Raw genomic sequence first — 53,713 nt, 5'->3', positions numbered from 1 at the left:
TTTGTGGCGGCGAGCAAGGGCATCCGGCTCACCCTCACCATGCCGGAAACCATGAGCCTCGAGCGGCGCAAGCTGCTCACCGCCTTTGGCGCCCACCTGGAGCTCACCGAAGGCCGCCTCGGCATGACCGGCGCCGTGAACCGCGCCAAGGAGATCGCCGCCAGCGATCCGGATCGCTACGTGCTGCTGCAGCAGTTTGTGAACCCTGCCAACCCCCAGATCCACCACGACACCACCGGCCCGGAGATCTGGAGCGACACCGATGGCCAGGTGGATGTGCTCGTGTCCGGCGTGGGCACCGGCGGCACGATCACGGGCGTCAGCCGCTACATCAAATCCACCCTCGGCAAGCCCCTGGTGAGCGTGGCGGTGGAGCCCTGCAACAGCCCAGTCATCAGCCAGACCAAAGCAGGTGAAGCACTGCAGCCCGGACCTCACAAAATCCAGGGGATCGGCGCGGGTTTCGTGCCCGGAAACCTCGATCTTGATCTGGTGGATCGGGTGGAGCAGGTGAGCGATGAGGAGGCCGTGGCCATGGCCCGCCGCTTGGCCCGTGAGGAGGGCATCCTGGCTGGCATCAGCTGCGGCGCTGCGACCGTGGCAGCGCTTCGCCTGGCTCAGGAACCAGCGATGGCCGGCAAAACGATCGTGGTGGTGCTGCCCGATTCCGGCGAGCGCTACCTCAGCTCGGTGTTGTTTGAGGGGATCTTCAATGAGCGGGGCCTGCCGGTGTGAGGCCGGCCCTCGCTGCCGCCTGGATCAGTCGGCCAGGGGGGTAACGCCCTTGAGGCGTTCATTGAGCTGCATCGCCATCGACTGACGGCCCACGGCCAGCACCTTCAGGGTGTCTTCGTGCATGCGCAGCTGGGCGTCGGCCACCTGCATGCCGCGCACCAGCTCCTTGAGGTCGTCAGGCAGGGCGTTGAGGTCGTAGCGCTTGCCTTCGAAGGTGAGCACAGGGGGCTGCTGGGCGGCGGAGTCGGTCACGGGGTTGTCGATCTTGCGCGCTCAGCTTATGGGTCTTCGAGGGGGCACGCCTGTCTGCTTTACGCCCCGCGAATCAGCTGGCGCTCGCAGAGGTCGCGGTAGCGGCCGGGGCGGCTGATCAAGAGGTCGTGGTTGCCTTGATCCACGATCTGGCCGTGCTCGAGCACCACGATGGAATCGGCTTCCTGCACCGTGGAGAGGCGGTGGGCGATCACCAGCACCGTGCGCCCAGCCATGGCCTGATCGAGGCCGCGTTGCACGGCCTCTTCGGATTCGGCGTCGAGGGCGCTGGTGGCTTCATCGAGCAGCAGCACGGCCGGATCCCCGAGCACGGCCCGGGCGATGGCCAGGCGCTGCAGCTGCCCGCCTGAGAAGTTGCTGCCCCGCTCTTCCACGCGGGCGTCGTAGCCGCCGGGCATCGCTTCGATGAAGCCGTCGGCATTGGCGAGTTGTGCCGCGGCTCGGATCTGCTCACGGCTGGCCGGCCGGCCGAAGGCGATCGCCTCGGCCACCGTGCCCGAGAACACGGCGCTCTGCTGCGGCACGAGCGCCACGGCCTTGCGCAATTCGCTGGCCTTGAGATCCGCCAGATCGCGGCCATCCAGCAATACCCGGCCGCTTTGGGCCGTGTTGAAGCGCAGCAATAGGGAAAACAGTGTGCTCTTGCCGGCCCCGGAGGGGCCCACCAGCGCCACCACCTGGCCGGGCTTCACCCGCAGGCTGAGGTTGCGCAGCACCGGCTGATCGGTTTCGTAGCTGAAGCTCACCTGCTCCAGGGTGAGTTCGCCGGCCACCTGGCCCAGGGGCAGGGCCTGGGGCTTATCCGGCGGCTCGATCGCCTGGTGCTCGATCTCCCGCAGGCGCCGCAGCGAGGCCTGGCCCTGCTGAAACTCGTTGAAGTTGGTGGTGAGGTGGCTGATCGGATCGATCAGCATCAGCAGCGCCGCCACATAGCTACTGAATCCCTGGCCGTTGAGGTCACCGCTCTGGATGCGGGCGGCTCCCATCAGCAGCACCGCCAGGATGCCGGCGGCCTCAAGGAAGCCCACCACCGGATATTGCAGCGCCAGCAGCCGCTGGGTGCGGTAGCGGGCGCGGCGGTGCAGATCGATCTCCGTTTCGAAGCGTTGCTGGAGCCAGGGTTCGGCGGCGAAGGCGCGCACCAGTGGCAGCCCGCCGATCGCTTCGCCGAGTAGGGAGGCCAGCTCGCTCACCTGCTTCTGGCTCTTCTCGGCTGCGCCCATCACCTTGGCGCCGAACACGCTCACCAGCACCGCCACCAGTGGCGCCAAGAGCAACGTGCCCAGCGACAGCTTCCAGTCGAGCCACACCATGTAGCCGAACACCACCACCAGCTGCAGGGCTGAAGGCGTGGTGTCTTGGATCGTTTTGTAGATCACCTCACCCACGCGGTCGGCGTCTTCAGTGAGGCGATAGGTGAGGTCGCCTGCGGAGAGCTTCTCGAGCACGCCGAAATCGAGGCGTTGCAGCCGCGCAAACAGGCGACGCCGCAGCTCCTGGCTCACCTGCAGCGCCGGGCCCGCCAGGAGGGTGTCCTGGCCGAACTGGGCCAGCTTCTGCAACATGAACACCGTGAGGGCCAGGCCGATCACCTGCAGCACCCGGCCGAAATCGCCGGCGCCGATGGCGGGGATCAGCTGGCCGGCCAGCCAGGCGAGCAGCGGCCAGCAGACCACGAACACGAGCATGCACACCCCGCCGGCCAGGAGTGCGGAGCGGTAGGGCATCAGCAACGGCAGGAGCCGCCGGAAGCCGGCCGAAGGGGGTGCGAGCATCGGGGCAAGCTATCAGCGCTTTTTTGGCCACCTCCCCCGCGGCTGAACCGATCCGCCTCGATCAGTTCCTCAAATGGCAGGGCCTGGCCTTCACCGGCGGTGAGGCCAAGCAGCGCATCCAGGGCGGTGAGGTGCGGGTGAACGGCTTCCAGGAAACCCAGCGGGGCCGCAAGCTCAAGCCGGGCGATCGCGTGGAGCTCGATGGCCAGACCCATGTGGTGCCATAGGTTGGTGGGTCGATTCGTTCAGGACGCTGTGGGTAAGGCTGTCATCGCAGGCAACTGGAAGATGCACATGACCTGCGCTGAAGCGCAGGCCTTCGCTGACGCCTTCAAGCCCCTGGTGGCCAACCTCCCCGCCGACCGCGAGGTGGTGCTGGCGCCGCCCTTCACGGCGATCCCTACCTTGAGTGCGGCCCTGGCCGGCAGCGGCATCCACATCGCCGCCCAGAACATCCACTGGCAGGAGAAGGGTGCCTTCACCGGCATGATCTCGGCGCCGATGCTGATGGAGCACGGCGTGAGCCACGCGATCGTGGGCCACAGCGAGCCGCGCAAGTACTACAGCGAGACCGACGAGCAGATCAACCTGCGCGCCCGCAGCGCCCAGAAGCACGGCATCATCCCGATCCTCTGCGTGGGTGAGAGTGATTCCCAGCGGGAAGCCGGCGAGGCCGAGCGCGTGATCCGCCGTCAGGTGGAGCAGGGCGTGGATGGTCTGGATCCCGCCCGCCTGATCGTGGCCTACGAGCCGATCTGGGCGATCGGCACCGGCAAAACCTGCGAAGCGGCGGAAGCCAACCGCATCTGCGGCCTGATTCGCGAGTGGGTGGGCTACCCCGAGGTGGTGGTGCAGTACGGCGGTTCGGTGAACCCCGCCACAATCGACCAGCTGATGGCCCAGAGCGACATCGATGGCGTGCTGGTGGGTGGCGCGTCCCTGGATCCCGAGGGCTTCGGCCGCATCGCCAACTACCAGGTGCCTGTGGCCGCCTGATGAGTCTGGCCTGGGGGCAGCGCACCCACGTGATGGGGGTGATCAACGTCACCCCCGATTCCTTCAGCGATGGCGGCCTGTTCGATCGGCCGGAGCAGGCCCTGGCTCAGGCCAAGCGCCTCGTGGCGCAAGGGGTTGAGATTCTCGACCTTGGCGCCCAGAGCACCCGTCCCGGCGCGGAAGACGTGGGCGCCGCCGCAGAGCTCGAACGCCTGCTTCCGGCGCTGCGCTTGATTCGTGCCGCGATCGATTGCAGCGAGCTGCGTTGCCCAGCGCGCTCGGATGAACAGCTCGGCACCGTGCCGTTGATCTCCGTGGATACCTATCGCGCGGCCGTGGCCGAAGCCGCCCTAGAGGCCGGTGCCGATTGGATCAACGACGTGAGTGGCGGGCGGCGCGATCCCGAGATCCTGCCGCTGGTGGCTCAGGCCGGCTGCCCCTATGTGCTGATGCACTCGCGCGGCGATAGCCAGAGCATGGATGGCCTCACCGATTACGGCGCTGCTGGTTTGGTGCCCACTGTTCTGGCGGAGCTGCGCCACGCGAGCGATCGAGCCCTTGCGGCCGGGGTGCGCCGCGAGCAGCTGATCTGGGATCCGGGCCTGGGCTTCGCCAAAACCACCGAGCAAAATCTTGCGCTCCTGCGCGGGCTGCCTGTACTGCGGGCTGAGGGGATTCCGCTGCTGGTGGGCCCCTCCCGCAAACGCTTCATCGGTGCGGTGCTGGATGAACCCAGGCCGAAGGCGCGGTTGTGGGGAACGGCGGCGGTGGTGGCGCAGTGCGTGTCGGCCGGCGTGGATGTGGTGCGCGTGCACGACGGCGGCCCGATCGTGCAGGTGGCGCGCATGGCGGATGCGCTCTGGCGCTGAGGCTGCGCTTCTGCGCTGATCAGGCCTCAGGCTTGGCGAGCGGCGCTGCGATGGCAATGGGGCCGTCGCCGCCTCGTTGCTTTGCCGCGTACATCGCGGTGTCGGCCGCTTCAATCAGGTTGTCGGCGTCGCTGGCATGGTCGGGCCACCGGGCGACTCCCACGCTGGCGCTCACCACGATGCTGCCGGGCAACTCGGGGTGATCCTGAAAAGGTTGCTGCAGCACCAGGGTCAGCTTGCGAGCCAGGGCCACCAACTGTTCGAGCGCTGGGGCATCGGGGATCAGCAACACGAATTCATCACCGCCCTGGCGGCAGAGGGTGTCGCTTTGGCGCACAACGTTGAGCAGCCGTTGTCCCACGGCTTTGAGCAGCGCATCGCCGGTGCTGTGGCCGTAGCGATCATTGACCGGTTTGAAATTGTTCAGATCCAGAAAGAGCAAACCAACCCCATGGTCATGGCGCTTGGCGAGGGCCAGGCTGCGATTGAGCTCCTCAATCAAGAGCGTGCGGTTGGCGAGGCCCGTGAGTTGATCGTGAGTGGCCATAAACCGCATCTTTTCTTCCTGCTCGTAGCGCTCCGTCACGTCGCGCAAGAGGCCAACAAAATTCCCCACTTGTTGCTTGGAATCCAAGACGGCTGTGATCGAGAGTTCATGCCGAATGATCTGGCCATTGCGATGGCGATTCCAGATTTCTCCATTCCAGTAGCCACGATTTAAAATGGCGTTCCACATCTGCTCGTAAAAAGTCTGGTCGTGGCGGCCAGAGCGCAGCAGATTGGTTTTATTCCCCCGAGCCTCAAGATCGGAATAGCCCGTGAGTTGGCTGAATGCCGGGTTCACCTGAATGATGATCCCCTCAGGATCGGTGACCACGATGGCCAGGGGGCTGCTATCAAACACAGCACCAGCCAGAGCCCTTTCCTTGGAGGCTTGCTGCTCACTGATCAGCGCCTGCCTCACCGCCTGGTGATTGCGAATCAGCTGCTTGGTAATCACAGAGGCCAAGCCGCTCAGGCTGATCCCCAGCAAGGCTTGCAGTAACAGGGCGTGGCTCCAACCACCGGGGCTCAGATTGCGGTGATCGAGTTGGATGCCGATCACCCATGTGCGGTTGGCGATCGTCACGTCCAACCAGGTTGGGTGGGTGAGCTGCTTGGTTCCCACCAGCATCAGGTTGTCAAACAGCAAGTTCTCGGGCTTGGAGCGGTTGCTGTCGTACACCAACACACCCGTACCCTTCAGTGCTGGATTGTTGATCGTGGAAAGGGCTCCATTGATCAGATCCTCCATGCGCAGGGGTGAATAGGCCCAGCCCCGCAATCGGTTGAGCCGGTCTTTGCTGGAGCTGAAGGCTTGCTCGGGTTGGCTGTAGATAGCCTGATAAATCAGCGCCCCCACCTGCGGGCGGATGGAGTTTTCCTGGAGCAGCCGCACCGGACCGCTCAAGGACGGCTCACCTGTGTTCGCCGCCAGTTCCATCGCTTGGCGCCGGGTGATCTGGGAATACATGTCGAAGCCGATGGCGCGTTGATTGCGCCAGTCGTTGGGCTCCAGGTAAAGGATGGCTGTGGTGAGGGCACGCTGCCCGGGTGGTTTCACGCTGAACTCGGGCTGGCCTGAGGCCCGCACCTGCTGCTCAAAAGCCTTGACGTTCCCGTTGGGCACCACCGCCGCATAGCCCACCCCCTGAATGCCTTTGAGCGTGTCGCCCCGGCGACTCAGGGCCATGTAGAACTCGTGGAACTCTGGCCGGGTCACCTCCGAGGACGCATCGAATAGGCCAATCACCGAGTCGAGCACCGCGATGTTGGTTTGCAGCCGTGTGGTGACCGCTTGGCTGATCTCCTGAGCCAGATCGCGCTCGATCCGTTCATGCTCCAGCTGCGTGTAGCTGCGCTGCTGATGGCACCAAGTGCCGGTGAGCCCGACTCCCATTAGCAGCACCAGCCAAGGCAACATCCCCAGCCGCAGGCGCGACGCCATCCTGTTCAGTGCAGCCGTCCGTTTATCCATGCTCACCCAAGCACCGTTTGCAGGAGCTGTTTAAAGGTACGGCCCAGATGCACTCTTTGGGGTTGTTCCGCCGAGTGGAATTCGCCGCTGAAGGCATAGCCAATCAGTTGTTTCTGTCGGTTGAGATCTAGGGACGCGAAATGCATCACCAGATCGCCTGCATCGTTGGGCCAGGCTCTCTCCACAGGTAGCCTGACTCCATCGGCTAACTCCAGAGCTACGGCCTGTGGCTGGTTGTTGCTGCCGTTGCAGCTTGGCTCTGCCTTGAAGCGTGCACCGCTCATGGAGAGATCTTCCAACACCCCCTCAATCGTTTGATCGCTGGCCGTGATCAGGCGTGCCGGACGGTGAACATGGATGCGATGCTCCTGCCTGGGTTGTGGACGCTCCAATGACATCAGAATGCACATCACGAGCAGCGCAATGTTGATGGCACACCAGATCGTTCCGTAGAGAGCCAGTTCTGTGCCTACTGACGTGGATGCTTCGCTGAGATCGAGGATGATTCTGAGCAGCACCACCACATTCATCACCAGAAGAACACTGCTTGGTAGCAGTGTCTGTCGAAACAGGCTGACCCCGATATCCGTGGATGCTGCATTTCCCTTGGGTGTAACACTAAAACCCTTGCTGTAGGGTCTCACCAGCGATTGGAGCAGTTCTGGAAGCAATGCAAAGGCGCTGAACAAGCTCATCGCCTCTGTAAAGAGGGGTAGGTAGAAGGGGCGCATCAACAGAAACATGCTTGTTGTGACGGCCAGGATGAAGGGAAGTTGATAGTCGAGAATCTCCTGACCTTCGCTGGCTGGCAAGGGGCCAACGCCCCAGAGGAAGAACACCAGGGGAATCAGCTGAAAGAAGATGCGTGATCCATGCTGGATCATCCAGTAAAAGGGGAAGAAGAGAATTTTGTTCCACAGGCTTAGGCCTTGTTCCTGAGCGATCAGATAGCCCACCTGGATGTTGCCGCGGCCCCAGCGCTTGCGTTGCACAAAGAACGACTGCATCGTCTCCGCGGCTAGCCCCATGGTGGTGGCTTCTCGCAGGTAGACGGTCTTCCAGCCTCGCTTCACAAAGGAAACGGTCAGCAGGATGTCTTCAGTGATCGATGTGGTGGGAAATCCGCCCACTGCCCTGAGAGCACCATTGCGATGCATGCAGCAACTACCGCAGCAGAAGGCTGCTCCCACGGCATCGCGGCCCGGCATGATGATCTCGAAGAAAAAGGCTTGCTCACATCCCCAGCTTCCACTGATGTTGAGGTTGTGCTGGATGGCATCGGGGTTGTAGAAATTCTGAGGTGTCTGAACAGTGGCAATCTTTGGGTCGTCAAAAAAACCTGCCAGCCGCCATAGGCAGTTTTTGTAGGGTATGAAATCCGCATCGATCAGCAGATTCAGATCACCTTGGATGATGGTTAGAGCGTGGTTGATGTTGCCGGCCTTGGCCCCGCTGCGATCAGTTCGGGTGATGTGGATGGCACCCACCTCCTCGCAGAACTGCTTGAGCCATGGTCGCTGTCCATCATCGAGCACATACACCTGGAATCGTGGGTAATCCAGCTGCAAAGCCGCGAGGATCGTTTTCCCTACAACCTCGGGCCCTTCGTTGTACGTGGGAATGAGAACATCCACGCTGGGGATGGCTTGCTCACCTTCCCGTGCATAGCGATCACGCAATCGTGCTTCTGCGCGATCAGCTTCACCGCGCCGGTCGGTGAGCCAACTGATCGTGACCAGAAATTGCAGGTATTCCAGGATGGCCAGCAGTTCCACCACCAGCACAGCTGCCATCCACCAACCTGCCCCTGAGGTGAAGAAGGTATCGAACGGAAACTCTTCAATTCGCCAGCCAACATAGCGGCCTGTGAAGATCAGAATCACAGCCACCAGCAGCAGTCGGCGTCCATTGCCTGCTGGTAATAACAAGCCCAGGGCTGCCGGCAACGCCAGCGCCAACAGGGCGATCTCGAGACCCATCGACCTTAGAGATCCACCCGGACGCGCTCGCCGAGGCGGCAGTTCTGTTCGCGTAGGTCGTTGGGTTGGAGTGAAATCATCGCGCGGGTCCGATCCGTGTGAGCAGGGCGGAATTTGGCGACACCGCTGGTCTCGAGACCGTTCACCCCTTGCTCACCGCGAAGGCTCACGACCCTTCCTTGGCTGCTGCGTTGGCTATTGGGCCAATCGATGTTCACCATCTGGCCAAGATGCACATCCTTGAGCTTGCTCGCTTCAAACAGTGCTTCCACTCTGAGCTTGTCGCAATTCACAGCTGTGAGCAGTGTTGTGCCGTCGTTCACCTCATCTCCCACGCTGACGCGTTCTGTGAGCAGCAAGCCTGGGAACCGTGGCTGATACACGAAGCGTGAACGCTTCTGGGCTTGATCAACCTCCTTCTTGAGTTGGGCTTCTTGCACCTCGAGCTCCTTACGGCGACTGATCAATCGGAGTAGCTCGACTTCCATGATTTCCATCCGCCGTGCGGAGCCGCCGAATACGGCCGTGCGATCCGGCGCCGTGGCTTGCGCCGACTTGAGCTCCAGCTTGAGGTTGCTCAGTTGCTGGCGTTGATTGCCCACCCTCTGCACCAGGCTGCTGGCCATCGCTTCAGCACCCACCAGCGTGTCGGCATCCATGGCACCGTTCTTCACCAGTGCCCGGTAGCGATCGGCCTGGCTTGCATAACGGCTTTGTTGTGCTTGCAGATCTTTCAGGCTTCGCTCAGCACTGGCCACTTCCGCCTTCAACCGCGACTGATTGATCTGGTGGTACCGCTTGAGCTCCGCACTGGTGGCCTGCAGTTCAATCTGGGTTTGCTTCAGCTTCTGCGTGCTGATTTCCAGGTTTGCTGCATCGTCCCGATTGGCTTGGATCACCAGCACGGTTTCACCGGCCTTGAATTGTTGGCCTGCCGTGACCGCTTGGCCTGTGACCACACCTTCCACTGGACTGGTGATCGTCACCACATCAGCAGTGACGTAGGCCTCAATCGATCGCTTTCTGAACACCACTGAACCGGCGGTCACCACGATCAGGCCCAGCAAGCCAGCACCGGCCCAACGCCTCCAGCGCTGTTGGGGGAGCTTCAGCTGCAGCCCGTTCCAGCGGGTCCGTAGTGCATGAACCCCTTCGCGCAGAACGGTCTGAGGTTCAGGCGTCGCCATCGTCGGACCAGAGTCGCGATCTTTATAAGACTCTTTGACCTTTCAGTCGATCGATGAGTTGGCAGCGTTCATGGTTTGAACGGCTGAGCCCCGAGGCTGATCAGCACCCGTTTCCAATATGGCGTGACATACCACTCATCCAGTTCTTCATCACTGAGGGTGAGCGTCATCAGCGCCTCCATCCGCAACAGATCAGCCATGCACACGTTGAGTTGCAGCTTGGCTGCAATCCCAATCACCTGATCGGGGCTGTCGCATTGAGAAAGCTGCTGCCGAAGGAGTGGATCATCCTTCAGCAACAGCTTGAGGCGCATGGCATTGGCGGATGTCATGCGCGGCGGCCTTAGTTGGCTACGCCTTCGATGCGGTCTTCGATCTCCTGGTAGATCTCCTGCAGCTGTTGGATGTTCTCATCGGAGGTTTCCCAGTAACCGCGGCCGTTCACCTCGAGCAGCGTGCCCACAATGCGGCGGAAGCTGTGGGGGTTCAGCTCCATCAGCCGCTTGCGCATCTCCGGGTCGTTGATGAAGGTTTCGTTGGCTTCTTCGTACACGAAGTTATCAACGGCGCCGCTGGTGGCGCTCCAGCCCAGGGTGAAGTTGAGGCGCTTGGCCACCTCGCGCACACCCTCATAGCCCGAGTTGAGCATGCCCTCGTACCACTTGGGATTGAGCAGCTTGGTGCGGGAGTCGAGGCGAATGGTTTCGCTTAGCGAGCGCACCTGGGCGTTGGCGGTGGTGGTGTCGGCGATGTAGCTCGCCGGCGCCTTGCCGTCATCGCGCAGGCCCTGGATCAGCTTGGTGGGATCGCTATCGAAGTAGTGGCTCACATCGGTGAGGGAGATCTCCGCGGAATCCAGATTCTGGAAGGTCACATCGGCGGTCTTCATCACCGACTCGAACACCTCGCGCTTCTGGTTCATCTCACCGGGGTTGTCGGCGTTGAAGGCGAAGGTTTTGCGGGAGAGATACATCTCCTGCAGTTCGTTCTCCTCTTCCCAGGTGCTGTTCTCCACTGCCAGGTTCACGTTGGAGCTGTAGCTGCCGCTGGCGTTGGAGAACACGCGGGTGGCGGCATCACGCAGGGAAATGCCTTCCGCAGCGGCCTGCTCCTGGGAGTGCTTGCGCACGAAGTTCATCTCCAGGGGCTCATCAGCCTCGGCGGCCATCTTCACGCCTTGATCGATCAGGGCCATTTGGTTGATGAACAGGTCGCGGAACACGCCGCTGCAGTTCACCACCACGTCGATCCGGGGTCGCCCCAGCTCTTCGAGGGAGATCAGCTCGAGCTTGTTCACCCGGCCGAGGGAGTCGGGCACTGGCTTCACGCCGATAAACCAGAGGATCTGCGCGAGGGATTCGCCGTAGGTCTTGATGTTGTCGGTGCCCCAGAGCACGCAGGCGATGGTTTCAGGCCAGGTGCCTTGTTCCTGCTTCTGGCGCTCGATCAGCTTGTCCACCACACCCTTGGCGGCGGCGATGGCGGCCTTGGTGGGGATGGCCTGGGGATCAAGGGCGTGCAGGTTTTTGCCGCTGGGCAGCACGCCGGGGTTACGGATCGGGTCGCCGCCAGGGCCAGGCAGCACGTATTCGCCATCGAGGGCCCGCAGCAGGCTCTGCATCTCCAGATCAGCGCACACCTGCTCGAGGCAGAACTGCAGATAACCGAAGAGCTTGTCGAGCTCGGCCTGATCCACATCCGGGAAGCCGGCATTGCGACAGGCGCTCAGCCAGGGGCTGGGCAGTTTGAAGCCGAACTGTTCCAGCAGGTTGAAGAACCAGGCGAAGTTGCGGCGCAGGGTCACACGCCCGTCGCTGCCGGTCACGGCCTGCACCATCGCGCCCACGGCGGCGCGGGATGTCTCCGTGATCACGCGGTTGAGCTCCACATCGGCGAGCACACCGTCGTCATTACCGGCATACACGTCGGTGATGGTGCGGCCTTTGCTCTCAGCCAGCAGGGCGGGTAAGGAGCGGATGCCGTCTTCCTCGCGCTCCAGAGCGGCGATGTTCACCAAGGTGGCGATTGCCTCTTCGGCGGTGGGGGGCTTGCCGATGGTGTGCAGGCCGCAGGGCAGCAGCCGGCTTTCGATCTCCATCAGCTGGCGATACACCGCGCCGATCACCGAATCCCTGGTGTCGAGATTGAGCTCGGAGGCATCCACCTCAGGCAACTCAACGTCTTTATCGAGGTTGCACTGGCGGGCTGTTTCCACCACCGCATTCACGATCTGCACGCCGCGGGAGCCTTCGCGCAGTTGCTGGTAGGAGCCCACCAGTTCGCCCAGCTCCTTGAGGCCCTTGTAGAGGCCGGCGTTCTCGGCCGGCGGGGTGAGGTAAGAGATCGTTTCGGCGTAGCCCCGGCGCTTGGCGATGGTGGCTTCCGAAGGGTTATTAGCGGCGTAGTAGTAGAGGTTCGGCAGCGCCCCGATCAGCGAATCGGGGTAGCAGGTTTCGCTCATGCCCATCTGCTTGCCGGGCATGAACTCCAGCGAGCCGTGGGTTCCGAAGTGCAGCACCGCATCGGCGCCCCACACCTTCTCCAGATAGGTGTAGTAGGCGGCAAAACCGTGGTGCGGGCTGGCGCTACGGGAGTAGAGCAGCCGCATCGGATCGCCTTCGTAGCCGAAGGTGGGCTGCACGCCAACGAACACGTTGCCGAAGTGGCGGCCGAAGATCAGCAGGTTGGTGCCATCGGTGTTGAGGGTGCCGGGGGGCTTGCCCCAGTTCTCTTCGAGACGCTCGGAATACGGGGTGAGGCGCTCGTATTCCTCCACGCTCATGCGGTGGGCGATCGCCAATTCGGGGGCACCTTCCAGGGCTTCAGGGTCCTGGAGCACTGCCTCCATCAGTGCCTTGGGTGTAGCGGGCAGATCCTTCACCTGGTAGCCCTTGGCCCGCATCTCCTCGAGCACGCGGTAGATCGAGCCGAACACGTCGAGGTAGGCGGCGGTGCCGACGTTCCCTTTGTCAGGCGGGAAGCTGAACACCGTGATCGCCAGTTTCTTCTCGGCGCGGGGCTTGATCCGCAGCGAGGCCCAGCGGATGGCCCGCTCGGCGATGGCGTCCACCCGGTCTTGCAGGGTGTGGGCCTTGCCAGTGGCGTCGTCGCGGCCGCTCAGCACGATCGGCTCGATCGCACCGTCGAGTTCGGGGATGGCGATCTGCAGGGCCACCTGCACCGGGTGCAGACCCAGATCGCTCTCCTCCCACTCCTGGGTGGTTTGGAACACCAGCGGCAGCGCCACCATGTAGGGGCGATTGAGCTTCTTCAGCACCTCAATCGCTTTGGGGTGGTCCTGGCGGGCCGGGCCGCCCACCAGGGCAAAACCAGTGAGCGACACCACGCCGTCCACCAACGGCACATCGGGATTGATCGGGTCGTAGAAGAAGGCGTTCACCGGTTTGGTGAAGTCGAGGCCGCCGCAGAACACCGGGATCACGGTGGCGCCGCGGTACTCCATCTCCTGGATCACCGCCACATAGTGGGCTTCGTCACCGGTGACGATGTGGCTGCGCTGCAGCACCAGGCCGATCACCGGGCCCTTGCGTGCCTTCTCAGAGAGGTCTTTACGGCTGGCGTTCCAGTTGAGGTACTCCTTGAGGTCCTCGAACATCGAGGGGGCCAAGGGGTGCCAGATCCCGAGGTCGGGGAACACCACGGGGTCGGCCACCTGCAGCTCGGGGCGGTCGTCAGCCGTGCGGGGGAATACGTACTTATCCGCCAGCATCAACAGGAAGTTGCGCAGGTTGTCTGGCGTACCGCCCAGCCAGTACTGGAAGCTGAGCATGAAGGAGCGGGCGTCTTGGGCCTTCTCAACCGGCAGATACTTCAACACCGTGGGCAGGGTGTTGAGCAGCTTCAACATCGCGTCTTGGAAACCGGCGCCGCCGGCCTCCTTGCGCTTCTTCATGAAGCCGGCAATGGCGCTCTTGCTCTGGCCCAGCTGGGCCATCGAGAAGGTGCCGAGCTTGTTGAGGCGCATCACCTCCGGCATGGAGGGGAACACCACCGCTGCCTTGAGGCGGTCGCGGTGGGGTGCCACGGCATCCACCACCTTCTGGGCCAGATCCTCGATGAAGATCAGCGAGCCAATGAACACATCGGCTTCGGCCACATCGGCGCAGAAGTCGGCGTAGTTGGTGGGGTCGCGCAGCTCTTCGATCAGGTAGCCGCACAGATCGATCGCCAGTGGGCCGTTCTGATCGTTGAGCGAGGTGGCCGCCTGGGTGAGGGCGTTTTGATACTGGGGCTCCAGCACCACATACACGGCCTTCATCACGGCCCGGCCGTTCACCTCACCGGGGCTGACGCGGCGGGAGGCGGAGCGGACCTGCGTGAACATGCGCGCTGGATTGAGCAATGTGAAGGAGCCTACGTAGGCCGGGGCACCGCCGCGAGCTCAGATTCCAAGCTGTTACAGCCGTGGTGAGCTCAGCCCATAGGCTCAGGCCCTTGCCTTAACGCCCCGCTTTCAATGACCGCCAGTTCGGCTCCCGCCAGCCCCTCCAGCAGCCAGCCCATTGCGGTGGTGGTGGCTGGAGCCCTGGGGCGCATGGGCGCTGAGGTGGTGAAGGCCGTGAACGCAGCGCCCAACTGCCGCCTGATCGGTGCGATTGACACCACCGCCGGCAAGGAAGGCGCGGATGTGGGCTTAGAGCTGGGCCTCGGTGAACTCGAGGTGGCGATCACCGCCGACTTCGAGGGCTGCCTCTGCCAGGCCAGCCAGGCGGTGCGGAACGACGGCCCCGGCGCCGGCGCGGTGCTGGTGGATTTCACCCATCCCTCCGTTGTGTACGAGCACACCCGCGGCGCCATCGCCTATGGCGTGCACCCGGTGATCGGCACCACGGGCCTCAGCCCAGAGCAACTGCAGGATCTGGCCACCTTTGCTGACAAGGCCTCGGTGGGTGGGGCGGTGATCCCCAACTTCTCCGTGGGCATGGTGTTGCTCCAGCAGGCCGCCGCCGCCGCCGCCCGCTTCTACGACTTCGCCGAGCTCACCGAGCTGCACCACAACCGCAAGGCCGATGCCCCCAGCGGCACCTGCATCAAAACGGCTGAGCTGATGGAAGAGCTTGGTAAATCCTTCAATCCCCAGCAGGTGGAGGAGCATGAAACTCTCACTGGCTGCCGCGGCGGTGAGCGCCCCAGCGGCCTGCGCCTGCACTCGCTCCGTCTGCCCGGCCTGGTGGCCCACCAGGAGGTGATGTTCGGCGCCCCTGGGGAGACTTACACCCTCCGCCACGACACGATTGATCGCTCCGCCTACATGCCCGGGGTGCTGCTGAGCGTGCGCAAGGTGCGCCAGCTGGGCGGGCTTGTGTATGGCCTCGAGCGCTTGCTCTGAAGCCGGCTGGCCTCGACACTGGCGCCATGCTGATCCCGCTTCGCCCCGGTGAGCTGCCGCGCCTGATTCCGGCGGTGGCCACCGGCCCCCAGTTCAACGCCTGCAGCGGCAGCCCCCAGAAATTGCTGCAGCGCCTGTTCATCTCGGTGATCGGTGGTGTGATCACGCTGCTGATCAGCCAGACGCTGCTGTTCTCCAGCCAGGCCGGCCCGATCTTTCTGGTGACCGGTTTCGTGTTTCTGCTCTATGTGCTGTGGGGCCCGATTGTGGAGGCCGGCCGCAAGAACGCCACCCTGCGCCGCTACCCCGCAGCGGCCCTCTTTGAAGGGGAGGTGGCCGACTACTACACCAAGGAGCTGGTGGAGGGGCGTCAGGAAACCACCGACCGTCAGGGGCGGCTCGAGTTGGTCGAGAACCGCCGCACCTGGCTGTGCCTCGAGCTTGAGGATGAAGATGGCTATCTGGGCAGCGTGCGCTTCCCGTACGACAAAAAGCACAAGCAGATCCGCCGCGGCATGGTGGTGCGCTGCCTCGTGCTGAGTGAGCGCAAAGACTTCTCACGCATCGGCGCCCTCAGCGATGCCTGGCTGCCCCAGCTGAAGCTGTGGGTGGGGGAGTACCCCTTCCTGCTGCGGCCAGCCTTTGAGGAGCTCTGCCTGAAGCGGCTGCGCTGAGGCGGCGTTTACGGCGTGCAACATCGCGCAACATTGCGTTACACTTGTTGCATTCGCAGGGATGCCATGACTCAGGCCAACACTCCCGTCATCCGTGGCGCCACCGTGACGGAGGAAGACGGCGGTCGTTTGAACGCCTTTGCTTCTGAGCCCCGCATGCAGGTGGTGGAAGCTGAGAACGGCTGGGGCTTCCACGAGCGCGCTGAGAAGCTCAATGGCCGCATGGCCATGCTCGGCTTCATCGCTCTGCTTGCCACTGAATTCGCCCTCGGTGGTGAAGCGTTCACCCGCGGCCTGCTGGGCATCGGCTGATTCCCTGGTCACTCCACAGGCTTCGGTCTGAATCAACCGCAGCACAGAATCGTGCTGCGGTTTTTTGTTGCTTTGTTCATGCGCCGCTCCGTCACCGCCGCCACCGCTGCCCCGCTGCGGGCCCGGGTGTTCGGGGCTGGTCCCACTGGCGCCCTGGCGGCTTTGGCCCTGGCCCGTTCGGGTTGGCAGGTGGTGTTGTGTGATCCCCAGCCCGCCGCCGCCCTGCTGGATCGCAGCCGTGCCTACGCTCTCACCCATTCCAGTGCCGAACTGCTGGAGGGGTTGGGGCTCTGGCAGCCGCTCCAGGCGCACCTGGCGCCATTTCGCCGCCTGGAGCTCTGCGATCAAGCGCTGCAGCAGCAGGTGAGTTTCGGTGCCGCCGACCTGCCAGTGCACCCAGGTCGCAGCCCTGCAGATGCCGTGGGCTGGATCCTCCAGCACCGTCCCCTGATGGCTCTGCTGTTGCAAGCCCTGGAGGGTGAGAGTGGGGTGAGTCTGCGCCTGGCGGATCCCGCCGGCTGCTCCTCAGAGCTGCCTGTGGATCTGGAGGTGGCCGCCGATGGCCATCACTCACCCCGGCGCCGGGCGGCCCGGATTCGCCATTGGCATCGCCCCTACCGCCAGGGCTGCCTCACGGTGCAGGTGCGGCTGCGGGGCTCCGAAGCCGATCAGGCTTGGGAGTTGTTTCGCCCGGAGGGCCCCTTTGCTGTTTTGCCCCTTGGGGGGGACGCCTTCCAATTGGTGTGGAGTGCGCCGCTGCCGCGGCTGCAGCAGTTGGAGCGGCTGGAGCCGGTGGCGTTCCTCGACGCTTTGAGCGCTGCTTTGCCGGAGCGGCTGCAGGCGGAGGTGCTGCTGGATCAGCCGCGGGCGTTCCCCGTGGCGCTGGAGTGGGCCTGGCCCCTGCAACGGCGAGGCCTGGTGGTGGTGGGTGAAGCGGCGCACCGCTCCCATCCTGTGGGCGGCCAGGGCCTCAACCTCTGCTGGCGGGATGTGGCGGTGTTGCAGCAGTTGGCGGGGCAAGTGCAGGCCGGCCGGCTGCCATCGCGGCAGTTGCCCGGACGCTACGCCGCCCGGCGCTGGCTTGATATCGCCCTGGTGCTGTTTGCCACCGATGCTTTGGTGCGCCTGTTCTCCAACCGTCAGCCGCTGCTGCTTCCCCTGCGGCGGCTCGGGTTGGCGTTGTTGGCGCGGGCGCCGTGGCTGCGGGCCCTGAGCTTGAGCGCCATGAGCGATGGCCCTTGCCGCTTGCGCTGGCCCTGAGCAGGATGGCGGCACGTTCCGCGGCGCGCCATGGTGATCAGCAGCTCGCCGCAACCGCCCCCCAGCCCAGCGTTGCTGCGCTACCTGCGCCAGGAGCTGGGGCTAACGGACAACGCTCTGCAGCTGGGGCTTAAGCAGGCCGATCAGGAGCAGGCCCCCTTGCCGGTGGTGCTCTGGCGTTTCGGCCTGATCACGCTGGAGCAGTTTGATCAGGTGCTCAGCTGGCAGGCCGCCCTGGATCCGTAGGCGCCCTCAGTACACGATCAGCGATTCCACCGGCACCGCCTCCGGCAGCTTGGCTTTGCCGCCCAGATCAGCCAATTCCACGATGAAGGCAAAGCCGCAAAGTTCGCCGCCCACGCGGTGCACCAGCTCGGCGCAGGCGCCGGCGGTGCCGCCGGTGGCCAACAGGTCGTCCACGATCAGCACCCGCGGCTTGTGTTCAAAGCCATCGGGAATGATCTCGAGCCGATCGCTGCCGTATTCGAGGGTGTAATCCACGCCAATCACCTCACCCGGCAACTTCCCGGGCTTGCGCACCGGGCTGAAGCCGATGTTGCGGGCGGTGGCCAGGGCGGTGCCCACGATGAACCCGCGCGATTCGATGCCCACGATCAGATCGGGGGCCAGCTGATCGCACACAGCTCCCATCTGGCGCATCACTTCTTGCCAGGCCAGGGGGCTGCGCATCAGCGGCGTGATGTCGCGAAACAGGATGCCCGGCTTGGGAAAGTCGGGGATATCGCGTACCAGGCCACGCAGGTCAAGGGTGGTCATGGTCGACGGATCGGGTGCGCAGCTGGCAGTATCGCAGCCATGGCTGATGCTCCTCTGCCCCCCCAGCGCTCGCTCTCCCGGCGGGGTCTGGAGCGGCTCGATCTGTTGCTGCTCTCCGCTGAAGCGCTCGACCTCAATGGCGGTGAGGCGATGGTGTGGCTGAGCGAAGAGATGGGGCTCACCGCGTTGTTCCCCAACCGGGTGGAACTCTGGAAACGCCGTTGCAGCAACCCGCTGCGGCGCACCACCCGCCGCGATCCCATCAGCGAAGCCGAAGCCGATGGCCTGATCCGCATCCTCAATGCGCTCGCGGATCGCCTCTACCCGATGCTGCGCAGCTTGCTCTCCTCTGCGGAACCGCCCCAGCTGAGTGAGCAGCGTTGGGCCCTGTTCCGCGGCCGCCTGCAGGAGCTGCTGAAGGAGCGCTTCAATCCCCGCCGCGGCGGCGTGCAGCGCCTGCTCGATCCCCAGGAAGGCCCTGAGCTCTGCCGCGAGCTGATCCAAACCATGGCCCTCAGTGCCGGCCCGGGCGGTTTTGCACGGCTGAAGGCCAGCTTGATGGACGCAGCGGCGTGATCCGCAGCACGACTCTCCTCCTGCGATGAAACTCACCAGCCGCTACGAACAAACCAGCTGCCGGCTTGTGCTGGAAGGGTTGCCGGATCTCTCCGCCGGCCAGAGCAGCCAGACCATCGGCATCCTCACCGGCTTCAGTCTCGCCCTGGCCGGCAAAACCGAGCTGGAAGGCCAGCGCGATCACCTGCAGGCTCTGCTCAATGTGGTGCTCCCCTATGCCCGCGGCCTGATCAGCGGCATAGCCCGGCCCCAGGGCACAGCGGAGGTGCCCGTGGCCATCCGCCCGCTGGAGGGCCACCACGAGCTGGAGCTGCGCAGCAGCCAGCCCAATACCCCGCCCCTGCGCCTGCCCCTCGACGATGCGGAGCTGAGCGATCTGGTGCGTTGCCTCGATCGCCTGCAGCTCGATCCGCAGATCGCGGTGCCCCTCGAGTGGCCAGCGCCGCTTCCGCTGCGGCGTTCGGAGCTGCGCCACCGTTTGCCCTTGGCCCGCCGGGTGGCGGCACCGCTCACGGGGATTGCCGCGCTGTTGGTGGCGGCTGCTCTGGCCTCCCTGCTGCCTACGCCCAAGCCACCTGCCAGTGCGCCGGCGGCGGTGAGCACTCCCACGCGCGGCGGTTGACGCCACCCCATTCCCCACCACACTTGACCCGACCGCAATGAGCGACTTGAGCTGGCCTGAACTGCGTCGTCGTGTGACCCGGCTTGGGGCTTGCCTCGATGTGGTGGTGCGCAGCGATCCGGAAGTGTGCGGGCTCAGTGGCGATCAATTCCACCTGTCGCTCCATCACGGCGGGCAGGGCGACTGCAGCGTGGGTGATCTGAGCCTCGTGGATTGCCCCAACGAGCTGGTGCTGGTGGAGTTCGAGCGTTGGATGCGGGGAGCCGGATACCGGATCGAGTCATGAGCCGTCGCCGCGGGCTGCAGGTGGTGCGGGGGGGGCGCAGCCAGCCCCCGGATCCACCGCGGGCCGTGTTCCGCAAACGGCGCCGGCCGCCACGGCCGCGTCGCATCCTCGAAGCGATGCTGCTGATGGCGGCGGGGGTGGGTTTGCTCGTGCTGCTGCTGCAGCTGCCCGAGCTGATCGATCTCGACAGCCTGCTCTTGATCAGCACCGCCATCGGCCACCTGATCGGTGGGCTCTCGCAGCTGTTGATGGGTGTGTTGCAGCTGCTGGCTGTGTTGGTGCTGGTGGCCTTGGCGCTCTCGGCGCTGCTGCTGTTGGTGGCTGGATTGGTGCGTCTGGTGCGGGCGTTGCTGGTTGCCGAACCACCCAAACCCAGCAAAGGGAACCTGCGGCGATGACGGGCGATGACGCCAGCCGCCCCCGCCTGAAGCGCAAGCTCTACGACCAGGAGCTGGCGCGGCTGCAGGTGGAGCTGGTGAAGATGCAGTACTGGGTGAAGGCCACCGGCTTTCGCCTGATGGTGCTGTTTGAAGGCCGTGATGCCGCCGGCAAGGGCGGCACGATCAAATGCATCACCGAACCGCTCAATCCCCGCGGATGCCGGGTGGTGGCCCTCGGTACGCCGAGCGATCAGCAGCGCAGTCAGTGGTATTTCCAGCGCTACGTGGAGCACTTCCCGTCAGGCGGGGAGATTGTGCTGTTTGATCGCAGCTGGTACAACCGCGCCGGCGTGGAGCGGGTGATGGGCTTCTGCAGCGAAGCGGAGCTGCGGGAATTTGAGCAGTCGTGCCCGGAATTCGAGCGGATGTTGGTGCGCTCCGGGATCGTGCTGCTCAAGTATTGGTTTTCCGTAAGCGATGCTGAACAGGAGGCACGCTTTCAGGCCCGCATCGATGATCCGGCACGGCGCTGGAAGCTCAGCCCGATGGATCTGCAGTCGCGCGATCGCTGGTTGGAGTTCTCTCGGGCGAAGGATGAGATGTTCGCCCACACCAACATCCCCGAAGCCCCCTGGTTCACGGTGGAGGCCGACGACAAACGCCGGGCACGACTTAACTGCATCCGGCACCTGCTCAGCAAGGTGCCCTACGAAGACATGACCCCACCGGCCCAGAAGCTGCCCCCGCGCCGCAGCGCCAAGGGCTACAAGCGGCCGCCGATCAACGAGCAGTTCTTCGTGCCGAACGCCTACCCGTGAAGCTGGCTGAACCACATGCCAGCCAGCTGCCAGCTCGACCAGAGGAAGATGGCAAGAAACAGCCAGTTGAGCCAGGCCGGCCGCTTGTCGTTGTCAAAGATCATCGCGTGAGCCTAAGCGGCCTGGCCTGAGCTGGATCAGGCGGCACTGAGGCTGGCGCTGCGCTTCTGGCGCCTGAGCTCGTGCAGCCCCTCCAGCTGGTTGTGCACAGCCACCAACTGCTGGCGGATGTGTTCGGTGTGCTCCAGCTTGGCGAGGTTGAGCAGGATCGCCTCGATCTGGGCCTTGCTGTCGATCAGCACGCGGCAATCGGTCGTTCCGGGTTCGTAGGCCATACAGGGGTGAATACCACGCCCATGCAACCGCGCCGCAGCGGGTGCTGGTGTGTCAACGGCTGCACTCAGGCGGCGGGAACCTGAGGCGAATCTGAAGACTTTCTGATCTCACTGGCCCATGGCAGTGGATTCGGCAAGATTCAAATTCCGCCAATCTCAGCCGCGAGTGGCACGACACGGCCTACGGCCGCGTGTTGCCAGGGGGCACGGCGGCTCGTGCCGGCGTGCTTTGCATTGGGTGCCGGCAGCGCCAGAGAAGCCGCTCGTTCACGCACGCCAGGCTGCTTTGGCTGATCCGGATGTGCAGCAACAAAAAGCCCGAGTGCCCTCGCTGTGCTTGGGAACTCGAGCTGACATTGAAGCGGAGAGGGTGGGATTCGAACCCACGGAAGCTTTCACTTCGCCGGTTTTCAAGACCGGAGCCATCAACCACTCGACCACCTCTCCAGGGGGCCGACCCAATGGGCCAAGGAGAGTGTCTCACGACCGGCAACCCCTGGCTGATCTCGTTCGGGACTCATGAGATCGCAATTCAAGCTTGGGGTGGCGCCTCTGGGGTTGTCGTTGCTGCCATGGCTGTTCTCTCCACCAACCTGCTCGCCCTGCGCACGCGGGAGCTGGCTGATTTGATCGAAACCCTGCCGGTGAGCCTGGCGCCCGAGCTGCACTACGAGCGCTGCTGCGAGCTGCTGGAGCAGCTCGCCATCGCCCTTGATCTACTGGCCGACAGTCGCTGAGGGATCGGTGCACTGCACCGTTGCCGCATCGATCACGCTCTGCAGGTTGGCGCTGTTCTCGAGCCGCCAGCGAAACGCAGCCAGCACCGTTTCCACATGGGTGAGTGCCCCCAGGCAGCGGGGGCGGCTCAGCCGTGCATCGGGCGATTCCTCCTGGCGGATCAGAGCCTCCAGTGCACTCTTGGCTGCCAGGCAGCTGTCTTGCGTTCGGGTTGCGCTGCAGCGGTTCAGGGCTGTAAAGGCAGCGCCGAGCCCATCGGCCGCTGATGCCTCAGGTTTCGCCGATGGTTCAGCCGCCAGTCCGGTAGGCAGATGAAGGGCCAGCAGCAGGGCTGGCCCGATGCGGAGCAACGTGCTCACCCCTGCGATCAGTTCTCCGGCTTGGCCAGCGGCAGCAGGCACTTGTCGGAGTCGCAGCCGGCGGGGCCGGCTTCCATCAGTTCGCCGCCGTCGTAGCGCTGCAGGGCTTCGAAGAAGTCGCTGGTGCGGCGGCGGCTCACCACCTCACTTTGCAGTTGCTCGTAGGTGGCGTGATCGATGGGCTCAAACGGCAGGCGCGGGAAGGTGGCGTTGGCATCGAAGCGCGCCAGCAGCGCAGCGGAGATGTAGCCCTGGCCTTTGTCGATCGCGGTGTGGATCGCATCGGTGAGGGGCTCGATTTCGTGCTCGCGGAACTCCACGGTGGCTGAGGTGTTGTGGGCCGTGTAGTGCTGCTGCACCTGCATGTAGAAGTCGAACTGGGCCATGGCGGAGAAGTTGTTGATCTCCACCGCATCGGCGCCGGGGATGTTGGCCCAGCTCACTTCGGTGGGGATCTCCACCAGCCACTCGGTGCAGCGGGGATCAAACGGATCGTTCAGCAGGCGACCCTGCTCGTCCTTATCGCTCTGCGACGGCACGATCGTGTAGCCGTAGTCCATGCAGGCGAGTGCCACCGGATCGTTCTTGCGGAAGGTGATGCGGCGGATGAAGCGCTGCGCCTTGGGGGGGTGCCAGCCGGGGGAGGCGCCGGTGAGCAGGCTCTTGGTGCCGGCGGGTTGCACGGTGGTGCAGCGGTTGGGGCGGCGCAGGCCGTGGCGATCGCAGTAATCCCACACGGCCTTGTTCACGATCTCCTTCCAGCGGCTCAGATACTCCGCCTCCTTCGCCTTGAAGCTGCGGCCTTCTTCGGTCTCGGGGCGACCGGCTTCCCACCACTGCAGCCAGGGGGTGCCGAAGGCGTGCACGAAGAAGTCGAAAAGGCCGGTGAAGCTCACGCCCACGATCGGATCCCAGGAACGGCTCTGGCGGTAGCGCTCCACCTCAAAGCGGTGGTTCAGCAGGCAGGCCACGGCCAGGCCACCGGCTGTGAAGGCCTCTTCTTGGGCCACCAGATCATCGGGGTCGATGCGGTTGAGGTGCACCTCGGCCAGGTTGCAGTGGAAGTCGGCGCCGAGGATCTCGCCGCAGGGGTTGAGGCCGTAGCGGCCGAGGCGATGCTCCAGCTCGGCTGAGCTGATCTCGCTGTGGTGGGTGGTGAGCCAGCGGCCGGCTTCCTCACGGCCTTGGTCGCAATAGATCTCGATGAATTCAGCCCGCAGCTCGGGGGTGTGGAGCAGGTCGGCGTTGGAGCGGGCGATCGCCTCCGGGGCGAACTGGATGGCGCCTTCGCCGGAGTGGAACTGCTTGGTTACCGCCTCCAGCACCGTGGCCCGATCGGGGCGGGTGTGGAACACACGGGTGTGGTTCGCCATGCGCAGGGCATCGCGCTCGGGGTCGATGCGCCAGTTGCCCTCGCTGTCCTGCTGCCAGAGGTTTTCTTTGGCACCAGCGGCGGAGAGATCGTCGGCGGCGAACTGGCGCATGCCGGCGCTGCGGCGGATGTTGCCGGCCACGATCGTCACGGCCGCTTCATCGATCAGCAGGCAGCACTCCACTGAGGTGAGCTGCCGTCCCTGGGCTTTGCCCAGGATCTGGGCCACGCGGCCGTAGAGATCCTTCAGCTTCACCGGGTTGGCCATGCCGCCGAAACCCTTGAGGGTTTCGCCCACGGGGCGCACATCGGCGAGGTCTACATGGATCTCAATGGGTGCCTCGGCATCGAAGCGCTCATCGCTGCAGAGCTCGAGCAGCAGCTGGTAGCTGTCCACCCAGCCGCGGCGGGTGTCGCCCACCTTGATGAAAACCTGCTGGCCTTCGATGCGATGGCTGGTGTGCTCCTGACGCTGGCCGGCGGGAGTGGCGCCGATGTCGCTCACCGCTTGGATCGACAGCTGATTCCGCACCACCGGCAGGCGGCTGATCAGGTGCGGCTCAATGATGGCGCCCGTGCCACACCCCATCATCGCCAGGTCCATCATCAGACCGAAGGCTTCCCAATCCACCAGGTTGGTGGAGGTGCAGTTGTAAGAACCAGAGAAGTTTTCGCTCTGTTCGATCCAGGGAGTGCCGCCGATCCAGAGCCAGCGGCCGGAGGGCAGGGCCTTCTGCTCGAGCTGCATGCGGCGCAGCAGCTCCACTTCGTCGGCATTGAGGTGGCCCAGCTTGCGCAGGCCCTCGAGGTTGCGCTCGGCCACCTGCTGCCAACTCTCGCGGCCGCTGGCGGTTTTGCGGGAATAGGTGCGATAGAAAACCGGGTTGGCCGCAGGCGCCGTGGCTGGGAAGTCAGGTCTGGGTCCCTTGAGGGGCTCGCCCATGGCGGCAGCGGTGGGTCCAGGTACTGACAGGGTCACGTGCGGCAGGTCTAAACAGTGCCCGAACCATAACGCCACTGGTGGGGGCTGCAAGCAGCCGTTGCCACTACTGGCGGGGTTAATTGCGTGGATGTTGCGCTATGCAGCGCCTTGCAGCGGCTTTTGGCAGATTGCGCGCAGTCTTCTCCGTTGCTGCCGGTGTGATGCGTCGATGGTCTCGCTTGCCTCGATTTCGTTTTCTGCTGGCCCTCACAGCGGTGGTGTGCATCGCTTTGCAGGGCTTTGGACCCTTGCAGGCGGCGCCGCTGGCCGTCAGGCCGCTTGCTGGGGCAGCGATGCCATCGGGCTTGGCCATGGCGCCGATTCCGATTGAGCAGCAACCCTTCTATCCAGAGCTCCAGCGCGCGGCAGCTGCCTGGTCGGATGTGGTGCTCAACACGGTGGTGGGCGACAGCCCGCGGCACACCCTTCTCAACTTCTATGCCGTGATGGCTGAGGTGGGTCGCCGCTCCGAGCAGCTTGGCCGGCCCCGTTCAGACGCTGAGGACAGCCGTAGCGCTAGGGAGCGCGAGGAGCAGATCTCCGACACGGATCTGTTGTTTCAGCTGGCCGTGAAAGCGCTGGATGCGTCGTCGTTTCCGGAAAGTGTTCGGGTCGACATGGCGGAAGAGGCGGCGATTCAGTTGAAACATGTGCTCGATTATGTATTCAGCCATAGCTTTCAGTCGATTGACATTCCAGATGCCGTAGGGATGAAGGCGATCAATGATCGCCGCACCAGTCCCTCTGAATCCTGGCGTATTCCGGGAACGGCGATCACGCTCACATCCATTCTGGAAGACCACCCTGAGAATGAGAACTATCTGTTCTCGGCAGAGACGGTTGCAGGGATTCGCGAGATGTACCGCGAGATTCGGGATTATCCGGTGGTTGAGCAGCCCTTTGCTACCCCTGAATTCTTCCAGGACTTCGTTTATACACCTGGTTATCTCGTGCCGCCCGACTGGTATCTGGCGTTGCCGTTATCGCTGCGGCGTGTGTTGGAAGTTCCGATCGATGATCAAACCCTCTTTCAAATTGCCTGTGTTGTTCTGGCTCTACTGCTTTTTCTGGCCGTTCTCTTCTGGTTGATTCGCTTGCTGCTCGACAGTTATCGCGATCAACCCCGCCGCGGGAAGGAGGGACAGGCCTGGAATCTTGACGCCCTGGCCTGGAGGCGCTTCCTGATCCTGATGCCCTTGTTGCCGCTGACGCGCCTGGTGAAGACCTTTGTGGACGACGTGGTTAATCTCACGGGTCTTCCGTTGGTGATTGCTACCTACTTCTTTTATGTGGTGTGGTACGTGGTCGCTGGTTTCTTCGTCTTCTACTTCTTTGAAGCCGTTGGTCGCAGTAGTGCGGAGCTGTTGGCGCGTGTGCGTGGACGTACCTCCAATTTGCAACTGCAGCGCATCAACAATTTTGTGATGCCGCTCACCCGTGCGATCGGTGCTCTGTCTGCGGTGGCCCTGGGCTACCGGCTGTTGATTGTGTTGGGCCTCCCGGCCAACACCGTGTTGGCGTTTTCAGCGGTGCCCGGCCTGGCCATCGGTCTTGGTGCCTCCAAATTGCTCGGAAATCTGTTTGCCGGTCTCTCCATCCAGACCGATCGCCCCCTGCGGGTGGGTGAGTTTTGTCGTGTGGGCGAGAACCTTGGCTACATCACCAAGATCGGCCTGCGCTCGCTTGAGCTTCAAACCCTGGAGAGCCGCGTCACCATCCCCAATTCCGTGGCGGAGGAGGCCACGATCGTGAACTACTCACGCCGGGGAATGCGGAGCGATCAGCCCCCCACCCAGGCGCTCGAGCTGCGGCTCCAGCTGGAGGGGGCTTGGTCTCCCTTCCAGCTCGAGGAATTGCTGCGCCAGGGTCGTCGCCTCGTGGGGGGAGTCGGCGAACTGATTGAGCCGCTGGTCACCCTTGAGCGCCGCCCCGATGATTCCAGCCCTGCCCTGATCGTGTTTGCGATGGTGGAACTGCACGGTTGGACGGCCTATCTGAGCCTGCGGGAGCAGCTCTTGGTGCATCTGGAGGAGCTGGTGGAACGCGCGCAGCTCTCCGAAATTGCCCTGGGGATTGCCTACGGCACCACGGTGGAGCAGCTGCGTCAGATCCCAGCCCTGATGCAGCAGGTGGTGGAGCAAGACACGGCTCTCCAGTTTCATGCCTGCCGGCTAGAGCGCATTGCCGCCTTCAGTTACGACCATGTGGTCGAGTTCAGCTCGAACCAAGCCGATCACGACGCTTTCGAAGACAGCCTGCATGAGCTGAACCGCCGCATCATCGACAGCCTCTCCCGTGCGGGCATCGAGATTCCCTTCCCCACCCAGACCCTGATGCTCAACCAGACCGATGCAGCGCACGCCTGAGCCGGAGTTGATGGAAGGCCTGGATCAGGCCCTGGCCTACGCCGCCGCCGATTTCAGCGCTGGAGACCAGCAGCTGATGGAGCGGCTGGTGCAACTGTTCCCCGATGGTCTTGGTGCGGCTGTGGTCGACCTCGGCTGCGGACCCGGCAACATCAGCTTTCGCCTGGCCGAGCGCTTCCCCACCGCGCAGGTGTTGGGTCTCGATGGTGCTGCAGCCATGCTTGCTCCCGGGCTCCAGGAGTTGGGTCGCAGGCCGGCGCTGCAGCAGCGACTGCGTTTCGAGCAGCGCTGCCTGCCGGATCCGTCGCTGCCGGGCGGGTTTACGGCGGTGGTGAGCAACAGCCTTCTGCACCACCTGCATCACCCCGCTGTGCTCTGGCAGGCGGTGCGGCAGCTGGGGGCGCCGGGCGCGTGTGTGTTCATCAAGGATCTGCGCCGGCCGCCCACGCCGGAGGCGGCCCTTGCGCTGCAGCAGCGCTATCTGTCCGATGCACCGCTGGTGCTTCAGCACGACTACATCGCTTCGCTGCATGCGGCCTTCACGCCTGAGGAGGTGCAGCAGCAGCTGGGGGATGCGGGCTTGGTGGATCAGTTGCAGGTGGCGCCGGTGGACGATCGCTATCTCGAGGTGTGGGGCCGGCTGCTCTGAGAGGCTGGCCCGATGACCAGCACCACTGCCCCTGCCGCCACCCCCGAGCTTCAGGCCTTGGCCGAGGCAGTGGCGCGCCGCCGCAACTTCGCGATCATCTCCCACCCCGACGCGGGTAAGACCACCCTCACCGAGAAGCTGCTGCTTTACGGGGGTGCGATCCAGCAGGCCGGTGCGGTGAAGGCCAAGGGCGAGCAGCGCAAGGTGACCTCCGACTGGATGGAGCTGGAGAAGCAGCGGGGCATCTCGATCACCTCAACGGTGTTGCAGTTCGACTACAGCGGCAGCACGATCAACCTGCTCGATACCCCCGGCCACCAAGACTTCTCCGAAGACACCTACCGCACCCTCGCCGCCGCCGATAACGCGGTGATGCTCGAAGACGCGGCAAAGGGCCTCGAACCGCAAACCCGCAAGTTGTTTGAGGTGTGCCGCATGCGGCGCATCCCCATCTTCACCTTCATCAACAAGATGGATCGGCCGGGGCGCGAGCCCCTCGAGCTGCTCGATGAGATCGAGCAGGAGCTCGACCTGGCCTGCTGGCCGGTGAACTGGCCGATCGGCAGTGGCGATCGCTTCCGCGGTGTGATCGATCGCCGCAGCAAAGAGGTGATCTTGTTTTTGCGGGCCGAGCGCGGCCGCACCTCCGAAGAGAAGGTGTTGAGCGTGGAGGAGGCCCGCAGCAGCGGTGCGGTGGAGCCCGAGCTGTTGGATGCAGCGCTGGAGGAGCTGGAGCTGTTGGAGGCCGCCGGCAATGAGCTCGATCTCGAGCTGGTGCATGCCGGTGAGCTGAGCCCGGTGTTTTTCGGCTCGGCCATGACCAACTTCGGCGTGCGCCCGTTCCTCGATGCCTTCCTGGAGCTGGCGCAGAAGCCGATTCCCCGCAGTAGTAGTGCTGGTGAGATCGAGCCGGTGCGGCCTGGTTTCAGCGGCTTTGTGTTCAAACTGCAGGCCAACATGGACCCCCGCCACCGTGACCGTGTGGCCTTTGTGAGGGTGTGCAGCGGCAAGTTTGAAAAAGACATGACGGTGCAGCATGCCCGCACCGGTAAGACGATTCGCCTCTCGCGCCCCCAGAAGCTGTTCGGCCAAGACCGCGAGGTGGTGGACGATGCCTACCCCGGTGATGTGATCGGCCTGAACAACCCCGGCATGTTCGCCATTGGCGACACCCTGTATCTGGGGCCGAAGGTGGAATATGAAGGGATCCCCTGCTTCAGCCCGGAGATCTTTTCTTGGCTGCGCAATCCCAACCCTTCAGCCTTCAAGAGTTTCCGCAAGGGCGTGAATGAATTGCGCGAAGAGGGAGCGGTGCAGATCCTCTACGACACCGACCAGAGCAAGCGCGATCCGATCCTGGCGGCGGTGGGTCAGCTGCAGTTGGAGGTGGTGCAATACCGCCTGGAGAACGAATACGGCGTTCAAACCCGTCTCGAGCCCCTGGGCTTCTCGGTGGCGCGCTGGGTGGTCGGCGGCTGGCCGGCGCTGGAGAAGGTGGGCCGCATCTTCAACTGCAAAACGGTGCGCGACGCCTGGGACCGGCCGGTGCTGCTGTTCAAGAACGAGTGGAACCTCAACCAGCTGGGCGAAGACCATCCCGATCTCGAACTGAGCGCTGTGGCACCGGTGGTGAGCGGGGTGGAGCCGATTGCGCTCTGATCGCGCTCCCATCCACCGCTGATCAGCTCGGATCCCGCCGGCAAGCCACGGCTGCCTCTGGGCCCCGCCAGAATCTTTACGAAGAAAGGTCACAACGGCGGTTCTGGCGATGGCGAGGCCCCTCTGGCTTGTACGACCCCGCAACGATGGCGGGTGCGACTACGTGAATTTCGTGCCCGGCCCCACGCCGGGTTCGGCGGCGGTGGAGATGCGCGAAGGCAGCCACCTGCCGCCGCAGATGCCCCTGCTGAAGCGCCGTTGCTGGCTGCAGCGCGATGAGGCTGAACTGCAGCGCCGCCTGCTGCAGCTTGAGGGCGGCTACCGCCATAGCGAACCCCTGTTCTGAGCCAAGGCTTCAGCCGCTTTCCCTCTCTAGGCTGGAGCCATCGCACTGCAACCTCCAGCCGCGGCATGACCCAGGGAACTGATCCATCCGGTGGCCCTGCCCAGCCCGGTTCGCTGAACCCCTACGAGCGTCTGGGCATCACCGCTGATGCCAGCTTCGATGCGGTGCAGGCCGCCAAACAGGCACGGCTCGAGGAGGTGGGCGAGGAGCCCATGGCCCGGGCGCGCATCGAAGCTGCCTACGACGCCGTGTTGATGGATCGGCTCAAGGAGCGTCAGCAGGGCAAGGTGAGCACAGCTGCCCTCAACGCCTCCCAGCGCGAGGCCGCCAAACCCGCCGCCGGCCCATCGGCCGCCAAGCCTTCGCTGCCCTCGTTGCCCAACTTGCCCGCGCTGCCCAGGCCTGCCCTGAAGCTCAGCGCTCCAGCCCTGCCGAGTGTGGCCCTGGCCGAGGGGCGCGAGCGCTGGTTTCCCCTCGCCGGTGGCGCTGTGTTGCTGGCGGTGCTGCTGCTCACGCCCGCTGGCAACGCCGAGCTGGTGCTGGCCTTTGCCACCGTTCTCACCGTGGTGAACCTGCAGCGCCGGCTCGGCCGGCTGCTGCCGGCGGTGGGGTGGAGTGTGCTGCTGCTCAGCCTGGGTCTGCTGTTGGGTGGGCTGTTGGTGAGTGCCATCGACCCCTCGCTGCCGCTCGGTCTGCCGTTGGCACCGCCCCAGGTGCAGAGCCTGCCAGCCCTGGCGCTGTTGCTGCTGGGTGCGCTGCTGATCGCCTGAGCTCAGGCGGCGGCCAGCTCGTTGATCAGCTCCTGCAGCTCACCGCTGCCCACTTCGTAGATCTCATTACAGAAGTGGCAGGTGAGTTCGGCTTTGCCGTCCTGCTGGAGCATCTCGCTGAGCTCGGTTTCGCCCAGCAGCTTCAGCGCGTTCACGCTGCGCTTGCGGCTGCACGGGCAGTGGAAGGTGATCTCCTGGGAGGCTTCCGCGTCGTCGAGCAGCTGGGGATCGAGGTCGGGGAAGATTTCGCGCAGCAACGCTTCGAGATTGCCTTCGCAGGCGGCGAGCTTCTGGCTGAAGCCGCTGATCTCCTTGCAGCGCTCCTCTAGCAGGGCCACCAGCGCCGGTTCACGGGCGGCTTTGGGGAGCACCTGCACCAGCACGCCGCCCGCATGCTTCAAGCCGGAGCTATCGATCTGCTCGCCCACGAACACCGCCGATGGGGTCTGCTCGGAGTGCAGCAGGTAGGAGGCCACGTCGTCGCCGATGCCGCCGCTCACCAATTCCACGGTGGAGCTGAACGGTTCACCCTCGCCGAGATCACGCACCACATGCAGGTAGCCGGTGCCGGTGGCCTGCTTGAAATCAAACTGGTGCAGCCCGCCGGCCTCCTCCACCAGATCGAGTTCCAGGCCGGGGTTGCCCACGTAGCCGCGCACGGTGCCGTCGCGGCCGGCATCCACCATCAAGCCGCGCATCGGGCCATCGGAGGCGATGCGCAGATTCACCCGCCCGTGGCGCACCTTCATGGAGCTGGCCAGCAACAGGCCCGCCGTCATGGCGCGGCCCAGCAGGGCGGAGGTGAGATAAGAGAGCTTGTGGCGCCGCCGCGCGTAGCGGGCCACGGTGCTGGTGCTCACTGCCACCAAGCGGATGCCACCGCCGGCTGCCGTTGCTCGCACCAACTGATCCGCCATGGCCTCTGCGCCTACGCCCGAAGTGGGCACTGTATTCAGCGCACGGCGTGCTCGAGGGGCTGCAGCACGCCGCCCTGCAAGCGGTAACGCTGCTCGGGAGCCACCCAGGCGTCAAAGAGGTCGGGTTCGTGGGTCACCACCAACAAGACCCGCTCGCGCCCCAGTTCGGCCAGCAGCGAGAGGATTTCGCCGCGCACCGACCAATCCAGGCCCGCGGTGGGTTCATCTAGCAGCAGCACCTTGGGGTTGCGCAGCAGCTGGACCGCCAGGGCCAGCCTGCGCTGTTGACCACCGCTCAAGGCTTCCGGTGCCTGTTGCAGGGAGATCCCATCGAGCCCGACCTGGTGCAGCACTGCTTCGATGCGCTCAGAGGGCACGCGGCGTTGGCCGAGCTTCAGCTCCTGCCCCACGCTGAGCCCGAGGAAATGGCGTTCAGGGAATTGGAACAGCAAGCCGCAGAGCCAGCGCCGTTGACGGGCATTGAGCACTTGAGCGTTCCAGCGGATCGAGCCGCCCCCGCTCGCTGAGCGGCGACTCCCGGTGGGTTCCGCCAAGCCGCAGATCACCTCCAGCAGGGTGGATTTCCCCGAACCGCTGCGTCCGGCCACCAGCGCAGGCTGGCCCACGTGCAGCTGCAGATCGAGCCCCCGCAGCACCGGCTCCTGGGCCGTGGCCGGGTGGTAGTGCAGCGACCTCAGCTCCAGCATGAATGGCGGCATGGCCTGGCGGTGCCCCCAGCATGTTTGATGGAGGCAACGCTGCGCTGCGCCCTGCCCCGATGGAGATCCGCTTTCGCGAATTCGATCCCTTCAATTGCTGGATCTGGCTGCGCTTCAGCCATGCACCCGGCCAGGGGGAGCGGGGCTACATCGAAACAGCCTTCGACAGCTGGTTTTTCCTGGGCAAGCTCGGCGGGTTCAACGCCGAAAACCTGCAGGTGCAGGAGGAGGGCGCGGAACTGAGCGGCATGGCGTACGACGCCGAGACCGCTGCCCGGGCGATGCCGGCCCTGATGCACAACATGGGCGAGATGGACTACCGCGGTGAGTGGGCTCGCTGCTGGCTGGATCTGGGCACCAGTGATGCCCTTGCCCTCGATGTTCTGATCAATACCTTGCGCCAGCTCGATACCGATGTGGTGGAGATCCAGGAGTTGCTGATCGGCGGTGTCAACGACGACTGGCCCGTGGAGGACGAGCCCGACAATCTGTTCACCAGCCTGCGCGATCCCGGCGCCTGACCATGGCGCGCGAATGCCGGCGCCTGTTCATCCCGCCGCCCCGGCTGCAGCAGGTCTCTGTTGAGGGCGTACTGCCCCTCTCTGCCGAGCACAGCCGCTATCTGTGCAAAGTGCTGCGCTATGGCCCGGGGGATCGTTTTGCCGTGGTGGATGGCGGCGGCCACCTCTGGGAGGCCGAGTTGCTCGATCGGGAGCGGGCCCGCCTGCTGCAGCCCCTGGCCGAACCGCTGCTCAGCCGGCCCAAGGATCAGCCGGCCTTGGTGCTGGCGGCCGCTGTGGTGAAGCGGGATTTTGAGCTCCTGGTGCGGATGGCGGTGGAGCTCGGTGTGGATCGGCTCGTGCCGCTGCTCTGCGAGCGCACCGCCGTGCAGGGTCAGCTGCGGCCGGAGCGGTGGCAGAGCATCGCGGCAGAAGCGGCTGAACAGTGTGAGCGCCTCTGGTTGCCCCAGATCGATCCACCCACCCCATTGCCTGAACTGTTCAGCGCTGGTTCGGGCCCCTGCTCAGCTGGCATGCTGCGGTTCTGGGCCACCACGCGGCAGGAGGCCCTGCCGCTCTTGGTGGACGCGCTGCCCAGTGCAACGGCCCCGCCCTGTGAAGAGGTGTGGCTGGCCTGTGGGCCGGAGGGCGGCTGGAGCCCTGCCGAAGAGGAGCAGGCGATTGCCTGCCGATGGAGCCCGGTGCAGTTGGGGCCCACGATCCTGCGCAGCTCCACTGCTGGAGTGGCCGCTGCGGCTTTGATCAGCCACTGGCGCGTGGCCAGGGGCTGATCAAAGCCAGCTCAGCTGTGGCCGGCGCTCACTTTTTGCCGAACAGTCCGCCGGCCATGCTGCGGAAGGACGCCAGGTTGGCGCCCCCGCGCCGGCGGCGCATCGGCAGTGCACCACCGGCGGTAACGCACTCGGGGGCAAAGGTGGAGAGGGTGGCTGCGGGCTTGGCGGCCTGTTCGGCTGCCAGCTCGGCGGCGATGGCTTCGGCGGTGGTGAGCACCTTGCCGCTGGGGGCCGCAGCGCTCGCTGTAGGGGCGGCTGCCTCCGGCTTGGCTTCAGGCTTCACCGCAGCCGCGGCTTTGGCCTTGGGCTTCCCGGCGGCCTTCTTGGGCTCAGCCACCGGGGCCACGGCGGCGGGCGCCGCGGGGGCCTTCTCATCGAGGTTGAGGAAGAAGCTGCCCTTGCGGTTGAACACCATGGCGCCGGTTCTGTGGCGGATGGCTGGATTATCCGCCGCCAGCGGTGCCTCAGGGACGATCCCTTAGGGCAGTGCAACAGAAGCGCGCCGGTTGTGTTGTGCTGGGCCGGTGTTGCGTTGGCCTCCACGGGCCTGATGGGGATGCTGGAGCTTCAGGTGCTGCTCAGTGCCGACCGTGTGCAGCACTGGGCGCTGGCGTTGGTGATCAATGCCGCCCTGATCGCCGCCGCCCAGCGGCTGCCCCTGCTCACCCGCGCCGGTTGGGTGCACGCCGGAATCCTGGGCACGTTGCTGATGGGCAGCTTCGGTTGGGCTGGCTGGTGGGCCGTGGTGCTCTACCTCGGCCTGGGTTCGCTGGTGACGCGGCTGGGTTTCCGGCGCAAGCAGGCCGATGGGCTGGCGGAGGCCCGCGGCGGCCGGCGGGGCCCTGAAAACGTGTGGGGATCTGCCGCCACGGGTGCCGCCTTGGCGCTGCTCACCCTGCTGCCTTCGGCGCCGGTCACCCTGCTGCGACTCGGGTTCGCGGCCAGCTTCAGTGCCAAGTTGGCCGATACGTTCGGTAGCGAGATCGGCAAGCGCTGGGGTCGACGCACCGTGCTGATCACCACCCTGCAGCCCGTGCCTCCCGGCACCGAGGGAGCGATCTCCCTGGAGGGCACCGCTGCGAGCCTGATGGGCAGTGCCCTGATGGCGCTGGTGATGCTGCAGCTGGGTCTGCTGCAGAACCCCTTGGCTTGGGCGGTGGTGACACTGGTGGGCTTGCTGGCCACCCTGCTGGAGAGCCTGATCGGGGCGGGCCTGCAGCAGCGCTGCATTTGGCTCAGCAATGAGTTGGTGAATGCGCTGCAAACCACCCTCGCCGCCGTGATCGCCATGGCGGCGGCGGAGTGGTTAGGCCTGGGTTGAGGGGTCAGCTGCTCATCAGGGGCGTGAGCTGCTGACGCAGCTCTTGCAGGAGCAGGTTGTAGCGCCGTTGCATGGCCTTGGCACTCAGGCCGCTGCCGTTGGCCAGCTGCCCCCAGGTGTGGCGCTGAAGGAGCCGCCCCAGGATCCAGCGCCGCTGCCGCCGCTCCAACCGGCATAGCACCCGCCAGAGTTGGCGCCGTTGCTCCTGCCGGAGCACTGGAGCGTAGTGATCGTTGCCCCTGCTGTCGGGTAGCTGCTCCACCAGGGGGGTGAGTTCGCCGTCATCATCAAAGTGCGGTTGCTCCAGGCTGGCCAACTGCAGGCTGCGTCGCCGCGCCAGGGCCAGCTGCCAGCGCTCGAGACTGCAGCCCAAGGCAGTGGCCAGGGCGCCCGCGCTCAGGGGGGCGAGGCCCTGCTGCTGGCGCTGCTCCTGCAGGACCTGCCCGCGGCGATGCAGCTCAAGCAGGTGGTGGCTGCCGCTGATGGTGTGCGAGCGATCGCGCAGGTAGTGACGGATCGCGCCGCGAATCCACGGAACCGCCGCGGTGCTCAGGCTGTGCCCCCGCCCGGGGTCGAAGCGCTCCACGGCTTTGATCAGCCCCAGGCAGCCCTCCTGGGTGAGGTCGTCGAAGCTATGGCCGCTGCGTTGCGATTCCTGGCGGGCGACCCGCCACACCAGCGGCAGGTTGGCGTGGATCACGGCATTGCGGTTGGTGGTGCTGCGGCACTGCTGGTAAGCCGCCAGCAGGGCGGCATTGCGCTGGCTGAAGTCGGCGCGGGGGGTGAGGGTGTGCATCGGGTGTGTGCGGTTGCGTGTTTTCACGCTCGCTTGCCCGAGCAGCTCCAGGCTCCACCTCAGCGGTGGAGCGGGTCTCCCCCGTTTGGGGGAGGGCGCCTTGCTGCGGGGTGATCAGGCGCTGACGCTGCTGATCGTGAGCGGTTGCAGGTCGGCCCACTGCAACAGGGCCGGCCAGTGCCGCACCCGTTCGTACACCTGGCGGTGGCCTTCGCTGTTGAGGTGTAACCCATCGCTGCTCAACCACTGCAACCAATGGGGGTCCTGCAGTAACCCCTCCAGCAGCGGCAGAAACGGCACATCCGCCTCGAGGCAGGCCTCTTCCAGCAGGCCCTCGTAGCGGCGCACATGCTCCAGTTGGTACCAGAGCACATCCGCATAGGGCATCACGGCTTCATCCACCGGTGTGAGGCCCAGCACCAACACCGGCGCCAGGGCTTTGGCCTGCTGCAGCACCTGCTGCACCCCGAAGAGAAAGGCATCGGCATCGAGTTGGGGGCGTCCATCGGCACGGCCTACACGGGCGGTGTCATTGAGGCCCACCGAGAGCAGGATGCCCTGGGGCAGCTGCCGGCGCAGTTCGCCGCGGCAGCTCACCTCCTGCTGGAGCCGGGCTGCCACACGCTCGAGCCCATCTCCTCGCACACCGAGCGGGTAAAGCACGGGCCCCTGGGGTAGCCCCATCCAGTGGCGGCGGAGGCGTTCGCACCAACCGCCTTCTTCTGGATCTCCCCAGCCCACCACACCGCTGTCCCCCAGCACGATCAGCTTGCGGGGAATCGGAACGCTCATCGCTGCAGCAGCCGTTGGCGGGCGCGGTCGCTGAGATCTTCCCCCAGCAGGGTGAGCACCGCGTAAGCCGCTAGCAGCAGCACCAGTTGATCGAAGGCGAAGGCGCTCAGGCTCTGGTTGAGTTGGCTGCCCAGGCCTGTGCCGGCCACCAGCCCCACCACCACCGTTTCCCGCAGAATCACATCGGCCCGGTAGGCGCCATAGGCCAGGTAGGAGCGCGCCAGGGCGCTGAAGCGGCCATAGAGCAGCGCCAACCGCGGCCCACAGCCACTGCTGCTGAGGGCCTCCTGCCGTTGGGGCCCGGCTGCCTCGCTGCCCTCCAGCAGCAATCGCCCCAGGATCCCCAGGTTGTGAAAGCCCAGGGCCAGCGCGGCGGTGATCAGCCCTGGCTTGAGCACGAACAGCAGCAGCAGGGCCGTGAGTGGTGGCGGCCACAGCCGCCCGATCGCCCAGATCAGTTGCAGCAAGCGCTGCCCCCAAGGCCACGGCGCCACCAGTAACAGGAGCAGCGGTGCCACACCCACCGCCAGCGCCGCAGCCAGGAGGGTGAGCAGTACGGTGTTGAACACCAGAGCTGGCCAAGGCAAGGCCAGGGCTTCGCTCCAGCCGCCCGGGGGGAGGGGCGGCAGTGCTTGCCAATGAAAGAGGGCCGCTGGCTCGACGGCCAGGGCCTGCCCCACGCCCAACACCACCGGCACCAGCAGCAGGGCCGCCAGCACCAATTCCCGCCCCCGGCGCCCCACCGTGCTGCCCCGCAGGCTGAAGCGGCTCGGCATGCCCCAGCGCCGCCGCAGCCTGCCGATCACGGCTTCCAGCGCCAGCATCACCGCCAGTAGCAGCCAGAGGCCACTCCAGAGCTCGTGGAATTGCAGCGATTGCAAGGTGAGCAGGAGTTCATTGCCCAGGCCCCCCAGGCCGAATACCCCCAGCAAGGTGGCGCTGCGCAGGGCGCACTCGAGCCGATAGCCGCCGTAGCTGATCAGCCCCGGCAGCAGCGGCGGCCCCATGGCGGTGAGCAAGGCCGCCGGGGGCGGGCTCCCTGCCGCCACCAGGGCCTGCAGGTTGCGTGCATTGAGGCTGTCGAGCAGGTCGCTCACCACCCGGGCCACCAGGGCTCCGTAGGGAATCGCAATCGCCACAACCGCGATTACCGGTTGCAGGCCGATCACCTGCAGCAGCAACAGACCCCAGATCAGTTCATGGATGGAGCGTGGAATCGCCAGCAATCGGCGCAGCCCTTCCGCCGGCCAACTGTGGCCAATCAGCGTGCGCCACAACAACCGCGAGCTGGCCAACCCGGCGATCAGGCCGATCAGCAGGCTGGCGGACCAGCCCAGCAACGCCATGCCGGCGGTCACCCCCAGCCCCCGCAGCAGCGATGCCAGCACCACGGGATCGGTGGAGGGCTGGACGGCCGCGAGCAGAAACTCACCGATCAGCTCCCAGCCGCCACCATGCACCACCCCAGGCAGGAGCAGGATCACGGGCACCAGCACCAGGGCGGGCACCAGCAGCAGCAGCGGCGCAGCTGGTTTCATTGGGCGCCGCTGGCTACGGGCACACCGGCGTAAAGAGCCTCGAGATCTGCGTCTTGGAGCTGGTTGACGGCACAGTCGACGTGGATGCGCCCTTGGCGTAGACCCACCACTCGATCAAAGCCCTGCAGAAGATCGGGGCGATGCAAGCTCAATAACAGCGCCCGCGGTGCGGAGGCCTGGGCGAGCAGCAGCTGCAGCAGGTCTTGGGCGAGGCGCGGATCGAGGCTGGCCAGGGGTTCATCGGCCAGCAGCAGTTGCGGCTGCTGGCGCAGCAAACGGGCGATCGCCACCCGTTGGCGTTGGCCGCCCGAGAGCTCGCCCACCGGTTGGTTGAGCAGCTGCGGTTCGAGATCCACCTGCCGCAGGGCTTCTGCGCAGGCGTCGCTCTCCAGGGGCAGCAGCAAATTGAGTAGGGCGCGCGGCCAACCCCATTGGGCCAGTCGACCGCAGTTGAGGTTTTGCTGCACGCTCAGTTCTTCGATGAGGCGCAGGTCTTGCCAGAGGGTGCCGATGCGGGCCTGCTGGCGGCGCCGAGCCCGCTGGCTGCGGGCGCGCCTGGCGCCGCTCCAAAGCACCTCACCCTGCGAGGGCTCAAGGAGTCCATTCGCCACCGCCAGCAGGGTGCTTTTGCCGGCGCCGCTGGGGCCCAGCAACGCCACCCGTTCGCCGGGCCTCAAGGTGAGATCAATGCCCTCCAGGCGGGGTTGCTCACGCCCGGGCACCGCCACATGGCGCAGCTCCAGCACGGGTGCGCTGGCCAGGCTGTGGTGGGTTGGTGCTGGGCTCTCCATGACTCCCCACTGTGCCTGGCGGGCTCGCGGGAGACGGCTCAACTACAGCGAGCTAAAGCGGAAGGCGAGCAGCGCCAAGATGAGCCCCACCAGCATCAGCTCGGTGATGTCGGGGCCGCGGGGATTCATCAGCGCTGCTCCTCGCCTTCGATGCGTTTCACGGAAGGCAGGCTGAGAGCCAGCACCAGCAGGGGAATTTCCAACCAGAGCACGCCATTGCCCAGGGCGATCACGGCCAGATCGATGGCGGCCAGGGAGCGTAGGAACAGCACCCACACGTCGTCACCCTCACTGCAGCTGCGCTGCCAGAGCAGCAACCCGGCCACCACCAGCACCAGATCCAGCAGCAGCGTCATGGGGAAGGGCGAGACTCTCGCCCCTCGATTCTGCTGCCTGCTGGCCTCAGGCGCCCGCCCTCAGCGGATCTGGCCGATCTGGCGACCCACCTGTTCGATCCGGCCATAGGCGCTGGCTTGGGCCGTGGTGAACTGCTGAGCACCGAACAGGCTGAGGATCCGCTTCTGCTCCGGGTTGCTCGGCCGCCAGCTCAGGATCGCTTTCTGGATCCGGTTGGTGAAGCCTTTGCCGAAGCGTTTGTCCAGATCGGGCTGCGCAATCCAGTGGTAATCGGGATAGCCAGGGGTTTTCCAGATCGCCATCACCTTGGAGCGGTTGGCCTTGCCGTTGTGGAGGCTGGCGCGCCACACCTGCTCGTTCACGGCGCCGGCTTCATAGGCGCCGCTCTGCACCAGGGCCACCGTGGCGTCGTGGCTGCCGCTGAAGCCAGGCGCACCGCCGGCGAACTGGTTGGGCTTCACCCCGGCCTGGCCGAGGAAATACTGCGGCATCAGGCGCCCGGAGGTGGAGCTCTCCGAGCCGAAGGTGAAACGTTTGCCCTTGAGCTGGCTCAGCCCCTGCACGGAGGTGACTGGCTTCAGCCCGCTCTTGGTGTTGGCGATGAAGATCGTGTGGAAGGAGGCGTCGATGTCGCGCTGGGCGAGCACCTTGGCGCCCGGTTTCTGAAGGCGGGCCTGCACGCCGGTGAGGCCGCCGAACCACACGAGATCAAGGCTTCCCGTGCGGAACGCGCTCACGGCAGCTGTGTAGTTCGTCACGGGCACGTACTGAACCCGCACGCCAAGCTGCTTGCTCAATTCATTGGCCACAAGCCCGTAGAGCCGGTTCAGCTTCTCCGGCTGCTGATCGGGGATGGCGCTGATGCGCAGCACCAGCTTGCTGGTTTGCTGCGCGTGGGCTGCCGGCAGAGGCAGCTGGGTGGGACTGAAGGGGGGAAGGGCCGCCGGAGCCAGGGCCAGGCCGATGCCGGCCAGCACGGCGGCCGAACGTTCTCGGCCGCGTTGGGGGAACTTGAACATGCTCGGTTGCTGAATCAGCTGCGGGGTCACCGCAACGGGTGCAGGCTGATTCTCCCTGCGAGCCGGCCGCCTTACAGGCTCCGCACGAAGCCCTCGAGCCGGCTGAGCCCATCGTCGATGGTGCTGTTGCCAGCTGCGCAGGACAGCCGGATGCAGCGGTCGTCACCGAAGGCCACACCGGGCACCACCGCCAGGCCGTGCTCATCGAGCAGTCGGTTGCAGAAGGTCATCGAGTCGAGGCCGGTGCTGCTCACATCCGGGAAGGCGTAGAAGGCCCCTTCTGGCGGGAGCAGCTGCAGCCCGGCGATGGCCTGCAGACCATCGCTCAGCCGTTGGCGGCGCTCGTTGAATTGCTCCGCCATGGCGTGCACGCAGTCGCGGGGGCCTTCGATGGCGGCGAGGGCTCCGAATTGGGCAAAGCTGCACACGTTGCTGGTGCTCTGGCTCTGGAGCGCAATCGCGGCCTTCACCACAGCGGCATTGCCGGCCAGCCAGCCGATGCGCCAGCCCGTCATCGCCCAACCTTTGGCGAAGCCATTCACGCTGAAGACGCGATCGGCAAGATCCGGCGCCACCGCAGCGAGGCTGTGGTGCTCATGGCCAGGGGCCAGCAGGAATTTGTAGATCTCGTCGCACACCACCGCCACCTGGGGATGGCGGCGCAGCACGGCGGCGATGGCTTCCAGCTCCTGGCGGCTCAGCACCATCCCCGTGGGATTGCTGGGGCTATTGAGCACCAGCAGCTTGCTGGCCGGGGTGATGGCGGCCTCCAGCTGGGCGGGATCAAGCCGGAATCCTTCAGCGGCCGAGCTGGGTAGCAACCGCACGGAGGCTCCCGCCAGGCGGGCGATCTCCGGGTAGCTCAGCCAGTAGGGAGCGGGCAGCAGCAGCTCATCGCCGGGGCCGAGCAGCACCTGAAACAGGTTGTAGAGCGCCTGCTTCCCGCCGTTGGTCACCAGCACCTGCTCGGCGCGGGTGGGCACCTGATTCTCGCGGCTCAGCTTTGCGGCGATCGCCTCCCGCAGGGCCGGTTCACCGGCGGCGGGGCCGTAGCGGGTTTGGCCATTGCGCAACGCGGCAGCAGCGGCCTCACAGATGAAGGAGGGGGTGTCGAAATCGGGCTCACCGGCGCTGAGGCTGCAGATGTCGTGGCCTTCGGCCTTGAGCGCCTTGGCTTTGGCGGCGATGGCCAAGGTGAGGGAAGGCTGAAGAGCCTCGGCCCGGGCGGACAGCGTCAGGGTGCGCTGGAGGGTGCGCTGAGAGGGCGGGCGCAGCATCGGCGCAGCGACGAAAAGGGCATCGCCGCAGGGCTTTGCCGGTGTGATGTGCATCCTGCCGTATCCCGCATCTCTGCAAGCGTTCAGCGCACACTGTTTGGTAGTGGCGAGCCTGCTAAGCCCCGTGTCAGATCCAGCCTTGTTGCACCCGATGGAGCCGGTTTCGGCGGCGGTGGTGCTGGCTGCTGATGAGCCCAAGGAGCTCGCCGCCTTTTACGCGGCCCTGGTGCAGGCCTCGGCCTCGCCTGGTTTCAGTGCAGCCCATTGGCGCGTGTTGCTGCCGCAGATGGGATGGCTTGAGCTCTATCGCCCCAGCCGGCAGCGTGCGCTGCCGCCCGGGCGTGGCCGTCTTTCGCTGTGCCTCAAACGCCAGGGGGGCGCGGCCGCGTTGACGCGATGGATGGAGCAGGCTCTAGCGCTGGGGGCGCAGCGGTTGGAGGAGCCGCGGCAGGAAGCCTTCGGCCATGAGGTGTGGCTGCTCGATCCCGAAGGCAATGGCCTGCTGTTGCTGATGAGCGCTGCATAAAGTCGGCGCCATGACGATGTTTCCGCCCCAGGCCAGCCGCCTCTCCGCTGCCGAACTGGAGCAGGAGCTGGATCAGGTGGCCGCGGCCTGCGACGGCTGCCGCCGCTGCGGCCTCGGCCACAGCCGCACCCAGGTGGTGGTGAGCCGAGGCAATCCCCAGGCCTCGCTGATGGTCATTGGTGAGGGGCCTGGTGCCCAGGAAGATGAGCAGGGCAAGCCCTTTGTGGGGCGTTCCGGTCAGCTGCTCGATCGAATGCTCGAGAGCGTGGGGATCGACAGCAACCGCGATGCCTACGTGTGCAACATCGTGAAGTGCCGCCCGCCGGAGAACCGCAAGCCCACGGCCTTGGAGATGGCCGCATGCCGGCCTTGGCTGGATCAGCAGATCCAGCTGGTGGATCCGCCGGTGATCCTGCTGGCCGGTGCCACGGCGGTGGAGGGCCTGCTGGGCATCAAGGGCGGCATCACCAAACTGCGCGGTCAGTGGAGGCAGTGGGAGGGCCGCTGGTTGATGCCGATCCTGCATCCCTCCTATCTGTTGCGCAACGCGTCCAAGGAGCGGGGATCCCCGAAATGGCTCACCTGGCACGACCTTCAGGACGTGCAGCGGCGCCTGGCCCAATTGAACGCTCCGCTGTGACAGGCTTGCGCCAACCATTTCGGCCCTCGCGCGCGCTGCTGCCATGACCGCCTCTCTGGCTTCCGCTCCGGCAACCGAGGCAGCGATCAATCCCCGTTACGACACGGTGATCCGCCGCCGTAAAACCCGCAGCGTGCGCGTGGGCGACCTGTGGATGGGCAGCGACCACCCGGTGGTGGTGCAGTCGATGATCAACGAGGACACCCTCGACATCGACGGCGCCACCGCCGGCATCCGCCGGCTGCACGAAGCGGGCTGCGAGATCGTGCGGGTCACGGTGCCGTCGTTGGCCCATGCCAAGGCGATGGGTGAGATCCGCCAGCGGCTGGAGAGCACTTACAAGCCGGTGCCGCTGGTGGCGGATGTGCACCACAACGGCATGAAGATCGCCCTCGAGGTGGCGCAGCACGTCGACAAGGTGCGCATCAATCCGGGCTTGTTCGTGTTCGACAAGCCTGACCCCAACCGCACGGAGTTTTCTGAGGCGGAGATCGCGGCCATTGGCGATCGCATCACCGAAACGTTTGAGCCGCTGGTGAAGCTGCTGAAGGAGCAGGACAAGGCCCTGCGCATCGGCGTGAACCACGGCTCCCTGGCTGAGCGGATGCTGTTCCGCTACGGCGATACCCCCCTCGGGATGGTGGAGAGCGCCCTCGAGTTCATCCGCATTTGCGACCGGCTCGACTTCCACAACATCGTGATCTCGATGAAGGCGTCGCGGGCGCCGGTGATGCTGGCCGCCTACCGGATGATGGCCGACCGCATGGATGCGGAAGGCTTCCACTACCCCTTGCACCTGGGCGTGACCGAGGCCGGCGACGGCGACTACGGCCGCATCAAGAGCACCGCCGGCATCGCCACCCTGCTCTCTGAGGGCTTGGGCGACACGATCCGCGTGTCGCTGACCGAGGCGCCGGAGAAGGAGATCCCCGTTTGCTACTCCATCCTCCAGGCCCTGGGCCTGCGCAAAACGATGGTGGAGTACGTGAGCTGCCCCAGCTGCGGCCGCACGCTGTTCAACCTGGAGGAGGTGTTGCACAAGGTGCGCAGTGCAACCTCCCATCTCACGGGCCTCGACATCGCCGTGATGGGCTGCATCGTGAATGGCCCCGGTGAGATGGCTGATGCCGACTACGGCTACGTGGGTAAGACCCCTGGGGTGATTTCCCTCTACCGCGGCCGTGAGGAGATTCGCCGCGTGCCCGAGGCCGAGGGCGTTGATGCCCTGATCGCTCTCATCAAAGACGACGGCCGCTGGGTGGATCCCTGACGGATTCTCCGGTTTTCCCCCCTTTCACGCCTCGATTCAGGGGCTAGCTTGAACGTATTGAAGGGCTCAGGAGCCGTTGATGGGCAGCATTCGGGGGAAGCGGGTCCTGGTGCTGGTGGGTGTTGGTGCCTTGGGGGTGGTGGCGCTCCCACCCCTGCTCGCGCCCAGTGCGGCGTCGTTGGTGAACGACAGCCCCAAGGAGGTGATTGATCAGACCTGGCAGATCGTTTTCCGCGACTACCTGGACATCAACGGCAAATACACGCCGGAGAAATGGCGCACCCTGCGCCGTCAGGTGCTCTCGAAAACCTACGGCAGTTCCAAGGAGAGCTACGAAGCCATCCGCGGCATGCTCGCCAGCCTGGATGACCCCTATACGCGGTTCATGGATCCGCGTGAGTTCAAGGAGATGCAGATCGACACCTCCGGCGAGCTCTCGGGGGTGGGCATTCAGCTGAGCCTCGACAAAGAGACCAAGGAACTGGTGGTGGTGAGCCCGATTGAGGGGTCGCCGGCCTCCAGGGCTGGGGTGATGCCGAAGGACGTGATCGTGTCGATCGACGGCAAGAGCACCAAGGGGATGTCGACCGAGGACGCGGTGAAGCTGATCCGCGGCCAGGCCGGTTCCACCGTGACCCTGCAACTGCGCCGAGACGGCAAGGTGGTAGACACCCCGTTGGTGCGTGCGCGCATTGAGCTGCACGCTGTGGATAGCCAGGTGAACACCAGCGCCGATGGCACCCGCATCGGCTACATCCGCCTCAAGCAGTTCAACGCCAATGCGGCCAAGGACATGGCCGATGCCCTCAAGAAGCTGGAGGGCGAGAACGTGCAGGGATATGTGCTTGATCTGCGCAGCAATCCCGGTGGTTTGCTTATGGCGAGCATCGCCATTGCCCGCCAATGGATGGATGAAGGGGTGATCGTCTCCACCAAGACCCGCGACGGCATTCAGGACACCAAGCGCGCCACCGGTCGCGCCCTCACCCAGCGCCCGCTGGTGGTGCTGGTGAATGAGGGTTCAGCCAGCGCCAGCGAAATTCTCTCCGGTGCCCTGCAGGACAATCACCGTGCGGTGGTGGTGGGTGAGAAGACCTTCGGCAAAGGCCTGGTGCAATCGGTGCGCGGCCTCTCCGATGGTTCCGGCATGACCGTGACCATCGCCAAATACCTCACCCCCAATGGCCGCGACATTCACAAGCACGGCATTGATCCCGATGTGCGCGCCAAGCTCACCGCTCAGGAAGCGCAGAAGTTGCGGCTGGAAGATCTCGGGACTTCCAAAGACAGCCAATACCGCGCGGCCGAATCGACCCTGCTCAAGCAGGTGAAGGCCAGCAACGGCATCACGAAGGCCAAGCTCTACAACCCGGCGAGCGCCAACGTGCCGGCTGCCCTGAGTGGAGCCGGAAGCGGCCGCTAAGGCCGTTTAAGACTCAGGCGGCGCTGCCCACCGGCTGCATCAAGCCGCCGCCGGGGGTGGAGTCGTCGTCATCGTTGCCGGTGTCGCCTTGGAGCAGGGCATACACGCCAAGCGCGATCAGGCCCATCAGGGAGGAGATCAGGCTCAGGCCACCGCTGCCGAAGCTGGAACCCAGATCGATCACCTCGCCCAGACCAGCACCCATGAGAGCCCGTTACAGAAGTTCTCAGAATTGTAACGGACTTTTGCGCACCTGAGAGGCCTGGTGTGATCTGGCACTAGGCCTAGAGCTGGCTTGGCGTCACACCGCCAGCACCGCTTCGTTTTTGGCCTGGATCTGCTCGGTGCGCTGGGCATCGGTGAGCCCATCGGCGCCGGGGATCTGTTCGGCCATCTGCTTAAGCCAGGTCATCAGCTCCTCCACCTGTTTCTCCATCGGCAGCACGCCGAGGCCACGGGCCAGCACCTTGGCGGTGCTGCCGCTCCCCGCCTGATACACGAGTCGGCCGTGCAGGTGTTGGGGAAGGCCCTGGCGCAGGAGCCGGAACGCGGGCTCTTCCATCGGCGTTTCCAGGGCGATGTTGGGTTTCTCCGGTTTGATGCGCGAGAAGCCGCAGCGCTTGGCGAGCAGCTTCAGCTCCATCAGCTGCAGCAAGGAGATCACCGGCGCTGGGATGGCGCCATAGCGATCCACCCAATCGGTGGCGAGCTGCAACAGCGCGTCCGGGCTGGTGCAGTCGGCCGCGGCGCGGTAGGCCGCCATCTTCTCGTCGTTGTCGGCGATCCAGTCGCCAGGGATGAAGGCTGTGATCGGCAGATCGATCTGGGTGTCGTCCACGGCCGGGATGTCTTGCCCCTGGATCTCGGCGAGGGATTCCTGCAGCATCTCCATGTAGAGGTCGAAGCCGATGGTTTCCATCTGGCCGCTCTGCTCCACCCCCAGCAGGTTGCCCACGCCGCGGATCTCCATGTCGCGCATGGCGAGCTGGTAACCGCTGCCCAGTTGGGCGAACTCCTGGATGGCCCGCAGCCGTTGCCGCGCCGCCTCGCTCAAGGAGGCATCACCGGGATAGAAGAGCCAGGCATGGGCCTGGATGCCGCTGCGGCCCACACGGCCGCGCAGTTGGTAGAGCTGGGCGAGGCCGAACTTGTGGGCGTCTTCGATCAGGATCGTGTTGACGCGCGGGATATCGAGGCCGCTCTCCACGATCGTGGTGCAGAGCATCAAGTCGGCTTCGCCGGCGTTGAAGGCCACCATCGCGCTCTCCAGCTCGCCTTCGGCCATTTGGCCGTGGGCCACCAGCAGCCGTAGGCCAGGGATCATCAGCCGCAGCCGTTCGGCCACTTCCTCGATGCCTTCCACCCGCGGCACCACATAGAAGATCTGGCCGCCGCGATCGAGCTCCTGGCGGATGGCGCTGCGCACGGCTTCGTCGTCGAGAGCGGCGAGGTGGGTTTTGATCGGCCGGCGCAGCGGCGGCGGCGTGGTGATCAGGCTCATCTCGCGCACGCCCGAGAGGCTCATGTAGAGGGTGCGGGGGATCGGGGTTGCCGAGAGCGTGAGCACGTCGACGTCTTTGCGCAGGGCTTTGATCTTTTCCTTCTGGTTCACGCCGAAGCGCTGCTCTTCATCCACCACAAGCAGACCTAGCTGTTTGAACGTGGTGCTCTTGCCCAGCAGCTGGTGCGTCCCCACCACCACATCCACCGTGCCTTCGCCGAGCCCTTCCTGGATCGCTTTGCGTTCGCCGGTGGTGCGGAACCGGTTGAGCAGGCTCACCTTGATCGGATAGGGCGCAAAGCGCTCAGAAAGAGAGCGCCAGTGCTGCTGCGCCAACACCGTGGTGGGCGCGAGCATCGCCACCTGCTTGCCGGCCGTCACCGCCTTGAAGATGGCGCGAATCGCCACTTCGGTTTTGCCGAAGCCCACATCACCGCACACCAGCCGGTCCATCGGCTGGGGCTTCTCCATGTCGCGCTTCACATCGGCGATTGCCTTGAGCTGATCGGGGGTGGGTTCGTAGGGGAACGACTCCTCCAGTTCGCTTTGCCAGGGGCCATCGGCGGGGAAGCAGAAGCCCGCGGCCTGATGGCGCTCGGCGTAGAGCTTCACGAGATCCAGCGCCACCTTGCGCACGGCCTTGCGGGCCCGCTCCTTGGCCTTGCTCCAGGCGGTGCCGCCCATGCGGTTGAGATCGGGCGGCTGCTCGGTGGTGGCGCGATAGCGGCCGAGGCTGCCCAGCTGGTCAGCCGCTACCCGCAGCAGGCCATCGGCGTACTGCACCACCAGGTAGTCGCGCGATTCGCCGCTGATCGCCAGCTTCTCGAGCTTGAGGAACTTGCCGATGCCGTGGTTGCGGTGCACCACGAAATCGCCGGGGCGCATCTTGTTGGGATCCACCGTGCGGCTGGCGGCCTTGCGGCGCCGGCGCACGTAGCCCGTGGCGGTGAGCGATTGCTGGCCGAAGAACTCCCGGTCTGTGATCAGCGCCAGCTTCCAGGCGGGCAGCTGCAGACCCTCCAGCTCAGCGGTGCCCTTGGTTTTGAGGGCCACAGGCGTGTTCTGCTCGATCAGCCGATCGATTGAGGCCACATCGCCCGGGTTGGGCACGAAGCGACTGATGCAGTCGTGCTCCTCCAGCAGCGCCACGGCCCGGGTGGGCTGGGCGGAGAGCAGCCATACCTTGGCCTTGTCGCGCTGGAAGCCCTTGATCAGCTCGGCGAGCTTGCCGAATTGATTGGGATAGGCCGGCACCGGCCGGCTCGCCAGATCGAAGCTGTTGGCGTGGCTGTCGCTTTCGTGCAGCTCCGCCAGATCGAAACCGGCGAAGGCTTCGGTGGTGGCGAGGGCTTGCTCGGGTGGCCGGTGCAGCACCGCGGGCAGCTCCACGCCCAGCTCGGCGCTCACTTCGCTGTGGTGGTCGCTGGCGTGATCGAACCACTGCTGGCCGTGGGCCAGGCAATGGCGCCGTTCATCCACGGCGATCAGCGTGTTGGCGGGGAGATAGCTGAGCAGTGAGGCCGGCTCACTCCAGGCCAGGCCCATCAGCCGGCGCATCCCTTCGGGGGTGCCCCCTTCCAGCAGCTGCTCCAGCGCTTCCGGGCTGAGCAGCTGATCCAGTCCATCGGGCATGCCCTCGCGCAGGGCTTCTGCAATCAACGGGCCGTAGCCGCTAGGGGTGAGCCGCACCACCTCGATCGGATCGAGGGAGCGCTGGCTGGCGGGATCGAATTCCCGCAGTTTCTCCAGCTCCTCCCCGAAAAATTCCAGGCGCACCGGCAGCTCGGCGCTCACCGGGAACACATCCACGATGTCGCCGCGGCGGCTCCAGCTGCCCTCCTGCTCAATCGCGGTCACCCGCTCATAGCCCAGGCGCGTGAGCGTTTCGCCCAGCTGCTCGAGATCCACCGTGTCGCCTTTGCGCAGGCTCAGGCACTGGGCCTTCAAGGCTGCCGGCGGTGGGAGATGCGGCTGCAGCGCCCGTTCGGTGGCCACGATCGCCAGCCGCTGGCCGCCGGTTGCGTCCAGCAGTTCGCTGAGCACCTGCAGCTGGCCCCAGGTGATCTCGCTGGTGGGATCGAAGGGCTCATAGGGGCTGCCCTCACTGGTGGGGTAGAGCTGAGCGCTGCTCCAGCCCATCAGCTCCAGCAGCGCCGCCCAGCGGCCTGCTTCCTCGAGGGTGGGCACCACCACCAGCAGTGGTGCTTCGGCAGCACCTGCCAGGGCGCTGCTCACCAGGGCCCTCGCTCCACGCCCAGCACCGCTCAGCCGCAGCCGCTCCTGTCGCTGGCTGCGCTGCAGCACTTCGCCGGTGAGCGGAGCCTGCTGCAGCTGACGCACCAGGGCGGTGAGGGGCATGGAGCTCAATCGGCACAGCGGCCCATCCTCGCAAGAATGGGTCGATGGCCAGCGCGTCACCTCGCTTCGGTTGCCTGAGCAGGGTTGCAGCGCTGGCGCTGTTGTTGGTAGGTGGCGCGGCCCTGAGCCTTCTTGCGGAGCGTCCTAACCCTCACGCCTTGGCATCCAGTGGGGATTTTGTGCTCACCCCTGAGCGCGAGCAGGGCCTCTTCGCGCAGTTGGGGGCTGGCGATCGGGCCTGGGTGCCGCGGGCGGAGCCGATCCCCGGTGGTGGCACCCGCTACGTGTATCAGAAGCGCCCGGATGATCAGCCGCTCACGCTGGAGCAGATCAAGGCCTTGATGCGTGATCCGCCAACATTCGCGCTGGAGCGATCGGTGATCCGCCAGCTGCTCACGCAGATGCGGCACTCGGGTGTGACGGTGCTGCTCGGCCCGCCGCGCAAGCAGGGTGCGGCAGGTGAGTGGGACCCAGCCCGGGGCGTGTTGCGGATTCGGCCCGATATTCCGTCGAAAGGCAGCCGTGAATTTGCTCGGGTGCTCAACCATGAAGCCATTCACGTCGCCCAGAGCTGTCGCAACGGGGCCCTCAGCGCGCACCCAAAGTTGCTCGGCTTGTCGCGGCAAGTGCAGGGTGCAGCGCGCCGCCACCTGCAAGAACCGCTTTACCGCAACAGCACTGCTCTGGAGCGGGCGTTAGAGGAAGAGGCCTACGCGAACCAGGACAACCTTCAGCTCGGTGTTCGGTTAATCAGGGCACAGTGCCGGTTGGGGTAGGGCATTCCTCCAGCACGCAGCAGCCCTCCTCTAAACGCAGGTCTCCTGCGAGTGCACCATCCAGCAGCTGAACACACACTGGCGCCTGGGTGTCGCTGGGCAAAGCACCGGCGTAGTGGCCATGGGCGATGCCGCGGGCCCAGCCTCTCCCACCAGAAACGGCGGCACTGCGCGGCATGAGCCACACCAGCCGATGGGGGGCCAGCTCCACAGCAGCTTGGGCGGGCTCTCCGGCGGCGGGTTTGTGGGCCAAACGCCAGGTGCGGCAATGCTCGCCGTTTTCGAGCAGCAGGTCGTAGTGGCAGCCGCCTGGATCGTCTGGGGCGCCGGTGTGCTCCAACAGGGCGTAGCGGGGCATCGGTTGGCTCAGGCTCCGGCTGCGCTCATCAGCGACTCCTCCAGCAACATGTTGAACTGCAGGAGCTGCTCATCGCTCAGCTGCTGACGACTGCTCAGCTGAAAGTTTTGCTCGAGCAGCTCTCGGCCGCGGCTGGCATCCCATTGCAGGCTGCGCAGCAGTTGATCGGATTGCTCGAGCAGGTCTTTGCGGCGCAGGGGCACGGGCGCACTGTTGGGATCCGATCCAGGGCTCAGGTTCCGCAGGCAGCGCAGGTAGCTCACCAGATCGGCATAGGCCGTGAGCCGATTGCGGCTGGGGTGGCCGAAGGCTCTCTGCAGGTAATGCGCCTCCTGGTTGCGATCCCAGCCGATGCGCTGCAGTTGCACATCGAGCTCGGCCAGCTCATCGCTCCAGTCTTCGGGATCGGCTGGTGGTTCCACGGTGCCCCCAATGGGGAGTGGTTCGACTGGGGGGCTTGCTTCGGTTGCGCTGAACAGGCTGGGCTGGGGCGGCGCTTGGGGCTCCGGGGCCGTGTCTTCGGCCACTGGCGGCGGTGGGGGCGTCGTGGGCGTGGGCGATTGCCGGATCACTGGATGGCGTACCGCTCCATTGGCCGCTGGCGCTGGTGCGGGTTCTGAGGCTGCAGCCGGGGCTGTTGCGGCCAGGCGCTGCTGCAATCGCTCGATCGCCCGCTCTTCCGCCTCCTCCGCACCGGCGGCTTCACCGAGGGAACTGCCCAGGCAGCTGTTGCCCTGCCAGGCGCTCGCCTGCACCACCCGTTGGCCGGGTTCCGCGTGCACGAGCCGCACCTTGAGCACCGGTGGGGTCTGCATCGGCGGGATGGGGCTTGGATCGTTTCTACACTGCCTACTTCAGGAATCCTCTGCACGGCGCGATGGAAGCGGAGTCGATTCCTTCCCTTTCACCTTTGATTCAGGCCGCGGATCAGTGGGGTGAACTGCTGCTGCTGCTGCCGCTGCTGGTGGCCTTGGAGGCGGTGCTCTCGGCCGATAACGCCATTGCACTGGCCGCGATCTCCCGGCAGTTGCGCGATCCCCGCCAACAGGGCCAAGCCCTGAATCTTGGGCTGGGGTTGGCGCTGGTGTTCCGGCTGTTGTTGATTGCTGTGGCGCGCTGGGTGCTCGATTTCTGGCCGCTGCAGCTGCTGGCTTCGGCTTATCTGCTCTGGCTTTGCATCAGCAACCTGTTGCCCTCTGGGGAGGCGGCTGCGGACGCGGAGCCCGATCACGCTCCTGAACCGGGTTCCCCCCACCACGACCGCGGCTTGCTGGCGGTGGTGGGCACCCTTGCTCTCACCGATCTCGCCTTCTCCCTCGACAGCGTGGCCGCGGCGGTGGCGGTGAGCGACAACCTGCTGCTGGTGATGGCGGGTGGGGTGATTGGCGTGGTGGCCTTGCGGCTCACCTCCGCGCTGTTCATCCGCTGGCTCAGCGTGTTTCGTCATCTCGAAACGGCGGGCTACCTGGCGGTGGGCCTGGTGGGGGTGCGACTGCTGATTCGCCTCGCGGCTCCGAACCTGGTTCCCCCGGAATGGGTGTTGCTGGCCCTGGTGGGGATGCTTTTCCTCTGGGGCTTCTCCAGCCGCTTCCCCAGCCCTGATCCCAGCGAACTCACCCCCTGAACGGCATGCACGTGGAACTGCGTCAGGCCGGCAGCAACCGCTTGCTTGAACGCCTCGACCTTGACGACATCCCCCAGCCCGGCCGCTGGTTGGTGGTCGACGACCGCAGTTTTCTGGTGTTGCAGCGTCACCACCGCTACCAGCTGCGCAGTGGTCGCTACGAGCTCAGCTGCATCGCCTTGCAGGTGAAGGCGCAGAAGCAGCCTGCCGATGCCCGCTGGTGGCAGGGCCGTTGGGTGATTGGTGATCCCAGTTGCTCTTACAACGCGCGCAGCCCTCTGCTGCGCTGCGCAGTGCTGCCGGAGGGGCCCTGCGATCGCTGCGCGCATCACACCTCTGTTCAAGACACCACAGCCGCAGCGGAGTCGTGATGGCGGAGAGCACCGCGGCCACCGACTTCAATGCAGTGCACATCGGCCGTTGTGTGGCCGGTCATGGTGTGGCGTCAGGTCGCGCGGCAGATAGCCCCTACCCCGCCGGCACCATCAGCCTGCAGGCCCCCCTGTTTGCGCGCCACGGCATCGACCTCAGCCCGTATCAGCAGAGCACACTCAATCTCGATTTCAGCCCCGGCGAATGGCGTCTGCGCCAGCCCGATCACCAGGTGGAGCAGCTGCTCTGGAGCGATCGCCATCCCCCGGAAACCTTCTCCTTCTGGCGCTGCCGGCTGCAGCCCTTGGATGGGCGCCTCGCTGCGGTGGATGGCCTGATCTATTACCCCCACCCGGAAACCAAGAAGGCCCATCACCAGCCGGCTGCCCTGCTGGAAGTGCTGGCCCCGCCGCTAGGAGCACTCGTGCCCGGTGAACAGTTTCAGCTGTGGGTGAATGGGCGCCGCTGCCGGCTGATTCAGCCGGCGCGTCTGCGCGCACGGCTGTTGGAGTTCCTCAAGTTCCGGGTGCTCGCGGCACAGGAGGCGTTCTTCTGGGACGACGCTGCTGGCTTCCGCCGCTGGCTGGAGGCCCACTGGCCGGAAGCCTGTGATCTCAGTGATCAGGATCTGGCACTCACCCTGGCTCAGGCCCGCGCCCTGTACACGGAATTGCCGATGCGGCCACGCCCGTAGGGTGAGGTTCCAAGCGTCGTTCCCTTATCTCCTCCTTCACCCACCCAGCTCCGGGACAGGAGCAGCGCACAGGGCGCCCTTCGCGGCAGCCCATCCGGCGCATCAGCCCGACGGGCCCTGCAACCTCCTCTGGATCGGCCCGCATCGTGACGGAAGAGGAGCTCAGCAGCTCGCCCTTCGCTGCCCTCGGCCTGGGCCGGCCGATTGTGCAGGCGGTGCTGGAGAAGGGCTACACGAACCCCTCGCCGATTCAGGCCCAGTGCATCCCGGCGGTGCTCGATGGCCGCGATGTGATGGCGGCCGCGCAAACGGGCACCGGCAAAACCGCGGGCTTCACCCTGCCGATGCTGGAGCGGTTGCGCCACGGCCCCCACGCCCGCAACAACGTGGTGCGGGCGCTGGTGCTCACCCCCACCCGTGAGTTGGCGGCCCAGGTGGGCGAAAACGTGGCGGCCTATTCCCGCCACCTCGATCTGCGCTCCGATGTGGTGTTCGGCGGCGTGAAGATCAACCCGCAGATGATGCGCTTGCGCGGCGGCGCTGATGTGCTGGTGGCCACCCCCGGCCGCTTGATGGATCTGGCGCAGCAGAACGCCGTGAAGCTCAACCGGGTGGAAATCCTGGTGCTGGATGAAGCCGATCGGATGCTCGACATGGGCTTCATCCGCGACATCCAGAAAATCCTGGCGCTGTTGCCGGCGAAGCGGCAGAACCTGCTGTTCTCGGCCACCTTCGAGGCCTCGATCAAAAAGCTGGCCACCGGTTTGCTGCACAACCCCGTGCAGCTGCAGGCCACGCCAGAAAATCGCACCGCCACCACGGTGGAGCATCTGCTCCATCCCTGCGACATGGCGCGCAAACCCGATCTGCTCTGCCATCTGATCAAGA

57 protein-coding genes and 1 tRNA gene (2 of these 58 only partly in view) are annotated in these 53,713 nt (G+C 65.3%); 32 read left to right on the top strand and 26 right to left on the bottom strand.

The window, feature by feature from the left end:
- Positions 1-735, top strand: the 3' portion of a protein-coding gene (gene cysK, locus KUL97_RS05340) for a cysteine synthase A (protein ID WP_217795910.1). Its footprint begins 243 nt before the window's first position; the window shows 735 of its 978 coding nt (coding positions 244-978); its start codon lies off the left edge, out of view; its stop codon occupies positions 733-735.
- A gap of 24 nt (positions 736-759) precedes the next feature.
- On the opposite strand, the gene KUL97_RS05335 is transcribed toward cysK, so the two are convergent.
- Together KUL97_RS05335 and KUL97_RS05330 are read right to left on the bottom strand one after the other, a co-directional pair.
- Complete coding sequence (locus KUL97_RS05335; protein ID WP_217795909.1) at positions 760-987, bottom strand: DUF6447 family protein; 228 nt, start codon at positions 985-987, stop codon at positions 760-762.
- Between the two features lie 59 nt (positions 988-1,046).
- Positions 1,047-2,783 (bottom strand): ABC transporter ATP-binding protein, encoded by a 1,737-nt coding sequence (locus KUL97_RS05330; RefSeq protein WP_217795908.1) that lies wholly within the window; start codon positions 2,781-2,783, stop codon positions 1,047-1,049.
- A gap of 23 nt (positions 2,784-2,806) precedes the next feature.
- Between KUL97_RS05330 and KUL97_RS05325 the strand changes: the two genes are divergently transcribed.
- From KUL97_RS05325 to folP, 3 genes are read left to right on the top strand one after another with little or no spacing between them, the layout of a single operon-like run.
- Positions 2,807-3,010 carry an RNA-binding S4 domain-containing protein gene (locus KUL97_RS05325; RefSeq protein WP_254896193.1) on the top strand — a complete coding sequence of 68 codons (204 nt, stop codon included), beginning with the start codon at positions 2,807-2,809 and terminating at the stop codon, positions 3,008-3,010.
- Positions 3,011-3,038: 28 nt separating this feature from the next.
- The gene (gene tpiA / locus KUL97_RS05320; RefSeq protein WP_217796053.1) at positions 3,039-3,779 is read left to right on the top strand and encodes a triose-phosphate isomerase; all 741 of its coding nucleotides are present in this window, start codon (positions 3,039-3,041) and stop codon (positions 3,777-3,779) included.
- Positions 3,779-4,648, top strand: coding sequence for a dihydropteroate synthase (gene folP / locus KUL97_RS05315; RefSeq protein ID WP_217795907.1), 870 nt, complete (start codon positions 3,779-3,781; stop codon positions 4,646-4,648). Before tpiA ends, folP begins: the two co-directional genes overlap by 1 nt.
- Positions 4,649-4,667: 19 nt before the next feature.
- On the opposite strand, the gene KUL97_RS05310 is transcribed toward folP, so the two are convergent.
- The 5 genes from KUL97_RS05310 to KUL97_RS05290 form a co-directional block, all read right to left on the bottom strand.
- Positions 4,668-6,635 carry a CHASE domain-containing protein gene (locus tag KUL97_RS05310; protein WP_254896191.1) on the bottom strand — a complete coding sequence of 656 codons (1,968 nt, stop codon included), beginning with the start codon at positions 6,633-6,635 and terminating at the stop codon, positions 4,668-4,670.
- Positions 6,636-6,667: 32 nt separating this feature from the next.
- On the bottom strand, positions 6,668-8,644 hold the full coding sequence (locus tag KUL97_RS05305) for a glycosyltransferase (protein WP_217795906.1): 1,977 nt from the start codon (positions 8,642-8,644) through the stop codon (positions 6,668-6,670).
- A 5-nt stretch (positions 8,645-8,649) separates the two neighbouring features.
- On the bottom strand, positions 8,650-9,831 hold the full coding sequence (locus tag KUL97_RS05300; RefSeq protein ID WP_217795905.1) for an HlyD family secretion protein: 1,182 nt from the start codon (positions 9,829-9,831) through the stop codon (positions 8,650-8,652).
- 68 nt (positions 9,832-9,899) lie between these two features.
- Positions 9,900-10,163 (bottom strand): hypothetical protein, encoded by a 264-nt coding sequence (locus KUL97_RS05295; RefSeq protein ID WP_217795904.1) that lies wholly within the window; start codon positions 10,161-10,163, stop codon positions 9,900-9,902.
- An 11-nt stretch (positions 10,164-10,174) separates the two neighbouring features.
- Positions 10,175-14,176, bottom strand: a complete 4,002-nt coding sequence (locus tag KUL97_RS05290) for a magnesium chelatase subunit H (protein ID WP_217795903.1) — start codon at positions 14,174-14,176, stop codon at positions 10,175-10,177.
- 132 nt (positions 14,177-14,308) lie between these two features.
- Between KUL97_RS05290 and dapB the strand changes: the two genes are divergently transcribed.
- The 5 genes from dapB to KUL97_RS05265 all read left to right on the top strand — a co-directional run bounded on the left by dapB (position 14,309) and on the right by KUL97_RS05265 (position 17,673).
- Positions 14,309-15,181 carry a 4-hydroxy-tetrahydrodipicolinate reductase gene (gene dapB / locus KUL97_RS05285; protein WP_217795902.1) on the top strand — a complete coding sequence of 291 codons (873 nt, stop codon included), beginning with the start codon at positions 14,309-14,311 and terminating at the stop codon, positions 15,179-15,181.
- Positions 15,182-15,207: 26 nt separating this feature from the next.
- Positions 15,208-15,855, top strand: coding sequence for a hypothetical protein (locus KUL97_RS05280; RefSeq protein ID WP_217795901.1), 648 nt, complete (start codon positions 15,208-15,210; stop codon positions 15,853-15,855).
- 66 nt (positions 15,856-15,921) lie between these two features.
- Positions 15,922-16,167: a high light inducible protein gene (locus tag KUL97_RS05275; protein ID WP_217795900.1), complete on the top strand. Its 246-nt coding sequence runs from the start codon at positions 15,922-15,924 to the stop codon at positions 16,165-16,167.
- Positions 16,168-16,245: 78 nt separating this feature from the next.
- Complete coding sequence (locus KUL97_RS05270) at positions 16,246-17,427, top strand: FAD-dependent monooxygenase (RefSeq protein WP_217795899.1); 1,182 nt, start codon at positions 16,246-16,248, stop codon at positions 17,425-17,427.
- 30 nt (positions 17,428-17,457) lie between these two features.
- On the top strand, positions 17,458-17,673 hold the full coding sequence (locus KUL97_RS05265) for a DUF2949 domain-containing protein (protein ID WP_217795898.1): 216 nt from the start codon (positions 17,458-17,460) through the stop codon (positions 17,671-17,673).
- Positions 17,674-17,679: 6 nt separating this feature from the next.
- Here KUL97_RS05265 and KUL97_RS05260 read toward each other — a convergent pair whose 3' ends face one another.
- Positions 17,680-18,204 carry an adenine phosphoribosyltransferase gene (locus KUL97_RS05260; protein WP_217795897.1) on the bottom strand — a complete coding sequence of 175 codons (525 nt, stop codon included), beginning with the start codon at positions 18,202-18,204 and terminating at the stop codon, positions 17,680-17,682.
- A 39-nt stretch (positions 18,205-18,243) separates the two neighbouring features.
- On the opposite strand from KUL97_RS05260, the gene KUL97_RS05255 reads away from it, so the two are divergent.
- Genes KUL97_RS05255 through ppk2 form a run of 5 tightly spaced genes read left to right on the top strand, consistent with a single transcriptional unit; the run spans position 18,244 to position 20,886 of the window.
- Positions 18,244-18,780, top strand: a complete 537-nt coding sequence (locus KUL97_RS05255) for a DUF3038 domain-containing protein (protein WP_217795896.1) — start codon at positions 18,244-18,246, stop codon at positions 18,778-18,780.
- A 25-nt stretch (positions 18,781-18,805) separates the two neighbouring features.
- Positions 18,806-19,402 (top strand): DUF4335 domain-containing protein, encoded by a 597-nt coding sequence (locus tag KUL97_RS05250; RefSeq protein WP_217795895.1) that lies wholly within the window; start codon positions 18,806-18,808, stop codon positions 19,400-19,402.
- Positions 19,403-19,439: 37 nt separating this feature from the next.
- Entirely contained in the window at positions 19,440-19,688 is a 249-nt protein-coding gene (locus KUL97_RS05245) for a hypothetical protein (RefSeq protein WP_010309457.1), read from the top strand.
- Positions 19,685-20,086: a hypothetical protein gene (locus tag KUL97_RS05240; RefSeq protein WP_217795894.1), complete on the top strand. Its 402-nt coding sequence runs from the start codon at positions 19,685-19,687 to the stop codon at positions 20,084-20,086. Before KUL97_RS05245 ends, KUL97_RS05240 begins: the two co-directional genes overlap by 4 nt.
- Positions 20,083-20,886: a polyphosphate kinase 2 gene (ppk2, locus tag KUL97_RS05235; protein WP_217795893.1), complete on the top strand. Its 804-nt coding sequence runs from the start codon at positions 20,083-20,085 to the stop codon at positions 20,884-20,886. The genes KUL97_RS05240 and ppk2 overlap by 4 nt, the downstream gene beginning before the upstream one ends.
- Positions 20,887-21,023: 137 nt before the next feature.
- On the opposite strand, the gene KUL97_RS05230 is transcribed toward ppk2, so the two are convergent.
- Entirely contained in the window at positions 21,024-21,221 is a 198-nt protein-coding gene (locus KUL97_RS05230) for a hypothetical protein (protein ID WP_010309444.1), read from the bottom strand.
- 362 nt (positions 21,222-21,583) lie between these two features.
- Positions 21,584-21,668: transfer RNA gene (locus KUL97_RS05225), tRNA-Ser, on the bottom strand.
- A gap of 125 nt (positions 21,669-21,793) precedes the next feature.
- Here KUL97_RS05225 and KUL97_RS05220 point away from each other — a divergent pair.
- Entirely contained in the window at positions 21,794-21,958 is a 165-nt protein-coding gene (locus KUL97_RS05220; RefSeq protein WP_217795892.1) for a hypothetical protein, read from the top strand.
- On the opposite strand, the gene KUL97_RS05215 is transcribed toward KUL97_RS05220, so the two are convergent.
- Together KUL97_RS05215 and nrdJ are read right to left on the bottom strand one after the other, a co-directional pair.
- A complete protein-coding gene (locus KUL97_RS05215) occupies positions 21,938-22,318 on the bottom strand; it encodes a hypothetical protein (RefSeq protein WP_217795891.1) in 381 nt (126 codons plus the stop codon). The two genes, KUL97_RS05220 and KUL97_RS05215, sit on opposite strands and share 21 nt — an antisense overlap.
- An 8-nt stretch (positions 22,319-22,326) precedes the next feature.
- Entirely contained in the window at positions 22,327-24,663 is a 2,337-nt protein-coding gene (gene nrdJ / locus KUL97_RS05210) for a ribonucleoside-triphosphate reductase, adenosylcobalamin-dependent (protein ID WP_303246112.1), read from the bottom strand.
- Between the two features lie 170 nt (positions 24,664-24,833).
- On the opposite strand from nrdJ, the gene KUL97_RS05205 reads away from it, so the two are divergent.
- The 5 genes from KUL97_RS05205 to KUL97_RS05185 all read left to right on the top strand — a co-directional run bounded on the left by KUL97_RS05205 (position 24,834) and on the right by KUL97_RS05185 (position 30,462).
- Positions 24,834-27,038, top strand: coding sequence for a mechanosensitive ion channel family protein (locus KUL97_RS05205; protein WP_217795890.1), 2,205 nt, complete (start codon positions 24,834-24,836; stop codon positions 27,036-27,038).
- The gene (locus tag KUL97_RS05200; protein WP_217795889.1) at positions 27,022-27,687 is read left to right on the top strand and encodes a class I SAM-dependent methyltransferase; all 666 of its coding nucleotides are present in this window, start codon (positions 27,022-27,024) and stop codon (positions 27,685-27,687) included. The genes KUL97_RS05205 and KUL97_RS05200 overlap by 17 nt, the downstream gene beginning before the upstream one ends.
- A 12-nt stretch (positions 27,688-27,699) precedes the next feature.
- Positions 27,700-29,346 carry a peptide chain release factor 3 gene (locus KUL97_RS05195; RefSeq protein ID WP_217795888.1) on the top strand — a complete coding sequence of 549 codons (1,647 nt, stop codon included), beginning with the start codon at positions 27,700-27,702 and terminating at the stop codon, positions 29,344-29,346.
- 109 nt (positions 29,347-29,455) lie between these two features.
- Entirely contained in the window at positions 29,456-29,692 is a 237-nt protein-coding gene (locus tag KUL97_RS05190; protein ID WP_029553003.1) for a hypothetical protein, read from the top strand.
- A gap of 65 nt (positions 29,693-29,757) precedes the next feature.
- On the top strand, positions 29,758-30,462 hold the full coding sequence (locus KUL97_RS05185; RefSeq protein ID WP_217795887.1) for a CPP1-like family protein: 705 nt from the start codon (positions 29,758-29,760) through the stop codon (positions 30,460-30,462).
- Positions 30,463-30,464: 2 nt separating this feature from the next.
- Here the strand turns inward: KUL97_RS05185 and hslO are convergent, their stop codons facing one another.
- Positions 30,465-31,379, bottom strand: a complete 915-nt coding sequence (gene hslO, locus KUL97_RS05180; RefSeq protein WP_217795886.1) for an Hsp33 family molecular chaperone HslO — start codon at positions 31,377-31,379, stop codon at positions 30,465-30,467.
- Between the two features lie 35 nt (positions 31,380-31,414).
- The gene (locus tag KUL97_RS05175; RefSeq protein WP_217795885.1) at positions 31,415-32,086 is read right to left on the bottom strand and encodes an ABC transporter ATP-binding protein; all 672 of its coding nucleotides are present in this window, start codon (positions 32,084-32,086) and stop codon (positions 31,415-31,417) included.
- A 71-nt stretch (positions 32,087-32,157) separates the two neighbouring features.
- Here KUL97_RS05175 and KUL97_RS05170 point away from each other — a divergent pair, with 71 nt between their 5' ends.
- Both KUL97_RS05170 and KUL97_RS05165 read left to right on the top strand, forming a co-directional pair.
- The gene (locus tag KUL97_RS05170; RefSeq protein WP_217796050.1) at positions 32,158-32,619 is read left to right on the top strand and encodes a DUF3531 family protein; all 462 of its coding nucleotides are present in this window, start codon (positions 32,158-32,160) and stop codon (positions 32,617-32,619) included.
- Positions 32,620-32,621: 2 nt separating this feature from the next.
- Positions 32,622-33,389 (top strand): 16S rRNA (uracil(1498)-N(3))-methyltransferase, encoded by a 768-nt coding sequence (locus KUL97_RS05165; RefSeq protein ID WP_217795884.1) that lies wholly within the window; start codon positions 32,622-32,624, stop codon positions 33,387-33,389.
- 28 nt (positions 33,390-33,417) lie between these two features.
- On the opposite strand, the gene KUL97_RS05160 is transcribed toward KUL97_RS05165, so the two are convergent.
- A complete protein-coding gene (locus tag KUL97_RS05160; protein WP_217795883.1) occupies positions 33,418-33,807 on the bottom strand; it encodes a hypothetical protein in 390 nt (129 codons plus the stop codon).
- A 141-nt stretch (positions 33,808-33,948) separates the two neighbouring features.
- On the opposite strand from KUL97_RS05160, the gene KUL97_RS05155 reads away from it, so the two are divergent.
- A complete protein-coding gene (locus tag KUL97_RS05155; protein WP_217796049.1) occupies positions 33,949-34,713 on the top strand; it encodes a DUF92 domain-containing protein in 765 nt (254 codons plus the stop codon).
- A 4-nt stretch (positions 34,714-34,717) separates the two neighbouring features.
- Here the strand turns inward: KUL97_RS05155 and KUL97_RS05150 are convergent, their stop codons facing one another.
- The 7 genes from KUL97_RS05150 to KUL97_RS05120 all read right to left on the bottom strand — a co-directional run bounded on the left by KUL97_RS05150 (position 34,718) and on the right by KUL97_RS05120 (position 41,283).
- Positions 34,718-35,509, bottom strand: a complete 792-nt coding sequence (locus KUL97_RS05150; RefSeq protein ID WP_217795882.1) for a sigma-70 family RNA polymerase sigma factor — start codon at positions 35,507-35,509, stop codon at positions 34,718-34,720.
- 114 nt (positions 35,510-35,623) lie between these two features.
- Positions 35,624-36,301, bottom strand: coding sequence for a GDSL-type esterase/lipase family protein (locus KUL97_RS05145; protein WP_217795881.1), 678 nt, complete (start codon positions 36,299-36,301; stop codon positions 35,624-35,626).
- Positions 36,298-37,839, bottom strand: a complete 1,542-nt coding sequence (locus tag KUL97_RS05140) for an ABC transporter permease (RefSeq protein WP_217795880.1) — start codon at positions 37,837-37,839, stop codon at positions 36,298-36,300. Before KUL97_RS05140 ends, KUL97_RS05145 begins: the two co-directional genes overlap by 4 nt.
- The gene (locus KUL97_RS05135; RefSeq protein WP_217795879.1) at positions 37,836-38,630 is read right to left on the bottom strand and encodes an ATP-binding cassette domain-containing protein; all 795 of its coding nucleotides are present in this window, start codon (positions 38,628-38,630) and stop codon (positions 37,836-37,838) included. The genes KUL97_RS05140 and KUL97_RS05135 overlap by 4 nt, the downstream gene beginning before the upstream one ends.
- A 128-nt stretch (positions 38,631-38,758) precedes the next feature.
- Positions 38,759-38,986 (bottom strand): hypothetical protein, encoded by a 228-nt coding sequence (locus KUL97_RS05130; protein ID WP_217795878.1) that lies wholly within the window; start codon positions 38,984-38,986, stop codon positions 38,759-38,761.
- Between the two features lie 60 nt (positions 38,987-39,046).
- A complete protein-coding gene (locus tag KUL97_RS05125) occupies positions 39,047-40,006 on the bottom strand; it encodes a putative selenate ABC transporter substrate-binding protein (RefSeq protein ID WP_217795877.1) in 960 nt (319 codons plus the stop codon).
- Between the two features lie 71 nt (positions 40,007-40,077).
- On the bottom strand, positions 40,078-41,283 hold the full coding sequence (locus KUL97_RS05120; protein WP_217795876.1) for a pyridoxal phosphate-dependent aminotransferase: 1,206 nt from the start codon (positions 41,281-41,283) through the stop codon (positions 40,078-40,080).
- 124 nt (positions 41,284-41,407) lie between these two features.
- Here KUL97_RS05120 and KUL97_RS05115 point away from each other — a divergent pair, with 124 nt between their 5' ends.
- From KUL97_RS05115 to KUL97_RS05100, 4 genes are all read left to right on the top strand, one after another.
- Positions 41,408-41,809 carry a VOC family protein gene (locus tag KUL97_RS05115; RefSeq protein ID WP_368656092.1) on the top strand — a complete coding sequence of 134 codons (402 nt, stop codon included), beginning with the start codon at positions 41,408-41,410 and terminating at the stop codon, positions 41,807-41,809.
- A 10-nt stretch (positions 41,810-41,819) separates the two neighbouring features.
- Entirely contained in the window at positions 41,820-42,449 is a 630-nt protein-coding gene (locus KUL97_RS05110; RefSeq protein ID WP_217795875.1) for a uracil-DNA glycosylase family protein, read from the top strand.
- A 43-nt stretch (positions 42,450-42,492) separates the two neighbouring features.
- A complete protein-coding gene (ispG, locus tag KUL97_RS05105) occupies positions 42,493-43,719 on the top strand; it encodes a (E)-4-hydroxy-3-methylbut-2-enyl-diphosphate synthase (protein WP_217795874.1) in 1,227 nt (408 codons plus the stop codon).
- Positions 43,720-43,798: 79 nt separating this feature from the next.
- Positions 43,799-45,142 (top strand): S41 family peptidase, encoded by a 1,344-nt coding sequence (locus KUL97_RS05100; protein WP_217795873.1) that lies wholly within the window; start codon positions 43,799-43,801, stop codon positions 45,140-45,142.
- Between the two features lie 13 nt (positions 45,143-45,155).
- Here KUL97_RS05100 and KUL97_RS05095 read toward each other — a convergent pair whose 3' ends face one another.
- Both KUL97_RS05095 and mfd read right to left on the bottom strand, forming a co-directional pair.
- Positions 45,156-45,347: a hypothetical protein gene (locus KUL97_RS05095; RefSeq protein ID WP_217795872.1), complete on the bottom strand. Its 192-nt coding sequence runs from the start codon at positions 45,345-45,347 to the stop codon at positions 45,156-45,158.
- Positions 45,348-45,443: 96 nt separating this feature from the next.
- Complete coding sequence (mfd, locus tag KUL97_RS05090) at positions 45,444-49,001, bottom strand: transcription-repair coupling factor (RefSeq protein ID WP_217795871.1); 3,558 nt, start codon at positions 48,999-49,001, stop codon at positions 45,444-45,446.
- A 44-nt stretch (positions 49,002-49,045) separates the two neighbouring features.
- Between mfd and KUL97_RS05085 the strand changes: the two genes are divergently transcribed.
- A complete protein-coding gene (locus KUL97_RS05085) occupies positions 49,046-49,777 on the top strand; it encodes a hypothetical protein (protein ID WP_217795870.1) in 732 nt (243 codons plus the stop codon).
- Here the strand turns inward: KUL97_RS05085 and KUL97_RS05080 are convergent.
- A complete protein-coding gene (locus tag KUL97_RS05080; protein ID WP_217795869.1) occupies positions 49,752-50,135 on the bottom strand; it encodes a hypothetical protein in 384 nt (127 codons plus the stop codon). The two genes, KUL97_RS05085 and KUL97_RS05080, sit on opposite strands and share 26 nt — an antisense overlap.
- An 8-nt stretch (positions 50,136-50,143) precedes the next feature.
- The gene (locus tag KUL97_RS05075; protein WP_217795868.1) at positions 50,144-50,950 is read right to left on the bottom strand and encodes a hypothetical protein; all 807 of its coding nucleotides are present in this window, start codon (positions 50,948-50,950) and stop codon (positions 50,144-50,146) included.
- Positions 50,951-51,012: 62 nt separating this feature from the next.
- Here KUL97_RS05075 and KUL97_RS05070 point away from each other — a divergent pair, with 62 nt between their 5' ends.
- From KUL97_RS05070 to KUL97_RS05055, 4 genes are all read left to right on the top strand, one after another.
- Positions 51,013-51,759, top strand: a complete 747-nt coding sequence (locus KUL97_RS05070) for a DUF475 domain-containing protein (protein ID WP_217796047.1) — start codon at positions 51,013-51,015, stop codon at positions 51,757-51,759.
- 5 nt (positions 51,760-51,764) lie between these two features.
- Entirely contained in the window at positions 51,765-52,130 is a 366-nt protein-coding gene (locus tag KUL97_RS05065) for a DUF6464 family protein (RefSeq protein WP_217795867.1), read from the top strand.
- The gene (locus tag KUL97_RS05060) at positions 52,130-52,825 is read left to right on the top strand and encodes a hypothetical protein (protein WP_217795866.1); all 696 of its coding nucleotides are present in this window, start codon (positions 52,130-52,132) and stop codon (positions 52,823-52,825) included. Before KUL97_RS05065 ends, KUL97_RS05060 begins: the two co-directional genes overlap by 1 nt.
- A 146-nt stretch (positions 52,826-52,971) precedes the next feature.
- A protein-coding gene (locus KUL97_RS05055; RefSeq protein WP_217795865.1) for a DEAD/DEAH box helicase crosses the window boundary here: on the top strand, positions 52,972-53,713 show its 5' portion. It continues 563 nt past the right edge of the window; only the first 742 of its 1,305 coding nucleotides appear in the window; its start codon is at positions 52,972-52,974; its stop codon lies off the right edge, out of view.

Source organism: Synechococcus sp. HK05 (assembly GCF_019104765.1).
Taxonomy (GTDB): domain Bacteria; phylum Cyanobacteriota; class Cyanobacteriia; order PCC-6307; family Cyanobiaceae; genus Vulcanococcus.
This window is presented reverse-complemented; position numbering and strand designations above follow the sequence as displayed.

Bases quoted from the DNA above. Each gene is read 5' to 3' on its own strand.
- KUL97_RS05330 (WP_217795908.1), bottom strand. From the start codon at position 2,783: ATGCTCGCACCCCCTTCGGCCGGCTTCCGGCGGCTCCTGCCGTTGCTG.
- folP (WP_217795907.1), top strand. From the start codon at position 3,779: ATGAGTCTGGCCTGGGGGCAGCGCACCCACGTGATGGGGGTGATCAAC.
- KUL97_RS05310 (WP_254896191.1), bottom strand. From the start codon at position 6,635: ATGGCGTCGCGCCTGCGGCTGGGGATGTTGCCTTGGCTGGTGCTGCTA.
- KUL97_RS05305 (WP_217795906.1), bottom strand. From the start codon at position 8,644: ATGGGTCTCGAGATCGCCCTGTTGGCGCTGGCGTTGCCGGCAGCCCTG.
- KUL97_RS05300 (WP_217795905.1), bottom strand. From the start codon at position 9,831: ATGGCGACGCCTGAACCTCAGACCGTTCTGCGCGAAGGGGTTCATGCA.
- KUL97_RS05295 (WP_217795904.1), bottom strand. From the start codon at position 10,163: ATGACATCCGCCAATGCCATGCGCCTCAAGCTGTTGCTGAAGGATGAT.
- KUL97_RS05290 (WP_217795903.1), bottom strand. From the start codon at position 14,176: ATGTTCACGCAGGTCCGCTCCGCCTCCCGCCGCGTCAGCCCCGGTGAG.
- dapB (WP_217795902.1), top strand. From the start codon at position 14,309: ATGACCGCCAGTTCGGCTCCCGCCAGCCCCTCCAGCAGCCAGCCCATT.
- KUL97_RS05280 (WP_217795901.1), top strand. From the start codon at position 15,208: ATGCTGATCCCGCTTCGCCCCGGTGAGCTGCCGCGCCTGATTCCGGCG.
- KUL97_RS05275 (WP_217795900.1), top strand. From the start codon at position 15,922: ATGACTCAGGCCAACACTCCCGTCATCCGTGGCGCCACCGTGACGGAG.
- KUL97_RS05270 (WP_217795899.1), top strand. From the start codon at position 16,246: ATGCGCCGCTCCGTCACCGCCGCCACCGCTGCCCCGCTGCGGGCCCGG.
- KUL97_RS05265 (WP_217795898.1), top strand. From the start codon at position 17,458: ATGGTGATCAGCAGCTCGCCGCAACCGCCCCCCAGCCCAGCGTTGCTG.
- KUL97_RS05260 (WP_217795897.1), bottom strand. From the start codon at position 18,204: ATGACCACCCTTGACCTGCGTGGCCTGGTACGCGATATCCCCGACTTT.
- KUL97_RS05255 (WP_217795896.1), top strand. From the start codon at position 18,244: ATGGCTGATGCTCCTCTGCCCCCCCAGCGCTCGCTCTCCCGGCGGGGT.
- KUL97_RS05250 (WP_217795895.1), top strand. From the start codon at position 18,806: ATGAAACTCACCAGCCGCTACGAACAAACCAGCTGCCGGCTTGTGCTG.
- KUL97_RS05245 (WP_010309457.1), top strand. From the start codon at position 19,440: ATGAGCGACTTGAGCTGGCCTGAACTGCGTCGTCGTGTGACCCGGCTT.
- KUL97_RS05240 (WP_217795894.1), top strand. From the start codon at position 19,685: ATGAGCCGTCGCCGCGGGCTGCAGGTGGTGCGGGGGGGGCGCAGCCAG.
- ppk2 (WP_217795893.1), top strand. From the start codon at position 20,083: ATGACGGGCGATGACGCCAGCCGCCCCCGCCTGAAGCGCAAGCTCTAC.
- KUL97_RS05230 (WP_010309444.1), bottom strand. From the start codon at position 21,221: ATGGCCTACGAACCCGGAACGACCGATTGCCGCGTGCTGATCGACAGC.
- KUL97_RS05220 (WP_217795892.1), top strand. From the start codon at position 21,794: ATGGCTGTTCTCTCCACCAACCTGCTCGCCCTGCGCACGCGGGAGCTG.
- KUL97_RS05205 (WP_217795890.1), top strand. From the start codon at position 24,834: ATGCGTCGATGGTCTCGCTTGCCTCGATTTCGTTTTCTGCTGGCCCTC.
- KUL97_RS05200 (WP_217795889.1), top strand. From the start codon at position 27,022: ATGCAGCGCACGCCTGAGCCGGAGTTGATGGAAGGCCTGGATCAGGCC.
- KUL97_RS05195 (WP_217795888.1), top strand. From the start codon at position 27,700: ATGACCAGCACCACTGCCCCTGCCGCCACCCCCGAGCTTCAGGCCTTG.
- KUL97_RS05190 (WP_029553003.1), top strand. From the start codon at position 29,456: ATGGCGAGGCCCCTCTGGCTTGTACGACCCCGCAACGATGGCGGGTGC.
- KUL97_RS05185 (WP_217795887.1), top strand. From the start codon at position 29,758: ATGACCCAGGGAACTGATCCATCCGGTGGCCCTGCCCAGCCCGGTTCG.
- hslO (WP_217795886.1), bottom strand. From the start codon at position 31,379: ATGGCGGATCAGTTGGTGCGAGCAACGGCAGCCGGCGGTGGCATCCGC.
- KUL97_RS05175 (WP_217795885.1), bottom strand. From the start codon at position 32,086: ATGCTGGAGCTGAGGTCGCTGCACTACCACCCGGCCACGGCCCAGGAG.
- KUL97_RS05170 (WP_217796050.1), top strand. From the start codon at position 32,158: ATGGAGATCCGCTTTCGCGAATTCGATCCCTTCAATTGCTGGATCTGG.
- KUL97_RS05165 (WP_217795884.1), top strand. From the start codon at position 32,622: ATGGCGCGCGAATGCCGGCGCCTGTTCATCCCGCCGCCCCGGCTGCAG.
- KUL97_RS05160 (WP_217795883.1), bottom strand. From the start codon at position 33,807: ATGGTGTTCAACCGCAAGGGCAGCTTCTTCCTCAACCTCGATGAGAAG.
- KUL97_RS05155 (WP_217796049.1), top strand. From the start codon at position 33,949: ATGCTGGAGCTTCAGGTGCTGCTCAGTGCCGACCGTGTGCAGCACTGG.
- KUL97_RS05150 (WP_217795882.1), bottom strand. From the start codon at position 35,509: ATGCACACCCTCACCCCCCGCGCCGACTTCAGCCAGCGCAATGCCGCC.
- KUL97_RS05145 (WP_217795881.1), bottom strand. From the start codon at position 36,301: ATGAGCGTTCCGATTCCCCGCAAGCTGATCGTGCTGGGGGACAGCGGT.
- KUL97_RS05140 (WP_217795880.1), bottom strand. From the start codon at position 37,839: ATGAAACCAGCTGCGCCGCTGCTGCTGCTGGTGCCCGCCCTGGTGCTG.
- KUL97_RS05135 (WP_217795879.1), bottom strand. From the start codon at position 38,630: ATGGAGAGCCCAGCACCAACCCACCACAGCCTGGCCAGCGCACCCGTG.
- KUL97_RS05130 (WP_217795878.1), bottom strand. From the start codon at position 38,986: ATGACGCTGCTGCTGGATCTGGTGCTGGTGGTGGCCGGGTTGCTGCTC.
- KUL97_RS05125 (WP_217795877.1), bottom strand. From the start codon at position 40,006: ATGTTCAAGTTCCCCCAACGCGGCCGAGAACGTTCGGCCGCCGTGCTG.
- KUL97_RS05120 (WP_217795876.1), bottom strand. From the start codon at position 41,283: ATGCTGCGCCCGCCCTCTCAGCGCACCCTCCAGCGCACCCTGACGCTG.
- KUL97_RS05110 (WP_217795875.1), top strand. From the start codon at position 41,820: ATGACGATGTTTCCGCCCCAGGCCAGCCGCCTCTCCGCTGCCGAACTG.
- ispG (WP_217795874.1), top strand. From the start codon at position 42,493: ATGACCGCCTCTCTGGCTTCCGCTCCGGCAACCGAGGCAGCGATCAAT.
- KUL97_RS05100 (WP_217795873.1), top strand. From the start codon at position 43,799: ATGGGCAGCATTCGGGGGAAGCGGGTCCTGGTGCTGGTGGGTGTTGGT.
- KUL97_RS05095 (WP_217795872.1), bottom strand. From the start codon at position 45,347: ATGGGTGCTGGTCTGGGCGAGGTGATCGATCTGGGTTCCAGCTTCGGC.
- mfd (WP_217795871.1), bottom strand. From the start codon at position 49,001: ATGCCCCTCACCGCCCTGGTGCGTCAGCTGCAGCAGGCTCCGCTCACC.
- KUL97_RS05085 (WP_217795870.1), top strand. From the start codon at position 49,046: ATGGCCAGCGCGTCACCTCGCTTCGGTTGCCTGAGCAGGGTTGCAGCG.
- KUL97_RS05080 (WP_217795869.1), bottom strand. From the start codon at position 50,135: ATGCCCCGCTACGCCCTGTTGGAGCACACCGGCGCCCCAGACGATCCA.
- KUL97_RS05075 (WP_217795868.1), bottom strand. From the start codon at position 50,950: ATGCAGACCCCACCGGTGCTCAAGGTGCGGCTCGTGCACGCGGAACCC.
- KUL97_RS05070 (WP_217796047.1), top strand. From the start codon at position 51,013: ATGGAAGCGGAGTCGATTCCTTCCCTTTCACCTTTGATTCAGGCCGCG.
- KUL97_RS05065 (WP_217795867.1), top strand. From the start codon at position 51,765: ATGCACGTGGAACTGCGTCAGGCCGGCAGCAACCGCTTGCTTGAACGC.
- KUL97_RS05060 (WP_217795866.1), top strand. From the start codon at position 52,130: ATGGCGGAGAGCACCGCGGCCACCGACTTCAATGCAGTGCACATCGGC.